The organism is Pseudomonas californiensis, assembly GCF_021147775.1.
Taxonomy (GTDB): domain Bacteria; phylum Pseudomonadota; class Gammaproteobacteria; order Pseudomonadales; family Pseudomonadaceae; genus Aquipseudomonas; species Aquipseudomonas californiensis.
In genome coordinates this window covers 1-57,671 of record NZ_JAGTPK010000031.1, presented here as the reverse complement: position 1 = coordinate 57,671, position 57,671 = coordinate 1, and the positions used below count along the sequence as shown (strand labels likewise).

The 57,671-nt window shown below is 58.1% G+C and carries 46 protein-coding genes, 1 tRNA gene and 5 pseudogenes (1 of these 52 running past the window's edge); 24 read left to right on the top strand and 28 right to left on the bottom strand.

Annotation, left to right across the window (positions count from 1 at the left end; all coding sequences use genetic code 11):
• A pseudogene (locus KDX37_RS22920) lies at positions 1-240 on the top strand (amidohydrolase); its annotated part reaches 1,329 nt to the left of the window's first position; the annotation flags it as partial.
• A 149-nt stretch (positions 241-389) separates the two neighbouring features.
• Here the strand turns inward: KDX37_RS22920 and KDX37_RS22915 are convergent.
• Positions 390-1,439, bottom strand: coding sequence for a LacI family DNA-binding transcriptional regulator (locus KDX37_RS22915; protein ID WP_231655301.1), 1,050 nt, complete (start codon positions 1,437-1,439; stop codon positions 390-392).
• Between the two features lie 137 nt (positions 1,440-1,576).
• Here KDX37_RS22915 and KDX37_RS22910 point away from each other — a divergent pair, with 137 nt between their 5' ends.
• The 3 genes from KDX37_RS22910 (at position 1,577) to KDX37_RS22900 (ending at position 4,673) form a co-directional block, all read left to right on the top strand.
• Positions 1,577-2,500: a TIM barrel protein gene (locus KDX37_RS22910; RefSeq protein WP_231655300.1), complete on the top strand. Its 924-nt coding sequence runs from the start codon at positions 1,577-1,579 to the stop codon at positions 2,498-2,500.
• Between the two features lie 19 nt (positions 2,501-2,519).
• Complete coding sequence (locus KDX37_RS22905; protein WP_231655299.1) at positions 2,520-3,689, top strand: Gfo/Idh/MocA family protein; 1,170 nt, start codon at positions 2,520-2,522, stop codon at positions 3,687-3,689.
• A gap of 81 nt (positions 3,690-3,770) precedes the next feature.
• Positions 3,771-4,673: a sugar phosphate isomerase/epimerase family protein gene (locus KDX37_RS22900; protein ID WP_231655298.1), complete on the top strand. Its 903-nt coding sequence runs from the start codon at positions 3,771-3,773 to the stop codon at positions 4,671-4,673.
• Between the two features lie 56 nt (positions 4,674-4,729).
• Here the strand turns inward: KDX37_RS22900 and KDX37_RS22895 are convergent, their stop codons facing one another.
• The 4 genes and pseudogenes from KDX37_RS22895 to KDX37_RS22880 form a co-directional block, all read right to left on the bottom strand.
• Positions 4,730-5,560, bottom strand: coding sequence for a pirin family protein (locus KDX37_RS22895; RefSeq protein WP_231655297.1), 831 nt, complete (start codon positions 5,558-5,560; stop codon positions 4,730-4,732).
• Between the two features lie 113 nt (positions 5,561-5,673).
• Entirely contained in the window at positions 5,674-6,081 is a 408-nt protein-coding gene (locus tag KDX37_RS22890) for a DoxX family protein (RefSeq protein ID WP_231655296.1), read from the bottom strand.
• Between the two features lie 114 nt (positions 6,082-6,195).
• Positions 6,196-7,066: pseudogene (locus tag KDX37_RS22885) on the bottom strand (NmrA/HSCARG family protein).
• A 52-nt stretch (positions 7,067-7,118) separates the two neighbouring features.
• Positions 7,119-8,054 (bottom strand): NADP-dependent oxidoreductase, encoded by a 936-nt coding sequence (locus KDX37_RS22880; protein ID WP_231655295.1) that lies wholly within the window; start codon positions 8,052-8,054, stop codon positions 7,119-7,121.
• A 102-nt stretch (positions 8,055-8,156) separates the two neighbouring features.
• On the opposite strand from KDX37_RS22880, the gene KDX37_RS22875 reads away from it, so the two are divergent.
• The 4 genes from KDX37_RS22875 to KDX37_RS22860 all read left to right on the top strand — a co-directional run bounded on the left by KDX37_RS22875 (position 8,157) and on the right by KDX37_RS22860 (position 12,798).
• The gene (locus KDX37_RS22875; protein WP_231655294.1) at positions 8,157-9,032 is read left to right on the top strand and encodes a LysR family transcriptional regulator; all 876 of its coding nucleotides are present in this window, start codon (positions 8,157-8,159) and stop codon (positions 9,030-9,032) included.
• A 426-nt stretch (positions 9,033-9,458) separates the two neighbouring features.
• Complete coding sequence (locus KDX37_RS22870) at positions 9,459-10,469, top strand: zinc-binding alcohol dehydrogenase family protein (protein ID WP_231655293.1); 1,011 nt, start codon at positions 9,459-9,461, stop codon at positions 10,467-10,469.
• Positions 10,470-10,479: 10 nt separating this feature from the next.
• Positions 10,480-12,006, top strand: a complete 1,527-nt coding sequence (locus tag KDX37_RS22865) for a UxaA family hydrolase (RefSeq protein WP_231655292.1) — start codon at positions 10,480-10,482, stop codon at positions 12,004-12,006.
• Positions 12,007-12,069: 63 nt separating this feature from the next.
• Complete coding sequence (locus tag KDX37_RS22860; protein ID WP_231655291.1) at positions 12,070-12,798, top strand: FadR/GntR family transcriptional regulator; 729 nt, start codon at positions 12,070-12,072, stop codon at positions 12,796-12,798.
• A gap of 40 nt (positions 12,799-12,838) precedes the next feature.
• On the opposite strand, the gene uxuA is transcribed toward KDX37_RS22860, so the two are convergent.
• The 6 genes from uxuA to KDX37_RS22830 all read right to left on the bottom strand — a co-directional run bounded on the left by uxuA (position 12,839) and on the right by KDX37_RS22830 (position 20,195).
• Positions 12,839-14,014, bottom strand: a complete 1,176-nt coding sequence (gene uxuA, locus KDX37_RS22855) for a mannonate dehydratase (protein WP_231655290.1) — start codon at positions 14,012-14,014, stop codon at positions 12,839-12,841.
• Positions 14,015-14,032: 18 nt separating this feature from the next.
• On the bottom strand, positions 14,033-15,490 hold the full coding sequence (locus KDX37_RS22850; RefSeq protein WP_231655289.1) for a mannitol dehydrogenase family protein: 1,458 nt from the start codon (positions 15,488-15,490) through the stop codon (positions 14,033-14,035).
• A 27-nt stretch (positions 15,491-15,517) separates the two neighbouring features.
• Entirely contained in the window at positions 15,518-16,810 is a 1,293-nt protein-coding gene (locus KDX37_RS22845; protein WP_231655288.1) for an MFS transporter, read from the bottom strand.
• 67 nt (positions 16,811-16,877) lie between these two features.
• Positions 16,878-17,909 (bottom strand): Zn-dependent oxidoreductase, encoded by a 1,032-nt coding sequence (locus KDX37_RS22840; RefSeq protein WP_231655287.1) that lies wholly within the window; start codon positions 17,907-17,909, stop codon positions 16,878-16,880.
• A 68-nt stretch (positions 17,910-17,977) separates the two neighbouring features.
• Complete coding sequence (manD, locus tag KDX37_RS22835; protein ID WP_231655286.1) at positions 17,978-19,189, bottom strand: D-mannonate dehydratase ManD; 1,212 nt, start codon at positions 19,187-19,189, stop codon at positions 17,978-17,980.
• Positions 19,190-19,193: 4 nt separating this feature from the next.
• On the bottom strand, positions 19,194-20,195 hold the full coding sequence (locus KDX37_RS22830; RefSeq protein ID WP_231655285.1) for a sugar kinase: 1,002 nt from the start codon (positions 20,193-20,195) through the stop codon (positions 19,194-19,196).
• A gap of 150 nt (positions 20,196-20,345) precedes the next feature.
• Between KDX37_RS22830 and kdgR the strand changes: the two genes are divergently transcribed.
• Positions 20,346-21,137, top strand: coding sequence for a DNA-binding transcriptional regulator KdgR (gene kdgR, locus KDX37_RS22825; RefSeq protein WP_231655284.1), 792 nt, complete (start codon positions 20,346-20,348; stop codon positions 21,135-21,137).
• Between the two features lie 156 nt (positions 21,138-21,293).
• Here kdgR and KDX37_RS22820 read toward each other — a convergent pair.
• The 5 genes from KDX37_RS22820 to KDX37_RS22800 all read right to left on the bottom strand — a co-directional run bounded on the left by KDX37_RS22820 (position 21,294) and on the right by KDX37_RS22800 (position 25,079).
• Positions 21,294-21,369: transfer RNA gene (locus KDX37_RS22820), tRNA-Gly, on the bottom strand.
• A gap of 66 nt (positions 21,370-21,435) precedes the next feature.
• Positions 21,436-21,996 (bottom strand): CDP-diacylglycerol--glycerol-3-phosphate 3-phosphatidyltransferase, encoded by a 561-nt coding sequence (gene pgsA, locus KDX37_RS22815; protein ID WP_231655283.1) that lies wholly within the window; start codon positions 21,994-21,996, stop codon positions 21,436-21,438.
• A 32-nt stretch (positions 21,997-22,028) separates the two neighbouring features.
• Positions 22,029-23,852 carry an excinuclease ABC subunit UvrC gene (gene uvrC / locus KDX37_RS22810; RefSeq protein WP_231655282.1) on the bottom strand — a complete coding sequence of 608 codons (1,824 nt, stop codon included), beginning with the start codon at positions 23,850-23,852 and terminating at the stop codon, positions 22,029-22,031.
• A 2-nt stretch (positions 23,853-23,854) separates the two neighbouring features.
• Entirely contained in the window at positions 23,855-24,499 is a 645-nt protein-coding gene (gene gacA / locus KDX37_RS22805) for a response regulator transcription factor GacA (RefSeq protein ID WP_231655281.1), read from the bottom strand.
• A 220-nt stretch (positions 24,500-24,719) separates the two neighbouring features.
• Complete coding sequence (locus KDX37_RS22800; protein WP_231655280.1) at positions 24,720-25,079, bottom strand: helix-turn-helix domain-containing protein; 360 nt, start codon at positions 25,077-25,079, stop codon at positions 24,720-24,722.
• Positions 25,080-25,161: 82 nt separating this feature from the next.
• Here KDX37_RS22800 and KDX37_RS22795 point away from each other — a divergent pair, with 82 nt between their 5' ends.
• The 10 genes from KDX37_RS22795 (at position 25,162) to KDX37_RS22750 (ending at position 37,128) form a co-directional block, all read left to right on the top strand.
• Positions 25,162-25,392 (top strand): DNA-binding protein, encoded by a 231-nt coding sequence (locus tag KDX37_RS22795; RefSeq protein ID WP_231655279.1) that lies wholly within the window; start codon positions 25,162-25,164, stop codon positions 25,390-25,392.
• Between the two features lie 708 nt (positions 25,393-26,100).
• Positions 26,101-27,183 carry a 3-deoxy-7-phosphoheptulonate synthase gene (locus KDX37_RS22790; RefSeq protein WP_231655278.1) on the top strand — a complete coding sequence of 361 codons (1,083 nt, stop codon included), beginning with the start codon at positions 26,101-26,103 and terminating at the stop codon, positions 27,181-27,183.
• Positions 27,184-27,267: 84 nt separating this feature from the next.
• Complete coding sequence (locus tag KDX37_RS22785) at positions 27,268-27,549, top strand: peptidylprolyl isomerase (protein WP_002553340.1); 282 nt, start codon at positions 27,268-27,270, stop codon at positions 27,547-27,549.
• Between the two features lie 144 nt (positions 27,550-27,693).
• Positions 27,694-29,562 carry an extracellular solute-binding protein gene (locus KDX37_RS22780; protein ID WP_231655277.1) on the top strand — a complete coding sequence of 623 codons (1,869 nt, stop codon included), beginning with the start codon at positions 27,694-27,696 and terminating at the stop codon, positions 29,560-29,562.
• The gene (locus KDX37_RS22775; RefSeq protein WP_231655276.1) at positions 29,563-30,627 is read left to right on the top strand and encodes a microcin C ABC transporter permease YejB; all 1,065 of its coding nucleotides are present in this window, start codon (positions 29,563-29,565) and stop codon (positions 30,625-30,627) included.
• Positions 30,627-31,649, top strand: a complete 1,023-nt coding sequence (locus tag KDX37_RS22770) for an ABC transporter permease (protein WP_231655275.1) — start codon at positions 30,627-30,629, stop codon at positions 31,647-31,649. Before KDX37_RS22775 ends, KDX37_RS22770 begins: the two co-directional genes overlap by 1 nt.
• A 1-nt stretch (position 31,650) precedes the next feature.
• Positions 31,651-33,234 carry an ABC transporter ATP-binding protein gene (locus KDX37_RS22765; RefSeq protein ID WP_231655274.1) on the top strand — a complete coding sequence of 528 codons (1,584 nt, stop codon included), beginning with the start codon at positions 31,651-31,653 and terminating at the stop codon, positions 33,232-33,234.
• Between the two features lie 55 nt (positions 33,235-33,289).
• The gene (locus KDX37_RS22760) at positions 33,290-34,711 is read left to right on the top strand and encodes a sigma-54 interaction domain-containing protein (RefSeq protein ID WP_231655273.1); all 1,422 of its coding nucleotides are present in this window, start codon (positions 33,290-33,292) and stop codon (positions 34,709-34,711) included.
• Between the two features lie 253 nt (positions 34,712-34,964).
• Positions 34,965-36,356: a GntP family permease gene (locus tag KDX37_RS22755; protein ID WP_231655272.1), complete on the top strand. Its 1,392-nt coding sequence runs from the start codon at positions 34,965-34,967 to the stop codon at positions 36,354-36,356.
• A gap of 10 nt (positions 36,357-36,366) precedes the next feature.
• Positions 36,367-37,128, top strand: coding sequence for a 3-hydroxybutyrate dehydrogenase (locus KDX37_RS22750; RefSeq protein WP_231655271.1), 762 nt, complete (start codon positions 36,367-36,369; stop codon positions 37,126-37,128).
• A gap of 8 nt (positions 37,129-37,136) precedes the next feature.
• On the opposite strand, the gene KDX37_RS22745 is transcribed toward KDX37_RS22750, so the two are convergent.
• Positions 37,137-38,303 carry a PilT/PilU family type 4a pilus ATPase gene (locus KDX37_RS22745; RefSeq protein ID WP_231655270.1) on the bottom strand — a complete coding sequence of 389 codons (1,167 nt, stop codon included), beginning with the start codon at positions 38,301-38,303 and terminating at the stop codon, positions 37,137-37,139.
• Positions 38,304-38,430: 127 nt separating this feature from the next.
• Between KDX37_RS22745 and KDX37_RS22740 the strand changes: the two genes are divergently transcribed.
• Entirely contained in the window at positions 38,431-38,706 is a 276-nt protein-coding gene (locus KDX37_RS22740; RefSeq protein ID WP_122668261.1) for a peptidylprolyl isomerase, read from the top strand.
• Positions 38,707-38,768: 62 nt separating this feature from the next.
• Here KDX37_RS22740 and pgm read toward each other — a convergent pair whose 3' ends face one another.
• From pgm to KDX37_RS22715, 5 genes are all read right to left on the bottom strand, one after another.
• Entirely contained in the window at positions 38,769-40,415 is a 1,647-nt protein-coding gene (gene pgm / locus KDX37_RS22735; protein ID WP_231655269.1) for a phosphoglucomutase (alpha-D-glucose-1,6-bisphosphate-dependent), read from the bottom strand.
• 108 nt (positions 40,416-40,523) lie between these two features.
• Positions 40,524-42,851 (bottom strand): ATP-dependent DNA helicase, encoded by a 2,328-nt coding sequence (locus tag KDX37_RS22730; RefSeq protein WP_406643136.1) that lies wholly within the window; start codon positions 42,849-42,851, stop codon positions 40,524-40,526.
• Positions 42,852-42,965: 114 nt separating this feature from the next.
• Positions 42,966-44,372, bottom strand: coding sequence for an aminotransferase-like domain-containing protein (locus KDX37_RS22725; RefSeq protein WP_231655268.1), 1,407 nt, complete (start codon positions 44,370-44,372; stop codon positions 42,966-42,968).
• A 103-nt stretch (positions 44,373-44,475) separates the two neighbouring features.
• On the bottom strand, positions 44,476-45,978 hold the full coding sequence (locus KDX37_RS22720; protein WP_231655267.1) for a hypothetical protein: 1,503 nt from the start codon (positions 45,976-45,978) through the stop codon (positions 44,476-44,478).
• A gap of 797 nt (positions 45,979-46,775) precedes the next feature.
• Positions 46,776-47,798 carry a zinc-dependent alcohol dehydrogenase family protein gene (locus KDX37_RS22715; protein WP_231655266.1) on the bottom strand — a complete coding sequence of 341 codons (1,023 nt, stop codon included), beginning with the start codon at positions 47,796-47,798 and terminating at the stop codon, positions 46,776-46,778.
• Between the two features lie 319 nt (positions 47,799-48,117).
• Between KDX37_RS22715 and KDX37_RS22710 the strand changes: the two genes are divergently transcribed.
• A complete protein-coding gene (locus tag KDX37_RS22710) occupies positions 48,118-49,032 on the top strand; it encodes a LysR substrate-binding domain-containing protein (protein ID WP_231655265.1) in 915 nt (304 codons plus the stop codon).
• A gap of 355 nt (positions 49,033-49,387) precedes the next feature.
• Here the strand turns inward: KDX37_RS22710 and KDX37_RS22705 are convergent, their stop codons facing one another.
• Both KDX37_RS22705 and KDX37_RS22700 read right to left on the bottom strand, forming a co-directional pair.
• Positions 49,388-50,674, bottom strand: coding sequence for a type II toxin-antitoxin system HipA family toxin (locus KDX37_RS22705; protein ID WP_231655264.1), 1,287 nt, complete (start codon positions 50,672-50,674; stop codon positions 49,388-49,390).
• Positions 50,667-50,984, bottom strand: coding sequence for a helix-turn-helix domain-containing protein (locus tag KDX37_RS22700; protein ID WP_231655263.1), 318 nt, complete (start codon positions 50,982-50,984; stop codon positions 50,667-50,669). The genes KDX37_RS22705 and KDX37_RS22700 overlap by 8 nt, the downstream gene beginning before the upstream one ends.
• 242 nt (positions 50,985-51,226) lie before the next feature.
• Between KDX37_RS22700 and KDX37_RS22695 the strand changes: the two are divergent.
• Both KDX37_RS22695 and KDX37_RS29865 read left to right on the top strand, forming a co-directional pair.
• Positions 51,227-51,797, top strand: a pseudogene (locus KDX37_RS22695) (IS3 family transposase); the annotation flags it as partial.
• Between the two features lie 18 nt (positions 51,798-51,815).
• A pseudogene (locus tag KDX37_RS29865) lies at positions 51,816-52,061 on the top strand (M24 family metallopeptidase); the annotation flags it as partial.
• A 383-nt stretch (positions 52,062-52,444) separates the two neighbouring features.
• Here the strand turns inward: KDX37_RS29865 and KDX37_RS22690 are convergent.
• Positions 52,445-53,558: pseudogene (locus tag KDX37_RS22690) on the bottom strand (NADH:flavin oxidoreductase).
• Between the two features lie 121 nt (positions 53,559-53,679).
• Between KDX37_RS22690 and KDX37_RS22685 the strand changes: the two are divergent.
• Positions 53,680-54,570 (top strand): LysR family transcriptional regulator, encoded by an 891-nt coding sequence (locus KDX37_RS22685; protein ID WP_231655262.1) that lies wholly within the window; start codon positions 53,680-53,682, stop codon positions 54,568-54,570.
• Positions 54,571-54,870: 300 nt separating this feature from the next.
• Here KDX37_RS22685 and KDX37_RS22680 read toward each other — a convergent pair whose 3' ends face one another.
• The 3 genes from KDX37_RS22680 to KDX37_RS22670 all read right to left on the bottom strand — a co-directional run.
• Entirely contained in the window at positions 54,871-55,854 is a 984-nt protein-coding gene (locus tag KDX37_RS22680; protein WP_231655261.1) for a 5'-nucleotidase, read from the bottom strand.
• A gap of 300 nt (positions 55,855-56,154) precedes the next feature.
• Positions 56,155-56,655, bottom strand: a complete 501-nt coding sequence (locus tag KDX37_RS22675) for an Hcp family type VI secretion system effector (RefSeq protein ID WP_231655260.1) — start codon at positions 56,653-56,655, stop codon at positions 56,155-56,157.
• Positions 56,656-57,549: 894 nt separating this feature from the next.
• The coding region (locus KDX37_RS22670; protein ID WP_231655304.1) for an integrase core domain-containing protein at positions 57,550-57,671 on the bottom strand (122 nt) is incomplete at its 5' end.

Sequence of the window (57,671 nt, the reverse complement as noted above, 5' to 3'; positions counted from 1 at the left end):
TGGGGGGTGAGCACCTATGACCCTTTCCAGATCATGCAGTGCGCCGTCACGCGCCAGAGCGAACACAGCAAAGGTGACGGGCCTGCGCATACGCCACAGCACCGGATCAGCATTGAGGACGCGGTAAAGGGTTACACCGTCAATGCCGCGCACGCTGTCTGGCGCGAGGCCTGCACCGGTAGCCTCAGTGTCGGCAAATATGCGGATTTGATCGTGCTCGACCGTGATCTGTTCAACATCCCGCCCTGTGAAATAGGGGCAAACCCAAGTGTTGCTGACCCTGCTGGCCGGCAAGGAAGTCCATCGACATCCTTCGTTCGACGCCTGAACATCCGGCCTGACACAGGTGCGCACGAACGACTCAGGCGCGCCCTGCTCACCTGTCGGTTTCAAATGCTTTCGCTGACATCGATCTGGACGGGCACGATGACCCTCGCGACCAGATCGGGCTCAGCGACCGCTGCAACCAGAGCCTTCACCGCCTCCTCCGCCACCGTGATGACGGGATGCGACAGCACCGCCTGCACCAGGTCGGTTTTCAGCGCTTCCCGGGTCAGCGGCGTCAAGTCGTGACACACCACCACCGGCAGCCTGACCTGCTGCTGTTGAAGCTCACGCAGGGCACGCAATACGCCTGCAACTCCGCCACCGGCCACATACAACGCGGACAGATCCGGTTCGCCACTCAGCAAGTCACGCGCGTTGCCGTAGGCGAAATCATCGTCTTCAAGCGTCAGGCGTGACGCCAGCAACTCCCACTCGGGGGAATGACTGGACAGGTAACTGCGAAAACTCAGCTCACACAGCTCCTGACACTGGAAACGCTGACTGCTGACCATCACGGCGGCAGAGCCGGGCTGCTTGGCCAGCCGGGTGACGAACCACCCGGCGGTACGGCCCATCAGTCGGCTGTCGACACCGACGAACGCGGTGCCAGAGGAACCGGCCAGTTCTGAAATCAGCGGGACCACAGGAACACCGGTGGCTTTCAGGCGAGCGATGGCTTCACGTACGCGCGGATGATCAACCGCCACCATCCCAATGCCATCGACCTGTTCACCCAGCACCAAAACGCGCTGAGCCACCGTTGCCGGGTCCAGATCATCCAGATAGCCGATCACCACACGGACACGCGCCTGGGTGAAGGTCGCCGCAGCGTTGGAGAGCGCCTTTGCCAGACCTTGATAGAACGCCACGCCGCTCTTCTGCAACAGAAAGCCCAGACGAACCGTGGGTTTGTCATTGAGAACGCGCTGTTCGATCACCCCTTTTGCATGAAAACCAAGGCGTGCCGCCGCCATCGCGATCCGATGCGCAGTGTCGGTGCGCACGTCGGCTCGCAGGTTCAGCACCCGGTCGACCGTAGACAGGCTGACGCCCGCTTCGCGAGCGACATCCGCCATGGTCGGGCGGAATTTTCGACGAGGCGTTTCTGACATGTTTTGACATCCCTTTTTTTGATAATGAAGGGTTTTGACAGAGTTGACCATCCCCCCGTTGCCGTGCTCCGTACGACTGAAATAGCATCGACCCTGTGCTGAACGCTCATCAATAACAAAAAAGCTGGAGTGCACCCATGACCATCCATATCTCCACAGCACCCTGCTGCTGGGGCGTTGACGATGTGAGAAACCCTTTCTTGCCGCCCTGGCGTAACGTGCTCGGCGAAGCCGCACAGGCGGGGTATCGCGGCATCGAGCTGGGCCCTTATGGCTACCTTCCGCTGGATGCCGGCGTCGTCAGCACTGCTCTCGCTGATAATCGTCTGCACGTTGTCGCAGGCACCATTTTCGACGACCTGGTAACGCCTGCAAACCTGCCGTCCCTCCTCCGTCAGGCCCACGACATCTGCGCTCTGTTGAAACAGCTGCCAGCCATCGAAAAGGAATCCGGACAGCGTTATGCAGGGCCTTATCTGGTCATCATCGATTGGGGCCACGAAGCGCGTGACTACGCAGCGGGCCACTCTGATCGGGCCCAGCGTCTTGATGACGCAACCTGGGACACGATGATGGGCCACATCCGTGCGATCAGTGACATTGCCTGGAATGAATACGGCATTCGGCCCGTGATCCACCCCCATGCGGGCGGTTACATCGAGTTTGCCGACGAACTCGCACGGTTGGTCGAAGACATCCCGGACCCGGTCGCAGGCCTGTGCCTGGACACCGGCCACCTCTATTACGCCGGCATGGACCCGGCAGCCTCGTTACGGGCTTACGCGCATCGGCTGGACTACATCCATTTCAAAGACATCGATCAACGCGTCTTTGACCGTGTGATGAACGAGCGCATCAGGTTTTTCGACGCCTGTGGCCAAGGTGTCATGTGCCCTATCGGCCGCGGCGTGATCGATTATCCGGGCTTGTATCGCCTTATTCAGAACCTCGGATATGAGGGGTACATCACCGTCGAACAGGAACGTGACCCGCGCAACGCCAACGGCAGCCTGGAAGATGTCAGGTCCAGTCGCACCTACCTTGCAGAAGTCGGATTCTGATCCGCACGAGGTAATCAACATGATCAACGGCAGCAAACGCATTGCACAACCGATTCGCTGGGCCATGGTGGGCGGCGGCAGCCAAAGCCAGATCGGCTACATCCATCGTTGCGCAGCATTGCGCGACAACACGTTCGCCCTGGTGGCAGGCGCATTCGACATCGATCCGGTGCGTGGCAGCGAATTCGGCGGGCAACTGGGGCTCGATCCTGAACGCTGTTACGCCGATTACCTGAGCCTGTTCGAGCAGGAAGCTCAGCGCCCGGACGGCATCCAGGCCGTCTCGATTGCCACTCCCAATGGCACCCATTACGCGATTACCAAAGCGGCGCTTGAAGCCGGACTGCACGTCGTCTGTGAAAAACCTTTGTGCTTCACTGTCGAGCAAGCCGAAACCCTGCGTGAGCTGGCCAGGCAAAACAACCGTGTGGTAGGCGTGACCTACGGTTATGCCGGGCATCAGTTGATTGAGCAGGCACGCGAGATGATCGCGGACGGTGCGCTGGGCGAGATCCGCATGGTGCACATGCAGTTCGCCCACGGCTTCCACAGTGCTGCGGTCGAGGCGCAAAGCCAGGCGACACAATGGCGCGTCGACCCACGGCAAGCCGGGCCCAGCTATGTGCTGGGTGATGTCGGAACGCATCCGCTGTACCTGTCAGAAGTGATGCTGCCAGACCTCAGGATCAAACGACTGATGTGCAGTCGACAAAGTTTCGTCGCCAGCCGCGCGCCACTGGAAGACAACGCTTACACCCTGATGGAATACGAAGGGGGTGCGATGGGCATGGTGTGGTCGAGCGCGGTCAACGCAGGCTCGATGCATGGCCAGAAAATCCGGGTCATCGGTTCAAAAGCGAGCCTCGAATGGTGGGATGAGCGCCCCAATCAACTGAGCGTTGAAATACAGGGGCAACCCGCGCAGATCTTCGAGCGTGGCATGGGTTACCTGCACGCGAATGCGCGGGTCGATGATCGCATCGGCGGTGGCCATCCTGAGGGGTTGTTCGAAGCCTGGGCCAATCTCTATTACCGGTTCGCCCTGGCCATGGATGCGTGCGATCGCAAGGACGATCAGGCGCTGCGCAATATCCGTTACCCCGGCATCGACGCAGGCGTCGAAGGTGTCCGTTGGGTCGAACGCTGCGTGCAGTCTGCCGACAACGATTGCGCCTGGGTGGCGTACTGAACCCCTTTCGACCGTGATCCGCATCTCCATTCCTTGGAACCCACGCCTTCACGGCAACCGTAACGTGCCAGGAGAACAACAATGAAAATAGCCCTCGACCCCTACATGCATCGCCACTTGAGCCTGCCAGAGCTGTGCCGCAAAACGGCCGAACTCGGTTACGAATACATTGAGCTGTCGCCCCGAGACGACTTCCTGCCCTGGTGGGTGCGTCCGCGCGCTCACAAGGAGCGTATCGCCGAATTCAAGAAAGCCCTGCGCGACCATCATGTGCAGCTCGCCTCATTGCTGCCGATGTACCGTTGGGCCAGCCCCCATGAGGATGAACGTCGCGCCGCCGTGAATTACTGGAAAGAAGCGATCCAGATTGCCGTGGAAATGGGCTGCACCACGATGAATTCAGAGTTCGGCCGTGGCCCGTCGCCTGATCGCGGGCACAAGGTCAGCTGCTGCGGCGGCTCTCATACCCATGAGTCCAGCGAAGCCGCGTGGTGGCGCTCCATGGAAGAACTGGTGCCTGTGCTTGAAAAAGAAGGCGTCACGCTCAATGTCGAGCCGCACCCCGAAGACTGGTGCGAGACCCTGCATCCGGCGCTGGACATGCTCAAGACCATCGGTTCGGACCATGTCAAATTCCTGTACTGCACACCGCACACCTTTTACTTCGGTGACGACATGGCACAGATGATCGCCGATGCCGGCTCGATGATTGCCCACGTCCACATCGCCGACACCTACAACCACAAGGCGTCGTCAGGCCTGCGCTATATCGTCAACCCGCCGGGCGCAAAAGTGACGGTGCATCAGCACATGGACATGCATCAGGGTGAAATCGACTGGGACCTGTTCTTCGGCTCGCTGGCCAAGACCGGCTTCGACGGCATCGTCACTGCGTGCGTGTTCGGCTGGGAAGAACGTGCCGACGACTCCGGGCGGTTCATGCGCAAGGAAATCCAGGGTTACGTGGACAAATATTTCAAATAGACGCAAGGCTGACGTTTGAGATCAAGCGGGCGGCTGAAAGGCGCCCGCTGCGCGCATCAGCGAAACACTGGAATGGTGCCGCTTGCGGTGCGGCGATCTCCGGCGGCTTTCAGCTTTTTGCCCAGTTCAGCGATGCGACGCTCACCCTGCTCCAACGCCTGCTCACTGGTATGCACCGAGTAGTACCCCATGTGCAGATCGTGTGGATGAGGCACTGCCGAACCGAGCACGAACACCGCGTCCTCCTGCCCGCAAGCCTGCAAGCCTGCAAGCCTGCAAGCCTGCAATACGATGGGGGACTCGCTTGAATCGAAACTCACCAGTTCGCCGGACTGAATAATCCCGTCGCCCTGCAGCGCCCCGTTGGCCAGCGCAAGCCATGCCACCGTATGACCGGCAGGCGGCTCATACACCCAGCGTTCTCCGGGCGTTAACGTGACCAGCAGGTAGTTGACCCCTTCAGGTGCAGGAACCGGGCTTTGTACGCCGCGATAGGTACCCAGAATGACCTGAGCGGGCTGGCCCTTCTGGGCGCCCACCGACTCGATATAGCGACTTTCAGGTTCACTGTTTTCAAGCTCGGCCGGTAACGTGATCCACAGCTGAAAGCCCTGAATACGAGGCACATCATCTGCACTCAGTTCCTTGCCGTGCCAGACGCCACCCGCTGCACGCATCCACTCGACTCCGCCGTAACCCAGCGTCCCTTGCCCATTGTCCGGATCGCTGTAGCGCACACGACCTTGGGTAAACACCGTGATGGTCGCTATCCCGGAGTGAGGATGCAGATGCATGTTTTCCATCGCACGAACAGCGTCCCCGCTGGCATCGAAGATATCCAGGAACACAAAGGGCTTGAGCAACTGCCCCAGATCAGAGGGACTCATGAGGCGGGTGATGGGGCCGTGACCCGCTGTTCCCGTGTGTGCTGCGTAATGCGACGGGGCAAATCGGTACCGAGGTGCGCTGAAGACGTCTTCATGATTTCGATTCCCTGGCGTCAGGCATGCGTTGGGCGGATGAGCGTCAAGAGACCGGCGCGATTGAGCCAGGCAATGCTTGCCGTAATCACCCCTAACAGGATTCCCGGTGCGGGACTGCCGCCAATCACGAACACGTGAGTGAAAACGGCGCATGCCATGGTGATCGCCAGCAGCAGCCCCGCCAGGCCAGCGCTGTAAGGAATCAGCAACGCAATGGCCGCGCTGACTTCGACCAGCCCGGTGAAGATGCGGAACCATTGGCCCAGACCAATGTGTTCAAAGATCTCGACCATCATCGGTATACCGGCAAGTTTGGCGCCGCCAGCGGCCAGAAAAGCCACTGCCGCCAACAGACGTAATGCCAGGGAGGTGTAGCGGATAGTCTTGCTCCGTGCGGGGTCCTGCGTGACCGTCTGACTGCTCATGACGCTGTACTCTTGAGAGGGTTGAAAGTGAGAGGGTTGAAAGCTGGACGACAAGCGGGCTTCAGGGAGCGGCGGTCACCCGCAAAACCGGAGCGCCCCCTGCCCTGCGACGGTTCAAACCGTGGCAAGCGACTCGTTCACGAACGCTTCATAGGTGCGCAGCGGGTGGCCCACGATGGCCTCAAGCCGAGCCACGGTTCCGTCAGCGGCCTGCATGCCGAACTTCTGGATACCTGCCATCATCAGGCGCATGTCATACGCCAGCCAATTGGGGCCGTAGGCAGCCAGCTGCCCTTCGAACGCCGCGATATCATCACCGCCATAGGCGATCTCGCGCCCCAAAGCCGCGCTCCAGATCCTGGCGACTGACGCACCGGTAAGCGGTTGCGGGCCCACCAGTTCCAGGGTCACACGTTCAAGCGCCGAAAGTGCCTTGTCGCGGCGCAGCAGTTCGGCCACGGCAACATCGGCAATGTCACGCGCATCGATCATCGAAACGCCCGCTGCGCCGATGGGCATCGGGTACACCGAGTAGTTCTGGATCGTCTGCAGGACCATGTGCTCGTTTTGCATGAAATACGCCGGACGCAGAACTGTCGCCGGGATATCGAGGGTTTCGATCATGCGTTCAACCGTATGCTTGCCGGTGAAGTGCGGCACATTGGTGAATTTGTCAGCATGAATCACCGACAGATAGACGATGCGTCTCGATACCGGCCTCCTGGGCGAGGTTCAGCGTGATCAGCGCCTGGGTCACTTCATCAGGGGTAACGGCATTGATCAGAAACAACGTGCGGACCGACGACAGCGCGGTACGCAGGGAAGCGACATCGGTGAGGTCTGCCACAACTTCAGTGACGCCTGCGGGGAAGTCTCGCTTGCCCGTTTGACGCACCAGGGCTTTGACCTGCGCACCGGCCTTTGAAAGGCCCTGGGTAATCAGTGAACCAATAGTGCCCGTGGCACCAATAACGAGAATGCTCATGGTGAAACTCCTGCAATGGATTTCGGATGGATGTGAGAGGGATGTGTGATGATCAGCGGGTGAAGTCCGCCACGACCTTGCCCGTGTGTGAAACGGTCCGGTTGCGTTCGATTGCCTGGGGGATATCCGCGAAATCGACCACGTTGCCGATCCTGGATGTCAGCGTGCCGCTGGCGACAGCCTTGGCCAGCCGCTCCAGGAGTTCGGGGTCAGGTTTGTTCATGAACCACAGACTGCGGCGATTCGCCGGGGTCCGGGCCAGGATGTCGGGTGATGACGTTCCGATAATGACGCCGTCTTCGGCAAGCACCTGCCAGGAGCGATCAAGCACCTCACCGCCCACGTAATCGAGAACCAGATCGATGTTCTCAAGGACGTCCTCGAAACGTTGGGTCTGATAGTCGATGACCTGGTGGGCACCCAGACTGCGTACATAGTCCAGATCGGCAGCGCTCGCAGTCGCGAATACCTCGGCGCCTGCCTGTCTGGCGTATTGCACCACATAGGCACCCAGCCCACCTGCCGCACCGTGAACCAGGATTCGCTGGCCTGGCGTGATGGGGCCTGCGTGATGAAGACTGTTCCACGCGGCGACTGCGGCTACCGGCATGGCGGCAGCTTTAACATCGCTCAAATCATCAGGCGTGGGGGCCAGGCTGGCCTCGCCGACGGTCACGAACTCAGCGTACGCGCCCAGCCCGCCCACAGCGCCCATGACGCGGTCACCCACACGGAAACGAGAGGCGCCAGGCCCGACGGCGTCCACCACCCCGGCCATTTCGGCACCCAGCACAATGGGCAGTTGAAGCGGAAAAGCATTGCGAACATGACCTTCGCGGACCTTCCAGTCGATGCCGTTCACGCCGGCTGCGCGGACCTTGACCCTGACTTGGCCTTGCCCAGGTGCTGGCGTTTCGATGCTGGCGATGTGTGCTGCGTCAGCGCCGCCATAACGGCTGATCAATACTGCGCGGTGAAGGGTGCTCATCGGAGTGCCTCGGATCAAGTGTCGATGACGAGAAAGTATTCTGTTGCAGATAAAAAACGAAGACTCCAAAATCCAGACACATCGTTTCAAAAATGGAACACCATGAACCTGAACGCGCTGATCGACTTTATCCTCGTCGCCTCCAATGAAGGCCTGGGGAAGGCAAGCCGTGCGAGCGGTGTGTCCAAGGCCACCTTGTCGCGCCGGATTGCCGACCTTGAAGAACAACTGGGCGTCCGGCTGATCGAACGCAGCGCTCGCGGTTTGAAGCTCACCGAGGCTGGCGAACTCCTGATGTCTCGAACCGAGGGCCCGCTGAGTGAGGTCGCGGAAGCGATGACAACCGCTCGCGAGGGCGTTTCGGCGCCTCGAGGACGCTTGCGCGTCGCGGCCCCGGTGTTGTTCTCCCAACTGGCGATGGGCCGAATCGGGGCTGAGTTCTGTATCGCCTACCCGGACGTTGTGATTGAAGTCGTCGCGGAAGATCGCATGGTGGATCTGGTGGAGGAAAAGTTCGACATCGCCATCCGAATGAACCCCGGCCCGGACAGCAACCTGGTCGGACGCTGTTTTGCCAAGGACCGCCTGGTCGTGGTGGCTGCGCCTGAAATACCCAGGCCCCTGCCCGGCGCGATCCGGCCCGTCCCGAGTATCGTCACGTCGACCTTTCAGCCCACCCGGTGGAATCTTGATGGGGGCAAGCTGATCGTCGAACCGATCCCGAAAATGCAGTTCTCCTCGCTGCTGATGGTCCGCGATGCCGCTATCGCAGGCGGTGGAGCGGCCCTCATTCCGCAATCCATCGCCTGGAATCAGTTGGCGCGTGGCGAACTGGTTCAGTGGGGTGCGGTGCTGGGAGCAGAGCCCGCGCTCTGGGTGCTGCACACCTCCAGGCGCCTCGCGGCGCCCAAGGTTCGTGCGTTCGTCGATTTCATCTGCGCCAGGTACCCGGACATGTCACTGGTCTTGACGGGCTAAAGCGTGTACTTCGCCGGGCTCGTGTCGCGGGCCCGGACATGGCTGAACATGTGTCAGCATTCAGGGACCCGCGCCAGGCCGTGAAACGGGCTCGAAAATCCAGCCCCCTCAGCAAGCGCAGCTGAAAAGCAGAAAACCACTCTCCCTTGCCTGCTTGCCCCCTCACCTCATGCTCGGTGGTCTGAAAGCAAAAGCGGCTTCCAGAAACTCACATTGGTCAGTCCAATCTATTTTTATATAAATTGGTCTTTCCAATATTGCGCTCGGTGCGTAGCTTTTCGGGCAACGATCAACCGAGCGGGCACCTGTCCGCCTAAAACAAAAAGAGATCATCAGAATGAGTAAATTTCCCCGCCAGCCGGGCGCTCGGTGCCCTCTTCCACTTGTCGACGTCCGTCGCCCGCGCCCCCGCCAAGGAGCCTCAACATGCTGACTGTCATCTGTGACGAACCTGGTTCTTTAACCGCCGTCGAGACTGAAAAACCTGTACGAATGGCGGGAGAAGTCCTCATCCGTATCAAGCGTGTCGGGGTTTGCGGCACCGACCTGCATATTTTCACCGGCAATCAGCCCTACCTTGAATACCCGCGCGTGATGGGCCATGAGTTCTCCGGGCTTGTAGAAGAAACCGACAGTGCCAGCGACCTGAACATTGGTGATGTCGTCTACGTGATGCCCTATCTTTCCTGTGGGACCTGCATTGCTTGCCGCCAGGGCAAGACCAACTGCTGCACCCGTATTCGCGTGTTGGGCGTTCACTGCGACGGTGCCTTTACCGAATACCTGAGCATTCCCCATGAGTTCGTGCACAAGGCAGTGGGTGTGTCCCTTGATCAGGCCGCGATGATCGAATTTCTATCAATCGGTGCTCACGCGGTGCGCCGTTCGAATATCCAGGCGAATCAACATGCGCTCGTGGTCGGCACAGGCCCGATCGGCATGGCAGCAGCGATTTTCGCCAGCCTGCGAGGAGCGAAAGTCACCGTTCTGGATACCCGTGACGATCGCCTGTCGTTCTGTAAGGAACACCTGAAGATTCATGCGGCGGTGAAAATCGGCGAAGCCGACAAGGAGAGGCTGGCGGAGCTCACGGACGGTGATTTTTTCGACGTGGTGTTTGATGCCACCGGCAATGCCCGCGCCATGGAGCGCGGGTTCGAGTTCATCGCGCATGGCGGGACCTATGTGATGATTTCGGTGGTCAGGGACTCCATCACCTTCTCCGACCCTGAGTTTCACAAGCGGGAAGCCACCTTGATGGGGAGCCGTAACGCCACAAAAGAAGACTTCCGTTTTGTCGAAGAGTGCTTGCGCAACGGATTGATTCCGGACGCTGCGCTCAATACCCACCGCCTGACGCTCAGCGATGTTGCCCGCTCGTTCACCACCTTGCTCGACCCGAAACAAGGCGTCGTCAAGGCAATCATCGAATGTTAGGAGAAGCGTCATGAGCGATGCGCAAACTTTGCTGGTCTTGACACCCGGTGACGATGTCGCCGTGGCCCGAGACGATATTGCCGCAGGACAGCGCCTCAGCGCCGACGGCATTACGCTGGTTGCCAAGCAGCAGATTCCGTCCGGGCACAAGATCGCCCTGCGCGCGGTAACGGCGGGTCAACAGGTTCTCAAGTACGGTCAGACCATAGGTGTGGCGACACAGAGCATCGAACCGGGCGATTACGTCCACGTACACAACCTGGACATGCCCCCGACCAGCTCCAAGCACACGGTTCACAACGTTTACACGCCCACTGTGCTCAGCCCGGAACCCGTAACCTTCGAAGGGTTTGTCCGCGAGGACGGACGGGGCGGAACACGCAATTACATCGGGGTCATTTCCAGCGTCAACTGCTCCGCAACCGTCTGCAAACACATCGCCAACGCCTTCTCTTCCGAGCGTCTGAGAGACTTTCCCCATGTCGACGGAGTGGTCGCCATCACCCATGGCAGCGGCTGTGGCATGGGAGCCCAGGGTGAAGGCATCGAGATCCTCAAACGGACCTTGCGCGGCTACGCGAATCACGCCAACTTCGCCGGTGTGCTGTTGATCGGCCTGGGCTGCGAGGTCAACCAACTGACGCCTCTGATGAATGAACTCGGCGACCGCCCCGCCGTGCTCAAGGCCAGCCTGGTCATTCAGGAAGCCGGCGGTACTCGCGAAGCGGTACAGCGAGGCATCGCACATATCGAAGACATGCTGCCCGTCATCAACAGTTTCCGGCGCAGAACCGTTTCAGCCAGCCATCTGAGCGTGGGGTTGCAATGCGGCGGCTCGGACGGTTACTCCGGCATCACCGCGAACCCGGCACTCGGGGCTGCGGTAGACCTGCTGGTGAAGCATGGCGGCAGCGCAATTCTTTCAGAAACGCCAGAAATCTACGGTGCTGAACACCTGTTGACGGCACGCGCCGCGTCAGCTGAAGTTTCGGCGAAGTTGATGGCGCGTATCCGCTGGTGGGAAACTTATGTGCGTCACAACGACGGAGACATGAACAACAATCCCTCGCCGGGCAACAAGGCCGGCGGCATCACCACCATTCTGGAAAAGTCCCTTGGCGCTGTCGCCAAAGCCGGGACCACCGGGCTGATGGGTGTCTATCGCTACGCTGAAACTGTCGACACCCAGGGACTGGTGTTCATGGACACGCCTGGCTACGACCCCGTGTCGGCCACGGGACAGGTTGCCGGAGGTGCAAATCTCATCTGCTTTACCACAGGTCGTGGCTCGACCTACGGGTGCAAGCCCACGCCATCCTTGAAGATCGCCACCAACACCCGTCTGTTCCAGCGCATGGAGCTGGATATGGACTTCAACGCCGGAGGTATCGTCGACGGCGTAGAGTCAGTGGCTGAATCAGGTGAACGACTGTTCCGACTGATGCTGGACGCCGCTTCCGGACGACGCACATGCAGTGAAGAAAACGGCTTGGGTGACAACGAGTTCGTGCCGTGGCAGATAGGCGCGGTGATGTGAAACGCATAGCCGCTCGATACGGCTGTGGTAGCCTTCGCGGACTATCCGATGGACCCGTTACCCATGGCCTCACCGACACACACCACCGAGCGCAAGCCGTACCAGAAAATCGCCGATCAACTTCGCGATTACATTTCGAAGGGTGACTTCAAGCCCGGCTCCAGGCTTCCCCCGGAGCGCGATTTGACGCAATTGCTCGGTGTTTCCAGGCCCTCGCTTCGCGAGGCACTTATTGCCCTGGAGATAGAAGGCGGTGTTGAAATCAGGATGGGCTCGGGCGTGTACGTGCGGGCCATGGCCAGCGACGGGAAGAACCACACGGTAACTCTGGGCGAAAGCCCCTCGGAACTGATGCAAGCCCGCGCCTTGATCGAAGGTGAGTCGGTATCCCTGGCCTGTCTGCATGGTAAAAAAAGCGACTATCGCTATCTTCAAGAGTGCATTGATGCGATGCGCGCCGCCCTCGCAAAAGGCTTGCCGCCGCTGGAGGATGACCGCAGGTTTCACCATCGCCTGGCTAAAATGAGTGGCAACTGCGCCCTGGTCCGGATCATCACCGGGCTCTTTGATGAACGACACGACCCGATTTCGGCTCACCTCAGCAAACACTCGGAGAACGCTTCGACCTGGGAGGCCGCAGTCATCGAGCATGAAGCGATACTTCACGCCGTGGCCAACAAGGACCTTATCGGCGCACAAACCGCGATGCGCCAGCATTTGAGCCGTTCGGAAAAACGTTGGCTGAAAGCGCTGGAGCCAGAAGAAATCCCGGCCCTTGGGCAGCGCAAGTAGCAAACGGGTTATCCGCCGCTACTTGCCCAGTCTTCAAACATCAGCCCAACTGTTGACGCACCGCCAATTCGACACCGCGGATTTCTGCCAGGCCCTTGAGGCGACCGAACAACGAATAGCCGGGATTGCTTTTACGGTGCTGGTCGTCAAGCAGCTGGTGCCCATGGTCCGGGCGCAGCGGCAGGCGCGGTCCCCCTTCTCGCTCACGTCTGCGCTCCTCTGCCACCAACGCCCCGATGACCCCGACCATGTCGACGTCGCCGTCCAGATGGTGGGCTTCGTGGAAGCTGCGCGGGTCGGCTTCACGCCGGGTTGAACGCAGGTGCGTGAAGTAGATGAACGGCGCAAAGTGCTTGGCCATCGCTACCAGATCGTTGTCTTCACGTACGCCGTAGGACCCGGTGCAGAACGTCAGGCCATTGGCCGGGCTTGGGGCTGCGTCCAGCAACCATTGAGCGTCTTCAGCGGTGGACAGGATACGCGGCAAACCGAGCAGCGCCCGGGGTGGATCGTCCGGGTGAATAGCCATGCGCACGCCCACTTCCTCTGCAACCGGCACCACCGCGCGCAGAAAATACCCCAAGTGTTCACGCAGCCGGGCTTCGTCGATGTCTGCGTAGGTGCGCAACAAGGCCCGGAAGTCGTCCAGGCTGTAGTGCTCCTCTGCGCCGGGTAAACCGGCAATCAAGGTATTGACCAGGGTTTCGCTCTGGGCGGGCGTGAGCTGCTCGAAGTAGGCTTTGGCGTGCTGAATGTCCTCGGCGCTGTACTCGGCCTCTGCCTGCGGGCGCTTGAGAATGAACAGGTCGAACGCGGCAAACGCGGTTTGATCAAAACGCAGCGCCCAACCGCCATCCGCCAATTCCCAGGCCAGGTCAGTGCGGGTCCAGTCCAGTACAGGCATGAAGTTGTAGCACACGATATCGATGCCGCAGCTCGCCAGATTACGCACGCTTTGCTGGTAGTTGGCAATGTACTCGTCACGCCGTCCGCAGCCGCGCTTGATGTCCTCGTGCACCGGGATGCTTTCCACCACCGACCAGCTCAAGCCCGAGGCCTCGATCAGTTGCTTGCGCGCCGCGATGGCCTCTACCGGCCAGACATCGCCATTGGGAATCTCGTGAAGCGCAGTGACGATACCGGTCGCACCGGTCTGGCGTACGTCTGCCAGGGAGATCGGGTCTTTGGGGCCAAACCAGCGCCATGTCTGTTCCATTTGTTTTCTCCTGTCGTGTCAGTGGTGTACCGCAAAAGTGCGCAAAAGACTGCCTATGCCATCGCGGACCAACGCGCCATAGGCGCCTTGCACGGCATTGCGAAAACCCGCATGACCGGACAATGCCTTCGGGAAAACCTCGTTCAGATCAAGAAAGGCATCCACCAGGGATGCACCTTCGAACCGTCCCGCGAGATCGGCGAAGGTTGCGCTCAGGGGGTCGTCAATCGAGTGCGTCGGATCGCCGGGCAACGGCTGCGTGCAATAGTGAATCCAGGCGGCAACACCCAGCGCCGTACAGGCAATGCCGCGTCCCTCGTCGAGCAACTGCTGCGCACCGAGCAACCAGCGCTGTGGCAGTTTCTGCGACCCGTCCATGGCGATCTGGCGCAAACGGTGTTGCAGGCTGTCATTGGCAAAGCGCGCCTCGAGGTCGTGGGCGTACAGCGCAAGGTCGATACCTGCCGGCATATCCAGGGTCGGCGCGGCCTCCTGGGTCATGTAGCGCTCGATGAAGTCAGCCAGACTCGTATCGTTGATGGCATCGAAAACCGAGTGGTGGCCGATCAACAGCCCCACGTAAGCCAACAACGAATGACTGCCGTTGAGCATGCGCAGCTTCATCGTTTCGAACGGACGCACGTCCGCCACCATCTGCACGCCCTCCGCCTCCCAGTCCGGGCGTCCGAGCGGAAAGTGATCTTCGATCACCCACTGGCTGAAACTTTCACAGACCACAGCCGCAGGGTCGCGGCAGTCCAGTTGCTGCTCCAGCCGATTGAACGACTCGTCAGTCATGGCGGGCACGATCCGATCCACCATGCAGCCCGGAAACGCCACTCGCTCGTTGACCCACTGCGTCAACCCTTCGTCCTGCAGTGTCGCCAGTGCGCTCACGGCCTGGCAAGTGCGCTGGCCGTTGTCCGGCATGTTGTCGCAGCACAGCACCGTGAAGGGCGCAATGCCTGCGGCATGGCGACGGCGCAAGGCTTCGAGGACGATCCCGGGTGCCGTGCGAGGCGTTTGCGGATGAGCAATATCATGGGCAATCGCCGGGTCCTCCCTGCGCAGCTGTCCGGTGGCCGGGCTCAGGCAGTAACCTTTTTCGGTGACGGTCAGGGTGACAATGCGCGTCTGCGGCGCGGCCATGCGCTGCAACAGCAATTCGAGCTCATGGCCGCCGTCGCCGACGAACAAGACCTGTCGCACTACAGTGATCTCGCGCAGCGTTACCTGCTCGCTGTCGCGATACTCGGCCACATGGTAGTGGCCATCCTGCGCGCGCAACTGATCCACCAATGTGCGATTCGAGCGCAGGTTGGCACTGCACAACCCCCAGTCACTCTGCCCATGGCGGTTGAGGTGGCGTTGCAGGTAAACCGCCTGGTGGGCACGATGAAATGCTCCCAGACCCAGATGCACGATACCGACTTCAGGGGCAGGACCGGTGGAAGGCTCACGTTTCAAAACAGGCATCGATACGCTCCTTGTGTTAATGGCGGGTCAGCGCTGGTTCAAGGCTGAACCGGGCTGCGGGCTTGATTCGCGCAGGTTACCGGTGTCTGCCGCCGACAGAGGTTTGACATAGCGTGCAACGCACACGGCGCCGATTACAGTCAGCAACCCTGCCAGCAGAAACGCGCTGGTGAACGAACCGCTGAATTGCACCAGGAAACCGGTCAGGGTCGGACCGATGATCCCCGAAGTGTTAGCCAGAAAATGCATGAAACCACTGACACCCCCCACCCGTGCAGCCGGTACGGTGTCCTGGATAATCGCCCAGTAGATGGCACCGGTGAGGTACAGGAAGAACACGGCAAAGGCGACGAGGATGACCGCCGGATACAGCGTCTTGACCACCCCGGCGAAGGCGATACACGCGGCGCAGAGCAACAGGCACGTCACCAGCACCACCTTGCGAGAAAACATCATCCGCCCGGTTTTCTTGAACACGAAGTCGGAAATGAAGCCGCCCAGGGCCAGCCCGAGGAAACCCAGAAGCCAGGGAATAACCGTGGCGATGCTCATGTCTTTGACATTCAGGCCATGGGCCATCGTCAGGTAGCTGGGAAACCAGGTCAGAAAGAAAAACAGTGTGTAGTTGTAGGAGAAGAACGCCAGGGCGGTAAACAACACCGTCGGTTGCTTGAGGTAGTAACGCAACGGGTGAACGGGCAGCGCCGCCATTTCACTCTTGCCTTCGGCCCGCTGAATGTCCTGGGCAACCTTGCCTTCAGGTTTGTCCTTGACGAACTTGAACCACACCAATGCCCAGACCAGGCCCATCACCATGATGATGATGAATGAAATCTTCCAGCCGTAACTGATTGCGATAAAGCCCACCACCGGCCCGGAAATCGCGCCGCCCAATGGTGTACCGGACATCGATGTACCCAGCGCTCGCGCGCGTTGCTTGGGGGTGTACCAGTTGTTGACCATTTTGCTGGTGGTGACGCTCAACGGCCCTTCACCCATGCCAAACAGAATGCGGATGAACACCAGTGAGGCGAAACCTACTGTCAGCACCGTAAGGCCGCTGAACAACGACCACAGCACCATCGCCAGCAGCAAGGTGGTTTTCGCACCGTAACGGTCCGCAGCCCAGCCGCCGACAAAGTTGAACACTGCATAGCCGACAAAAAAACTACTGAAGATCATGCCCATCTCACCCGTCGTCAGACCGAAGTCTTTCTGGATGAATGGAGCCGCAACGGACAATGCCGAGCGATCCAGGTAGTTGATCACGCCTGCCAGGAACAGCATGATGATGATTAGCGTACGACCTTGACCAAACATTGGAACCTCCCGCTTCTTGTGTTTATTCGGTGAGGGTGCCCGCAGGGGCACGAGTATCTACAGACGGCTATTGATGGGCGCTGCTCAGCTCCACCAGAACCTTGCGTGTCTGCTCGGGGTGGTTTTCGATCAGATCGATTGCCCCCGGCATTTCGTCGAAGCTGACGCGGTGACTGATCAGGTCCCGCACGTGCAATTTGCCGCTGGCGATCAGTTCGATCACCCGTGGAAACTTGCGATTGTTCAGGCGTGATCCCACCAGCGTCAGTTCTTTCTTGATCATCTCCAGCTGCACCAGGTCACTCGGCACTGTGTTGAAACCCAGCAGACCGATACGCCCCGCGGGCGAGGCCAGGCGCACCATTTGTGGCATCAGCGCTGGAATGCAGGCCGCATCGACGATCAACGGCACGCCTTCGCCGTGGGTCAATTCGCGCATCGTTGCCTCGACATCGACATCCTTGCCGTTTAGCGTACGGCTGGCGCCCAGCGCCTTGGCAGTCTCCAGGCGCGTATCGATGACATCGGTCACGGTGATATCGGTCATCCCCAGTGCCTTGGCCATTTGCACCAGCGTCAGGCCAATTACGCCTGCGCCGTAGATCAAAAGACTGTCGCCCGGCTCGGGCTGCATGCGATCAAGCACGTTGAGGGCGATGGTGTAAGGTTCTACCAACGCCGCATGGCTCAGGGACATCGAGTCCGGCAGGCGGTGGGCGTTGCCGGCGGGCACACACACGTGCTCGCTGAAACCGCCATCGCGGTGCACGCCAATCACCTGCAACTGCGTGCAGACATTCGGCCGGTTGATCCTGCAGGGGTAACAGGTGCCGCAGCTGATGACCGGATCAATACACACGCGGTCGCCGGTCTTTAGGTGTGTGACGCCCTCGCCCACTTCCCGGACCACGCCAGAAAACTCATGGCCGGTTACCCGCGGAAACTGCACAAACGCGTTTTGGCCGTGGATGATGTGCATGTCCGAGCCACAAATACCGGCGTAGGCGACGTCAACCTTGACTTCACCGGGCGCCACTTGTGGCATATCGACCTGCGCCAGGCCGTATTCAAAGGGTGCTCTTACTTGAAAAGCTTTCATCGGATAGCTCCTGACAGGGCAAGCGGGCACCCTGTGTTCTTAGCGTTGTTGACCAGTCGATGCAGCGCTTACCAATGCCAAAGCGTGCCGTCTTCCAAGCGGTTGACCGGCAGGCTGGCGCGTTTGTAGGGGTACTTCGCAGCGAGGTTTTCGTCGATATCGACGCCATGCCCTGGTGTCTCGCCGGGCGTGAAGTGGCCATCTTCAAAGCGATAGGCGTGAGGGAAGACTTCGTCGATACATTCGTTGTGGGGCATGTGTTCCTGAATGCCGAAGTTGGGCACCCAGGTATCGAAATGCAGCGCCGCACCCATGCAGACAGGTGACAGGTCGGTGGCACCATGAAAGCCGGTGCGCACCTGATACAGCGCTGCAAAGTCGGCAATGCGTCGCACATGAGTGATGCCACCCGCGTGCACCAGGGTGGCGCGAATGTAATCGATCAACTGTTCCTGGATCAGCTCGCGGCAATCATGAATGGAGTTGAAGACCTCACCCACCGCCAGTGGCGTCGTGGTGTGTTGGCGAATCAGGCGGAACGCTTCCTGATTTTCCGCAGGGGTGCAGTCTTCGAGCCAGAACAGATTGAACGGCTCGACAGCCTTGCCAAGGCGCCCTGCTTCTATGGGCGTAAGGCGATGATGCACGTCGTGAAGGATGTGCAAGTCATCACCGAAACGCTCGCGAACGGCGGCAAACAGCTTGGGCACGTGGTTCAGATATTTGGCGGTGTCCCACACATGTTCAGCCGGCAGGTCGCTGTCGGCCGGCTCATAGCGCTCACCGATGCGCTTGGCCACGCCATAGGTGGTCGCGATACCGGGAATCCCGCATTGCACGCGCACCGCCTTGTAACCCAGTTCGACATGACGGGCGACTTCATCCAGGCATCCTTCAATGTCCTTGCCTGTGGCATGCCCATAGACCATGACGCGCTCGCGGCTTTTGCCACCGAGCAACTGGTACAACGGCATGTTTGCGGCCTTGGCCTTGATGTCCCACAGGGCGATGTCCACGGCTGCAATCGCAGTCATGGTCACCGGGCCACGGCGCCAGTAAGCCCCGCGATACAGGTACTGCCAGATGTCTTCGATGCGCTGGGCATCGCGGCCGATCAGCGCGGGCAGCACGTGTTCTTCAAGGTAGGCGACCACCGCCATTTCCCGACCGTTCAAGGTCGCATCGCCGATGCCGTAGACGCCGGAATCAGTGACGATTTTCAACGTGATCAGGTTGCGACCCGGGCAGGTAACAATCACGCGGGCTTCAATGATTTTCATAAGGTCAGGCCTCTGCTGCAGAAGAGAGTGAAGACATGTTCAGGCTGGGCATGGCACTGCCAGGGATCAGCGCCCCGCGATGCTGGACCACCTGGGCCGCCAGTCGATGACCCCAGCGCGCCGCCAGTTGCGGGTCACCGCCTTGCAGGCGGCACGAAAGGTAGGCCGCACTGAAGGAGTCGCCCGCAGCGGTGGTGTCGACGACGTGCGACACTTGCTCGGCGGGCACTTCGAAACGGCCTGAGGGGCACTGAATCAAGCACGAGGTCACGCCACGTTTAACGGCGACTTCACTCACGCCAAAATCTGCGTAGGCGCGCAACAGCACTTCGACATTGGCATAACCGAACAAGGCAGCGTCATCCTCCCAGGTAATCAGCGCCAGGTCTGTCAGACGCAACATGACTCCGTAAGCCTGGCGCGCTGCCCGGGCGTCAGGCCACAGATGAGGACGGTAGTTGTTGTCGAAGACGATGCGCGTTCCGGACTCACGGGCTGCACGCAAGGCGTGCATCAGGCGTTCACGACCAGTGGCCGTGAGAATCGCCAGGCTGATGCCACTCAGATAGATGTAGTCGTACTCTGCAAGAGTCTGCAGAACGGTATCTGCTTCAGAGCCATCAAACATGCGTCGAGCAGCCGCTTCGCCACGCCAGTACAGAAAACGTCGTTCGCCCTGGGTATCGGTCTGGATGACGTACAAGCCCGGCAGCGCATCCTCGATCACACGCACATGTTGGTCGCCAACACCTTCATCCCGCCACAACTGACGCATGGCGTCACTGAAGCTGTCGGCACCGATGGCGGTGACGTAGTCCGCGAAGACCTGCTCGTGGGAGGTCAATCGGGAAAGATACACCGCGGCGTTGAGGGTGTCGCCGCCGAAGGTCTGGGTGATGCCTGACACAGGATCACCACGCATCTCGATCATGCACTCGCCCAAAAGCGCCACTTTGAGTGGGCGGGATGGGGCGGTCTGCTTGCACTGTTCTGGAATTGCGTTCATCTCTGGCGCCTTTATTATTTTAAAACGGCGTTTCATTTCCAAGGAATGAGGTCGAGTTTAATCAGATTTTCTGCATCGTCAAGAAAAATGAAACAGCGTTTTGATTCGCCAGCGTATATCCTTGAGTTTTACGTTACCGTTGGAGCCTTCATGGACAGCAGCACCCTTCAGAACAATGAGCTGGTCTCTGCCGTAGGCCGGACCATGGCCGTCCTCGAAGCCTTGGCCGAACATCCTGAGGAAAGTGGCGTGTCAGAAATCGCGCAAAAACTGGACATGTCAAAAAGCACGGTTTACCGGTTTTTACAGTCGCTAAAAGCTCGCGGTTATGTGGTGCAGGATGCCGAGGACCGCTATCGGCTAAGCGTCCGGCTGTTTGAACTAGGCGCACAGGCCCTGCCCCACCTGGACATCGTCCGCGAGGCGGAACCGGGGATGCGACGCATCAACGAGCTCACCGCCGAAACTGTGCACCTGGGCATTCTCGACGAAGGCAGCATCGTCTATGTCCACAAGATCGACTCCAAGTACAACTTGCGCATGTACTCGCGCATCGGTAGACGTGCACCGCTGTATTGCACCGGTATCGGCAAAGTACTGATGGCATGGCTGGAGCAGCCAGAACTGATTGCCCACTTGCAGGAAGAAAGTTTCGAACGGCGCACTGCCAACACCTTGACGAGCATCGAAGCGTATCTGCAAGAACTGGAAGTGGTTCGCGCCCAAGGCTATGCCGAAGACCACGAAGAGTTTGAAGACAACATGCGCTGCCTGGCCGCACCGATTCGCGACCGTTTTGGCCATGTGATCGGCGGCTTGAGCGTGTCATTTCCGTGCTTTCGCTTCCGCGAAGAATTGAAGCTGGACTACGTCAGACGCCTGATGGAGGCCACTCAGCAAATTTCCAGGCAATTGGGCTGGCACGGGCAGGAAGCAACGTGACATTCGCCGATGGGCGCACTTCGCTTGCGGTGCACCCATCGTGCGTTCTGGAAGCACCGTCAAATGCGCTTTGCTGGAGGGAGAAACGAAAAAAGGACCCGAAGGTCCTTTTTTCCATCGTCTCAGAACCCCTTATGGGTCCTGAAACGCTATGTTTGGAGCGGGAAACGAGACTCGAACTCGCGACCCCGACCTTGGCAAGGTCGTGCTCTACCAACTGAGCTATTCCCGCATCGTCTTGGTGACGGGCGCTATTCTAGCGTTTGAAACTGCGCCGTCAACCCCTTGATTCAAAAACTTATTTTTTTTCTGCAGTGGTTTTCAGATGAGGCCATGCGGCCCTCAGATATTGGACCATCGACCACAAGGTAAGCCCTGCTGCAACCAGCAGCAATGCATAACCCAGAATTACCCAGATCGTGATGGCGGGCGGATTGCCCAGCAGGATGACCAGCGCAAGCATCTGAGCAGCCGTTTTCCACTTGCCCATGCTCGAAACCGCGACCTGAGCACGCGCACCGATTTCAGCCATCCACTCACGCAGTGCCGAAATAACGATCTCGCGCCCGATGATCACAGCGGCAGGCAACGTCAGCCACAGGTTGGCATGCGCCTGTACCAGCAGCACCAGCGCCACGGCGACCATGAGCTTGTCGGCCACAGGGTCGAGAAACGCACCGAATGGCGTGCTTTGTTCAAGGCGACGCGCCAGATAACCATCCAGCCAGTCCGTCGCAGCGGCGAATGCGAAGACGACACTGGCTGCCATATAGCTCCAGTGGTAAGGCATGTAAAACAGCAATATGAAGATCGGAATCAGTAAAACGCGAAGTACGGTAATCAGATTAGGGATATTCATCGGCACAACTGGCTACGAGGTGAGCGAGCATTCTACTCGCTGTGCAGGTTTGCATAAATCGACTCTGCGAGCTTTTTACTGATTCCCGGCGCTTTTGCGATTTCATCCACGCTGGCACGGGACAGTTCCTGCAATCCACCGAAGTGTTTCAGCAGGTCACGGCGGCGGGTTGGCCCGACACCGGCGACGCCTTCGAGCGTAGAGGTGCGGCGTGTCTTGCCACGTCGCGCACGGTGGCCGGTGATTGCGAAGCGGTGAGCCTCGTCGCGAATCTGCTGGATAAGGTGCAGCGCAGGCGAATCGCCTGGCAATGTGAACTCATGAGCTGCGTCATTCAGATACAGGGTTTCGAAACCGGCCTTGCGGGTTGTACCTTTGGCCACGCCCAGCAGGATAAGGTCCGGCACCGCCAGCTCGTTGAGCACGTCACGCGCCATGGACATCTGGCCTTTGCCGCCGTCAACCAGCAGAACGTCAGGCAGTTTGCCCTCCCCGTCCTTTATACGGCTGTAGCGTCGGGTCAGTGCCTGGTGCATGGCCGCGTAGTCATCGCCGGCCGTCACGCCCTCGATATTGAACCGCCTGTAGTCGGACTTGATTGGTCCTTCAGGGCCGAACACTACACAGGAGGCAACGGTCGCTTCGCCGCTGGAATGGCTGATGTCGTAACACTCAAGACGCATCGGTGGCTCGTCGAGATTCAACACCTTGGCCAGCGCTTCAAAGCGCGATGCGACGTGCTGGCGGTTGGCAAGACGTGCCGCCAGCGCCTGCTCGGCGTTGGTGACGGCCAGTTGCTGCCAGCGTGCCCGCGTGCCACGCACCCGGTGGCTGATGGTCATTTCACGTCCGCGAGATTCCTCGATGGCCTCGATCAGCGCAGGAAAGTCTTCGTTGACGACGTTGACGATGACTTCGCTGGGCAATTCGCGATCCACGCCGCCGAGGAAATATTGCGCCAGGAACGCCGACATGACCTCACCGACCTCCTCTTCGATCCCCACCTGCGGGAAGAAATTCTTGCTGCCGAGTACGCGCCCACCACGAACCGAGATCAAGTGCACACATGCACCGCCCGGGTTGACGAACGCAGCGACTACATCGACATCCCCCGTACCGCCTTCCATGCTCTGCTGATCCTGGACACGACGCAGCAGCGCGACCTGGTCACGCAGTTCAGCCGCACGTTCAAAATCCAGCGCCATCGCGGCCTTTTCCATGGCCGCGTTCAGCTCGTCACTCAGGGCATTGCTGCGACCTTCCAGAAACATCACCGAGTGGCGAACGTCTTCTGCGTAGACCTCGGGCGCTACAAGGTCCACACACGGCCCCTTGCAACGCTTGATCTGATACTGCAGACAAGGCCGGTTGCGATTCTTGAAATAGCTGTCTTCGCACTGGCGAACCTGGAAGGTCTTCTGCAGCAGGCTCAGGCTCTCACGAATGGCGCCAGCACTTGGGTAAGGTCCGAAATACCGACCTTTGCCCTTCTTCGATCCGCGATGGATGCTCAGGCGCGGAAACGGCCCGTCCGACAGGTAGACATACGGATAAGACTTATCGTCGCGCAGCAGAATGTTGTAAGGCGGCCGCCACTCTTTGATGAGTGTCTGCTCCAGCAACAGCGCTTCGGTTTCATTGGCAGTGATGGTGGTTTCGATCTGCGCGATACGCGCAACCAGCGCGCCAGTCTTGGGCGCGTGACCGGTCTTGCGAAAATAGCTGGCAAGGCGCTTTTTGAGGTTTTTGGCTTTGCCGACGTACAGGAGTTTCGCTTCGGCGTCGAACATCCGATAGACGCCGGGACGACCGCTGCAGGTCGAAAGAAATGCACTTGGATCAAATATCTGGGTCATGTTCAGGCGCTGGCATCCACCATGCCGTGACGAACAGCCAGTAAAGCCAACTCGACATCACTGCTGATAGAGAGCTTTTCAAAGATTCGATAACGGTAGGTATTCACGGTTTTGGGCGACAGGCATAGCTTGTCGGAAATGGTCTGGACCTTCTGGCAACCGACAATCATCAACGCAATCTGTATCTCACGCTCGGAGAGCAGGTCGAAAGGCGAGTTGTTGACCTGTGGCTGAAACGATTTCAATGCCAACTGCTGGGCGATCTGCGGGCTGATATAACGCTGGCCGGCAAACACCAGGCGAATGGCCTGAACCATTTCACCAAGCCCGGCGCCTTTGGTCATGTACCCGGCAGCGCCAGCTTGCAGAAGACGAGTCGGAAAAGGGTCTTCTTCGCAGACAGTGACGGCCACAACCTTGATATCCGGATGGCTGCGCAGCATCTTGCGAGTGGCCTCAAGCCCACCAATACCTGGCATTTTGACATCCATCAATACCACGTCGGGCTTCAGTTCCCGGGCCTTTTTCAGGGCTTCTTCGCCCGAATCAGCCTGACCTACAACCTGCAGGCCATCTATGTCGGCCAGCATGCGAGTGATGCCTGTCCGAACTAGATCATGGTCATCGACAACTAGCACCCTAATCAAGCAGACACCTCGCGCAACGGACATAACGAATGACAATCACCATAACAAAAACAGCGACACAGACCTAGGGTCTGTTTCGGTTTAAGCAGGCACAGGTTAAAACTACCCAGCTTAAGCTCTGGCAAGCCCTGCTCCGGGTGAACGACCGGGTACAGTATGCAAATAGCTGTCACCCGTTATTGAATGTAAAAGCGGCATCGCTTCCAGACCAACGGCCTGATCAGCTTTCAGAGGATTTGTCGGTCGTCGAATAGGAAGCGGACAACTCGGCCATAGTAGTCGTTAATCGCCTGATAGCATCCTGATCTTCCTTGTCCAGCACTCGGTAGCTGCCCAGGACCTTTTCTTCGGCAACACTGAGGTTATCGACCGGCACCGGAGTAGCCTTTCCGGTCAGCACATAGAGCACATCCACGCCCTTGGCTGCGACAGCGGCGAGATAATCAGCCTTGGGCGCGCGATCACCGCTTTCATACTTGCCTTGCGCGTTCGCTTCCACACCACCGATTTCACCGAAGGCACGCTGAGACAGCCCCAGACGTTCTCTTTCTTTTCTTAGTCGGTACCCAATTCCACTCATTTGAATGTATAACCCTGTTGACCCCATCCTTACGAATGGTAGAATCTGGATAAAATTTTACTTATTTGAACGGATTTGAACTATGCCCGGAATACGTACTGCTGCACAAGCCAAGGCCTGGCTCGAACAACAGGGCAAATCTGTTCAACAATTCGCTCGAGAGAACAATGTAGATCCGGCAACGACCTATCAGGTTCTGTCGGGACGCAAGAAAGGACGACGTGGCGAAGCGCACAAAGTGGCGGTTTTATTGGGGATGAAGATCGGCAGCATTCCCTCTGATCCTGTACAGACTCATCTGGAAGACAAATGACTGCGATCTCGGCAAGTAGTCTTCCCTCTTGCTCGCGAGTAAAGACGGACTAAAATCGCGGATTTTTCCGACAATATCAGTCTGCCGCTTTGAAGGACCTAGGGTTGATATCGCTCTGACTAAAGACCAGAACCGAGGCTTTGTTGGCTCGTTATTCAATCTGGCTGATTGAATTTTCCAATTGAACAACTGCTCTCGCCTGAAGTAAGCTCCTGTCCATTCCACGGAGATTCATCATGCTGCCATCTGCCTCCTCACCGTCTACTGTTTGCGCTGGCGTCGCTCGCCTGGCGTGCAGTGCGGCTGCGCGAGTTGCACCAGCGGCTGACAACTCTGTTACTTCTTATTATGGGTATTGGTTTAGCCACTGGCGCGCCTGATACCCATCTGGCGCCCACTTCAAGGGGACGCCAACCAGAGAATTCTCTACCCCCGGTCGGCTCCCCGACCGGGGGTTTTGTTTTTTTGGCCCCCGACAAAAAACGACATTGAATCCACTTGAGGAAACCGACATGAACACCATCACTTATTACCGCAACGACATCGGTTCGGCCTGGCGATTTAGCACGCTCCGTTCGGGACAGTCTGTCACCTCCGATCGGTCGCTATCAGGTGGCAATCTCAAACGTTTGGCCCAAACGGCCCTTTGTCGAACACCCCAGTAGGGCTCTGAGCGGGAAATAACCCGCCAGCCCAGGAAGCCAGCACATGAACTCGTCCGTTGCGGTAAAACCATCCGATCTGTCCAGTCACAACGTCACCGTGCTGGACAGCACACCGACCTCAAAGCGCCTGCCCAACCCGCTTGAGCTGAAACTCCAGTTGCCACTCAGCGTCGCACTGGCAGAACAGGTCAGCGCCCATCGCCGGGCAATCAAGGCCATTCTTGACGGCCAGGACTCTCGCCTTTTGGTGGTGGTCGGTCCCTGCTCTCTGCATGATCCCCGCTCAGCCCTCGAATATGCCGAACGCCTGGCTGCCCTTGCGGCAGAGGTCAGCGATCAAATGCTGTTGGTGATGCGCGCCTACGTTGAAAAGCCCCGGACCACCGTTGGCTGGAAAGGCCTCGCCTATGATCCGCACCTTGATGGCAGCGATGACATGACGGCAGGCCTGGCACTGTCGAGGCAGTTGATGCGTGACATGCTGACCCTGGGTCTCCCTGTCGCCACCGAGTTGTTGCAACCGATGGCGGCGGGATATTTCGATGATGTACTGAGCTGGGTGGCGATCGGTGCCCGCACCACCGAATCGCAGATTCATCGGGAAATGGCCAGCGGCCTGCCGATACCGGTCGGGTTCAAGAACGGTACCGACGGCGGTATTGCGGTGGCCAGCGACGCCATGCGATCTGCGGCGCACCCGCATCGGCATTTCGGAATGGATCGCAACGGGCATCCGGCGATTATCGAAAGCCGGGGCAACCCGGACACTCACATTGTGCTGCGTGGCGGCCATCACGGTCCCAATTATGACGCTCAGAGTGTCGCGCGCGTGCAAGCCAGCCTCGACAAGCATGCTATCGCGTCGCGCATCATGGTCGACTGCAGCCATGCCAACAGCGGCAAAGACCCATTGCGTCAGCCCGCCGTCTTCAACGATGTGCTGGAGCAACGACTGCAAGGCAATACTTCATTGATTGGCATGATGCTGGAGAGCCATCTTTTCGAGGGCTGCCAGCCGTTGACCTCTAAGCTGCAATACGGCGTGTCGGTGACAGACGGCTGTCTTGGCTGGTCCTCCACTGAACAGTTGTTGCGCCGTGCAGTTGATCGGCTGCGGTACAGGTAGACGTGAAGCAAAAGGAACTTTGTCAGGAAATACGGCACTGATTCCGGTACGCTGTTTCTTTTTTTTCACAGGAGATTGTTTCCCATGGCTAAAGCCACTGCCCGCCACATCCTTGTTTCGAGCGAAGAAAAGTGCAACGAACTCAAGGCACAGATCGAAGGCGGCGCCGATTTCGCTGAAATCGCCAAGGCCAATTCCAGCTGCCCGTCCAGCCGTCAAGGCGGTGATCTGGGTTCGTTCGGTCCTGGTCAGATGGTCAAGGAATTCGATACCGTCGTGTTCAGCGCGCCAGTGAACACTGTTCAGGGTCCGGTCAAGACTCAGTTCGGTTACCACCTGCTGGAAGTGACCAGCCGTCAGGACTGATCCCGACGCGTGGTACAGCAAAACGGCTCATCTTCGGATGGGCCGTTTTCGTTTGTGCCTCTATCTTGACGCCGATACGTTCAGTTGCTTGGCGAAACGGATATTTGCCTGTAGAAGAAGCAGATGTCAGTCAGGATTCGAGTCATGCGTTTTGTCCTTTCATCGCTGGTCGCTATTACCTTGGCCGTTGCCTGCGCCCTGTCTTCAGTCTCTGCCGCCCCCCAGCATGCCCTGACCGTCTACGGCGAAGCGCCACGCTATCCCGCAGACTTCAAACACTTCGATTACGTGAACCCCGATGCCCCCAAAGGCGGCAGCATGCGCCGGTCTGCGATTGAAATCGGACAGTTCGATCATTTGATGCCGTTTACCGACAAAGGCATGGGTGTGTCGCAGATCAACGGGATGCTGTATTCGCCGCTGGCGGTGCGCTCAATGGACGAGCCCTACACCGTGTACGGGCTGGTTGCAGAAAAAATGGAACGCGGCGCGGATGGCCTGTCGCTGCGCTTCTACCTGAACCCGAAAGCGCGCTTCGCTGACGGCACACCCATTACTGCCGAAGATGTGAAGTACACCTACGAGCTGTTGATGACCCAGGGCAGCATGCAATATCGGACTCAATTCGAAGCGGTCAGAGGCCTGGAAGTCGAATCCCCCACTCAAATCCGTTTCGATTTCAAAAACACCGACAGCCGCACGCTGCCTCTGGACCTGGCCTCATTGCCGGTCTTCCCGGAGCACTGGTGGAAAACCCGCGATTTCGCCAGCGGCGCCGGCTTTGAGGTACCGCCGGGCAGCGGTCCTTATCGGATCAGCCATGTCGACCCAGGCCGTACCATCACGTTCACACGCGATCCCGACTGGTGGGGCAAGAACCTCGCCGTCAACCGCGGCCTGTACAACTTCGACACCTTCAGCATCGAGTACTTCGGGGACATAGATGTTGCCCGTCAGGTACTCAAGGGCGGGGCCTACGATTACAACCGCGAGTTCTCGGCAACCGGTTATTCAATCCGCTACGACAGCCCTGCCCTCAACGAAGGCCTTTTGCAAAAGGCCCATCTGGCCAAAGGTGCCGTGCAGAGTTCGCAGGGTTTCGTGTTCAATCTGAGCAAGCCGATGTTTCAGGATCGCCGAGTGCGTCAGGCCCTGTCACTGCTATGGGACTTCGAGTGGACCAACCGGCAGATGATGCGCAACATGTATATCCGCCAGGAAAGCTACTTTTCCAACTCCGAACTGGCGGCCAGTCAGTTGCCCACGCCCGCCGAACTGGAAATCCTCGAACCCTTGCGTGGCAGCGTTCCCGATCAGGTATTTGACACCGTGTTCAAGGTGCCAAAAACCGACGGCACAGGTTTCATACGTGATAAACAGCTGCAAGCGCTGGCGTTGATGCAGCAGGCTGGCTGGACGCCAAAAGGCGATCAACTGGTGAACGCGCAGGGCGAGCCTTTCAGCTTTACCTTTCTGAACGGCCAGTCCGGCTTCGAGCGCATGCTGCTGCCCTACAAGCGCACGCTGGCGCAGATCGGTATTCATTTTGATATTCGTCGGATCGACGCCGCGCAGTACCTCAACCGCGTCATGGCGCGCGATTACGACATGATTGTCACCGGTTATCCGGTTTCAACATCGCCCGGTGCCGAGTTGTACAACAGCTTCGGCTCCAAAGTGGCGATGGATCCCGGCTCCAGCAATTATATGGCGCTCCAGGATCCGGCCGTGGACACCCTGATTGCAGGCGTACTCAAAGCCGACAATAAACAGACGATGACCGACTACGCCCGTTGTCTCGACAGGGTGCTGCAATGGAACCACTACTGGATCCCCAACTATTACCCTCCGGGCTCTTCTACCGTGTGGTGGAATCGGTTCGGCATTCCGAAGATTCAGGCCAGCAACAACGAGGCCATCGAGACCTGGTGGGAAATCAGCCCTGTGCCGTTGACCAACGAGCAGTTCGCGGCAAAGCGTGGCGCATCCGCCCTTGTTTCGGAGATGAAGTGAATGCTCGGCTATATCCTGCGGCGTCTGCTGCTGATCATCCCGACTCTGCTGTGCATTTTGCTGGTCAATTTTTTTATCGTTCAGGCCGCACCCGGCGGACCGGTCGAACAGGCGATAGCCCGCCTGCAAGGCGTCGGTGGCACGACGGTGGGCGCTGGTGCAACAGAGTCGTCAAGCGCTGGGCACTCACGGGCATCAAGGGGGCTCGATCCCAAGCTGATCAAGGACATCGAGCGCCAATACGGTTTCGACAAGCCGCTGCATGAACGGCTCTGGCTGATGCTCAAGAACTATGCCCGGCTGGATTTCGGCAACAGCTTCTTTCGCGGCGCATCAGTCACCGACCTGATACTGCAAAAGATGCCGGTCTCGATATCACTGGGGCTCTGGGCAACCCTGCTGACTTACCTGGTATCGATCCCGCTCGGGATCCGCAAGGCGGTCAAGCATGGCAGCCAGTTTGATATCTGGAGCAGCACCGCAATCATCATTGGCTACGCCACGCCTGCGTTTCTGTTCGCGATGCTGCTGGTGGTGGTGTTTTGTGGCGGCACTTCGCTGAACTGGTTTCCCGTGCGGGGACTGGTTTCAGACAACTTCGGGCAACTGTCGACCATTGGCAAGATCGCCGATTACTTCTGGCACCTGGTGCTACCCGTATCGGCGCTGGTCATCGGCGGCTTCGCCACCCTCACCTTGCTGACCAAGCATTCGTTCCTCAATGAAATCACCCGCCAGTACGTGACGACGGCCCGCGCCAAGGGCATGAGCGAACGACGCGTGCTTTACGGGCATGTGTTTCGCAACGCCATGCTACTGGTGGTGTCGGGCATTCCACAGGCGTTTATCAGCGTGTTCTTTGCAGGATCGCTACTGATTGAAGTGATTTTCTCCCTCGATGGGCTGGGCCGCATGAGCTACGAAGCTGCGGTGTCGCGCGATTACCCGGTGGTGTTCGGCTCGCTGTTCATCTTCACCCTCTTCGGCTTGCTGATAAAACTCATAGGCGACGTCTGCTACACCCTGGTCGACCCTCGAATCGACTTCAGCGCGAGGAATGCCTGATGCGCAGCCTTTCTCCTCTCGCCCTTCGCCGCCTGGAACGGTTTCGCAGCAATCGCCGAGGCTGGTGGTCACTTTGGCTGTTCTGCGCATTATTCGCCCTGACGCTGGGCGGCGAGCTGATTGCCAACGACAAACCGCTGGTGGTCAGTTACCAGCACTCGCTGTACTTCCCGGTCTTCAAGCGCTACACCGAGAAGCAGTTTGGCGGCGAGCTACCCTTTCAGCCCGACTACCGCAGTGACTACGTGCATAAACTGATCGACAAGGGTGACGGCTGGATGCTGTTCCCGCCGATTGCCTTCAGTGACGACACCCCCAACTACGAGCTGACGATTCCCGCGCCAAGTCCGCCCTCCGCCACCAATTGGCTGGGCACTGATGACCAGGCCCGTGATGTCCTGGCACGGGTGATTTTCGGCGCGCGGGTGTCGATCCTGTTTGCGCTGGTTCTGACCGTGATCAGTGCTCTGATCGGCGTCACTGCCGGTGCATTGCAGGGTTATTACGGCGGCTGGGTAGACCTGCTCGGTCAGCGCCTGCTGGAGGTCTGGTCGGGCCTGCCAGTGCTGTACCTGCTGATCATCCTCTCCGGTTTCGTCGAGCCTGATTTCTGGTGGCTGCTGGGTATCATGGCGCTGTTTTCGTGGCTGGCACTGGTGGACGTAGTGCGCGCCGAGTTTCTGCGCGGCCGCAACCTGGAATATGTGAAAGCAGCACGCGCGCTGGGGCTTGGGGACCGCAAGATCATCGTGCGGCACATCCTGCCCAATGCCATGAACGCCACCCTGAGCTACCTGCCGTTCATTCTGACGGGCGCTATCTCGACCCTGACCGCGCTGGATTTCCTGGGCTTCGGCATGCCTGCAGGCAGCGCCTCGCTGGGTGAACTGATCGCTCAGGGCAAGCAGAACCTGCAAGCCCCCTGGCTGGGCCTGACCGCGTTTTTCGCCCTGGCCCTGATTCTTACCCTGCTGGTGTTCATAGGCGAGGCGTTGCGCGACGCTTTCGACCCGAGGTCCTGACATGTCTGAAAACCTGATCGAAATCCGCGACCTGAGCGTTGCATTCAGCGGACAGACCGTTGTCAGCAACCTGAGTCTGGATGTACGGCCGGGTGAGTGCCTGGCACTGGTCGGTGAGTCCGGGTCCGGCAAATCCGTCACTGCGCATTCGATCTTGCAACTGCTGCCCAAAAGCGGCACGCAGACCACCGGCAGCATCACCTACCGTGGGCAACAGCTGGTCGGGGCGGACGAGCGCACGTTGCGAGAGTTGCGCGGCAATCGCATCGCGATGATCTTTCAAGAGCCGATGACCTCGCTCAACCCGTTGCACACGGTCTCCCGCCAAATCGGCGAAACGCTCCTGCTGCACCGAGGCATCACCGGGCGGGAGGCCCAGAAACGTATTCTGGAGCTGTTGGAGCTGGTAGGTATTCACCAGCCTCAAAAGCGCTTGAAAGCGTACCCTCATGAACTGTCAGGTGGTCAAAGACAGCGAGTCATGATCGCCATGGCACTGGCCTGTGAGCCGGAACTGTTGATTGCCGATGAGCCCACCACGGCGCTGGACGTGACCGTGCAGCGCAAGATTCTGCTGTTGCTCAAGGAGTTGCAGCAACGCTTGAACATGTCGTTGTTGCTGATCAGCCATGACCTGAATCTGGTGCACAGCGTCGCCCAGCGTGTCTGTGTCATGCGTGCCGGGGAAATCGTCGAGCAGTCCGATTGCCAGACCCTGTTCAAAGCCCCTCAGCATCCCTACAGCCGTCTGCTGCTGGACGCCGAGCCAGCCGGTGAGCCGTTGGCGCGCGATACCCGTGAAAAGGTGCTGGAGGTCGAGAACCTGAGGGTCTGGTTCTCGCTGACCGGCGGCATCCTGCGCAGGCACCAGGAGTACTTGAAGGCGGTAGACGATATCAGCCTGAGTATCGAGCGCGGCAAAACGCTAGGAATTGTTGGCGAATCGGGGTCGGGCAAGTCGACACTGGGCCAGGCAATCCTGCGTCTTGTGGAATCACGCGGTGCGATCCGGTTTCGCGGGACGCCGCTGGACGGTTTGAGCCAGAAGCAGATGCGGCCCTGGCGCAAAGAAATGCAAGTGGTCTTTCAGGACCCTTACGGCAGCCTCAGCCCGCGCATGTCAGTGGCGCAGATCATCGGCGAGGGCCTGGAAGTGCACGCGCAGCTTTCTCCGGCACAATGCGATGTCGAGGTGATCAGAGCCCTCGAAGAAGTCGGTATCGACCCACAAGGCCGACATCGATACCCGCACGAGTTTTCCGGGGGTCAACGCCAACGCATCGCCATCGCCCGCGCCCTGGTGCTCAAGCCAGCGCTTATATTGCTCGACGAGCCTACTTCGGCACTGGACCGTACCGTGCAAAAACAGGTCGTTGCATTACTGCGCGAGCTTCAGGAGAAGCACGGCCTGACCTACCTGTTCATCAGTCATGACCTGGCAGTGGTGAAGGCCCTGGCCCATGATGTGATCGTGGTCAAGGATGGCAAGGTGATCGAGCGAGGCGCCAGTCACGACGTATTTGACGCACCGCAACATCCTTATACTCAGGAATTGCTGGCAGCAGCACATCCAGGCTTCGCTTGACCGAACCAAACGGGCTTTCTGCGCGGCCAGACGCCGACTCCTGACGGAACATCCCATGAAAGACAACAGCCTCAAAGACCATCAGAGCATTCAGCGTCTGGCCATTCGCTCGCTGTTCGAGATCATCGAACAGTCCAGCGAAGGCACCGTCATCGTTGACCGGGACGCGCGAATCGTCTGGATCAATGAGCGTTATGCGAGGCGCTTCGGACTACAAAACCCGGCATTTGCCATTGGCCAGCCCTGCGAAAACGTCATACCAGGCAGCCTGCTGCGTCAGGTTGCCAACAATGGACAGCCGATCCTGCTGGACATGATGGAAACCGCCAAAGACCCGCTGGTGGTAATGCGCCTGCCTATCCATGACGACACCGGTACATTGATCGGTGCCATTGGCTTTGCTTTGTTCGACGAGCTGCAGACGTTGTCACCACTGCTCACCCGCTACCTGAGCATGCAGCAGGAACTGGCCAAGACTCGATCATTGCTCAAGGCCCGGCAGGCCAAATACAGCTTTGCGAACTTCATCGGCACCAGCGAGGCCGCGCTGGAGGTGAAACGTCGCGCGAGACGCAGTGCCAGCGCGCACTCGCCAGTCCTTTTGCTGGGAGAAACCGGTACTGGCAAAGAGCTGCTCGCACATGCCATTCATAATGCGTCGCCACGGGCTGGCAAGCCCTTCGTGAGCATCAACAGTGCGGCGATCCCGGAAGCCCTGTTGGAGGCCGAGTTCTTTGGCACGGCTCCCGGCGCGTTCACCGGTGCGGTCAGCAAAGGTCGGTCCGGAAAGCTGAAAATAGCTCAAGGCGGCACTCTGTTTCTGGACGAGATTGGCGATATGCCGCTGGCGCTGCAGAGCAAACTGCTGCGCGTCCTGCAGGAAAAAGAATACGAGCCGGTGGGCTCCAATGAAGTGTTTCAGAGTGACATACGCCTGATTGCCGCCACTTCCACCGACCTCGAGGCGGCAATCAAGCGTGGCGAGTTCCGTGCTGATCTCTACTACCGGCTGAACGTGCTGCCTATCAGCGTGCCGCCCCTGCGCGACCGGCTGCAGGACTTGCCCGCGCTCAGCGAAGCGATCCTCGAGGAATTGCACAGCAACCACGAGCTTGAAAGCAATGCCTTGGGCCTGCTGGGCCAGCATGCCTGGCCTGGCAATATTCGTGAATTGCGCAACGTGCTGGAACGCGCTGCGCTGCTTGGCGATGAACAGGTGCTGAGCCTGAAGGACATTCACGCCGCCATCGGCACACTGATGCCGATCGGCGTGCAGGGTGACAGTCTGCCTGATGACAGAGCGTCAACGGTCCCGGAAACTTTCAGCCAGGCGCGGGAGCGATTCGATCGACAACTGATCGAAGCCACATTGCAGCAGTGCGCGGGCAATGTGGTGCATGCCGCCCGCCAACTCGGCCTGGGGCGCTCGACGCTCTACAAGAAAATGGCACTACTGGGCATCGCAGAGTCCCGGTAACGAGACGGCCGTCTCCATATAGAGACAACGTTGTTACCGCCTTGCTTGAGCCTTCAAGACGTCGCGTGCCCTGCAGAAACGTCTCCCAAGCAAGTCAAACGTCCACGCCTTGAGACAACCGACCGCTCAACTAATCGCCTCCTCGATAAATTTCGATAAATTTCAACAGGTTGGCGACATGGCACGAAATCAGCTATAGCCATTGAGCGGTACCTCTGCGCTTCACTAAAAAAATAACAACAGGAGACACCTGATGAGCGTTCTCATCGCACTGGCAGCGCTTGCGCTGTTGATGCTGGCTGCCTATCGCGGCTACAGCGTCATTCTTTTCGCCCCCATCGCCGCCCTCGGTGCCGTACTGCTCACCGACCCTTCGGCTGTAGCGCCCGCCTTTACCGGGGTGTTCATGGACAAGATGGTCGGCTTCATCAAACTCTATTTCCCGGTATTTCTGCTCGGCGCGGTGTTCGGCAAGCTGATCGAGCTCTCCGGCTTTTCGCGCTCCATCGTCGCAGCCGCTATTGGTGTGCTTGGGACGCGTCAGGCCATGCTGGTAATCGTACTGGTCTGCGCCCTGCTCACTTACGGCGGCGTATCGCTGTTTGTGGTGGTATTTGCGGTGTACCCATTTGCCGCCGAGATGTTCCGGCAAAGCGACATACCCAAAAGACTGATTCCGGCCACCATCGCCCTGGGGGCCTTTTCGTTCACCATGGACGCGCTGCCCGGAACGCCACAAATCCAGAACATTATCCCGACTACCTTTTTCAACACCACCGCCTGGGCTGCGCCGTGGCTGGGCCTGATCGGATCGGTGTTCGTGTTTTGCGCGGGCATGCTGTACCTGCAACGCCAGCGCAACAAGGCTCAGCGCGCCGGTGAAGGTTACGGCACCGAGCTGCGCAATGAGCCAGAAACGGCGGCTGATCTCAAATTACCCAACCCTTGGCTGGCCGTGTCTCCGCTGATCGCGGTAGGCGTCATGAACCTGTTGTTCACGGGCTGGATTCCACAGTGGTATGGCAAGACCCACACACTGGCCTTGCCGGGCATGGCGACGCCGGTGCAGACCGAGATCGCTAAACTCACAGCTATCTGGGCCGTGGAAGCCGCCCTGTTGATCGGCATTCTGATGGTGTTGATCTTCGGCTTCAGAGCCATCAAGAGTCGGCTGGCCGAAGGCACCAAGAGTGCAGTCAGTGGTGCGCTGCTGGCGGCCATGAACACCGCCTCGGAATATGGCTTTGGAGCGGTGATCGCCTCGCTGCCGGGTTTTCTGGTGCTGGCCAACGGCTTGAAAAGTATTCCCGATCCACTGGTCAATGAAGCCGTCACCGTAACGCTTCTGGCTGGCATCACCGGCTCAGCCTCTGGAGGCATGAGCATCGCACTGGCAGCCATGTCGCAACAGTTCATCGCCGCAGCCAATGCCGCGAACATTCCGCTCGAAGTGCTGCACCGCGTAGCGGCCATGGCCAGCGGCGGCATGGACACCCTGCCGCACAACGGCGCGGTCATTACCCTGCTGGCAGTCACCGGGCTGACTCATCGTGAAGCCTACAAGGATATTTTCGGGATCACGCTGATCAAGACCCTCGCGGTTTTCGTCGTGATCGCAACGTTCTATGCCACTGGCATCGTATGAGGAAGCGTTTATGAGTCTGCATGGTAAAACCGCCCTGGTAACAGGTTCGACCAGCGGCATCGGGCTGGGTATCGCGCTGGAGCTTGCCAAAGCAGGTGCCAATCTGGTGTTGAACGGGTTTGGCGACGCCTCGGCAGTGGTCAGGAATGTCGAGCAATTGGGCGTCAGGGTTGGCCATCATGCCGCGGATGTCAGCGATCCGGCGCAGATCGCCGATATGATTGCCTACGCCGACCAGGAGTTTGGCGGTGTCGACATCCTGGTCAACAACGCTGGCATTCAGCATGTGAGCAATATCGAGGACTTCCCGGTCGAGCAGTGGGACTCGATCATGGCCATCAACCTGTCCTCTGTGTTCCATACCACCCGCTTGTGCATGCCAGGCATGCGCAGTAAAGACTGGGGCAGAATCATCAATGTCGCTTCAGTGCACGGCCTCGTGGGTTCGACTGGCAAGGCCGCCTATGTAGCAGCCAAGCATGGCGTTATCGGACTGACCAAAGTAGTGGCGCTGGAAACCGCGCGCAGCAACGTCACCTGCAACGCGATCTGTCCGGGATGGGTGCTGACGCCCCTGGTGCAGCAACAGATCGACAAACGCGGAGGCGATACAGATCAGGCACGCCAGGACTTGTTGGCCGAGAAACAGCCGTCGCTGGATTTTGTAACGCCGCAGCAACTGGGTGAACTGGTGCTGTTCCTGTGCAGCGACGCGGCGGTTCAGGTTCGCGGCGCTGCCTGGAACGTCGATGGCGGCTGGCTTGCCCAGTAAAAAACGATTCAGCTGTTGGACGGGGGTTCGTCGCCGACCAGCCCCCATTCAGACATGTTTGGTTTACTGGAACCCTGAGGCGCCGCAGGTGCTGTGGTAATGGTGTTCACCGCACCTTCACCGTGAAGTTTGAGACGCAGGCGCACGTTGTTCTGTGAGTCGGCGTGCTTGAGTGCCTCCTCTTCGCTGATCGCCCCTTCGACCGCCAGATTGAACAGTGCAGTGTCAAAGGTCTGCATGCCCAGACTGCCGGACTTCTCCATGATGCCCTTGAGCTCTTTCAGTTCGTTGCGCTGGATGAGGTCACGAATGGTCGGCGTGCCCATCATCACTTCCACCGCAGCACGCCGCTTGCCGTCGGGGGTTCTGACCAGACGCTGAGACACGAACGCCTTGAGGTTGTTGCCCAGATCATGCAGCAGTTGTGCATGACGCTCTTCGGGGAAAAAGTTGATGATCCGGTCCAGCGCCTGGTTGGCATTGTTGGCGTGCAACGTGGAGATCGCGAGATGCCCGGTGTCAGCGAACGCCAATGCGTGCTCCATGGTTTCGCGGTCGCGGATTTCGCCGATCAGGATTACGTCCGGCGCCTGACGCAGGGTGTTTTTCAGTGCTGCACGGAAACTGCGCGTATCCACGCCGACTTCGCGCTGGTTGACGATGGATTTCTTGTGTCGGTGGATGAATTCGACCGGGTCTTCAATGGTGATGATGTGACCGCTGGCGTTGCGGTTGCGGTAGTCAATGAGCGCAGCAAGCGACGTTGATTTGCCCGAACCGGTAGCCCCGACAAACAGCACCAGACCGTGTTTTTCCATGATCACATCAAGCAGCACCGGTGGCAGATGAAGGTCCTCGAACTTTGGAATGTCCAGCTTGATGTTACGCGCCACGATAGACACTTCGTTGCGCTGCATGAACACGTTGATGCGGAATCGCCCGATGCCGGGCAGCGACACCGCGAGGTTCATCTCGAGCTCGCGCTGGAACTCGAGTTTCTGTTCCTCATCCATCAGCCCCTGGGCCACCAGCGCCACGTCGCCGGGCTTGAGGGTTTCAGTACCCAGCGGCTTGAGCACGCCATTGAACTTGGCGCATGGCGGCGCTCCGGTAGAAAGATAAAGGTCCGATCCATCCTGGCTGGCCAGAATCTTCAACAACGCCGGGAAATCCATAATCAATTCCGTACGAAATAAATGAAATACGACAGGCCGTCAGCTTGAAGGCAACCGACGTCAGGGCAGGCACCCGATACCAGAGACAGGCATAATGGCAGCCTTTTTCAACAGGTGATATTGCGACATGAAAGCCCAGGCCCGACACATTCTGGTGAAAACCGCCGAAGAAGCCGAGCAGCTCAAGCAGCGCATCGCCAAGGGCGAGGCTTTTGATGTACTGGCCAGGAAGCATTCTAGCTGCCCGTCGGGCAAACGTGGCGGCGATCTGGGCGAGGTGCGGCCCGGGCAGATGGTGGGCGCGATTGATCAGGTGATCTTCAAAAAACCGCTGCGCACTGTGCATGGACCGATCAAGAGCAAGTTCGGCTACCACCTGGTGCAAGTCTTCTATCGCGATTGATCGACACAGCCGGATATAAAAAACCTCGAACCGGTAAGGTTCGAGGTTTCAGGCAGAGCGCTTTATTTGGCTGAAATGGCCCCGTCAACCAACACCTGAGCTTCTGCTACCAGACGCTGGAGATGATCCTCGCTGATAAAGCTTTCGGCGTAGATCTTGTAGATGTCCTCGGTGCCCGAGGGCCGCGCTGCGAACCAGCCGTTTTCGGTCATGACTTTCAAGCCGCCAAATGCCTGATCGTTGCCCGGTGCCTTGCTGAGAATATTCTGGATGGATTCCCCCGCCAGCTCAGTGGATGTCACCCGATCCGGTGACAACTTGCTAAGCAACGCTTTCTGCTGCGGATTGGCCTTGGCATCGACCCGCGTCGAGAAAGGCTGGCCCAGCTCGTCGGTCATTGTCTTGTACAGCTCGCTCGGGTCACGGCCGATACGCGCGGTCATTTCGGCCGCCAGCAATGCCGGGATCAAGCCATCCTTGTCGGTCGTCCAGACAGAACCGTCGCGACGCAGGAACGAAGCGCCAGCGCTCTCCTCGCCACCAAAACCCAGCGAACCGTCAAACAGTCCATCAGCAAAATATTTGAAGCCCACCGGCACTTCATACAAGCGACGGCCGAGACGCTTGGCAACCCGGTCAATCATGCCGCTGCTGACCACGGTCTTGCCCACGGCAGCATCGGTGCGCCATTCAGGACGATTCTGGAACAGGTAGTCGATAGACACCGCCAGATAGCTGTTGGGCGTCATCAGGCCACCGGTAGGCGTCACGATGCCGTGGCGGTCATGGTCCGGGTCGCAGGCGAAAGCGACCTGATAGCGGTCTTTAAGGCCGATCAGGCTTTGCATGGCATGGCTGGAAGACGGGTCCATACGAATCTGGCCGTCCCAGTCCACGCTCATGAAGCGGAACGTGGCGTCGACGAATTTGTTCACCACGTCCAGGTTCAGGCCGTAGTGTTCGCCAATCGCCGACCAGTAGTTGACGCCAGCACCGCCCAGGGGATCGACGCCCAGACGCAGGCCCGCATCGCGGATGGCGTCCATGTCGATCACGCTTTTGAGATCGGCCACATAGGTGTTCACGTAGTCATGGCGGTGGGTAGTGTCAGCGCGCAGTGCCTTTTCGTGGCTCATGCGCGAGACGCCCAGCACCTTCTCGGCCAGCAATTCGTTGGCCTTGTTCTCAATCCATTTGGTGACGTCACTGTCGGCCGGGCCGCCATTGGGCGGGTTGTATTTGAAGCCACCGCTTTGTGGCGGGTTATGCGACGGGGTAATGACAATACCGTCCGCAAAGCCCGAGGTACGGCCACGGTTGTAGCAGATGATCGCGTGAGAAACCGCCGGTGTCGGCGTGTATTCATCGCCTTGGGAAATCATCACGGTGACGCCGTTGGCGGCCAGGACTTCAAGTGCTGTAGCAGCGGCTGGGGTCGACAGCGCGTGGGTATCTGCACCCAGAAACAGCGGACCATCGATACCTTTTGTCTGGCGATAAAGGCAGATCGCCTGGCTGATGGCCAGAACGTGCCACTCATTGAAGCTCAGCTCAAACGAAGTACCACGATGCCCGGAGGTCCCGAACGAAACGCGCTGGGTCGCAACCGAGGCATCCGGCTGACCGGTGTAGTACGCCGTCACCAGTCGGGGAATATCGACCAACAACTGAGCAGGTGCCAGCTTGCCGGCGAAAGGGCTGAGACTCATACAACCTCCATGGCTAAAAATTGGAATACGAAAACAACGCCGTTGGCGAACACGCCAGTGATGCGGCAGTTTACTGGCAGTTCGACCACGCCGCTCAGTTATCGATCCCTAAGTATCTGAGGGGCCAAGCCGCCACCAGGCGGGAAACAGCTGCGTGACCTTGCGCTCGGCAAAGCGGTCATCGATCAGGGTGACGACCCCGCGATCACTCTGACTTCTGATCACCCGCCCGGCCGCCTGCACGACTTTCTGCAGCCCGGGATAAAGATAGGTGTAATCGTAGCCTGCACCAAACAATGCAGCCATTCGCTGCTTGAACTGCTCATTGACCGGGTTCAATTGCGGCAACCCCAGCGTGGCGATGAACGCGCCTATCAAGCGCGCGCCCGGCAAATCGATACCCTCGCCAAACGCACCGCCCAACACCGCAAAACCGATACCCTGACTGTTGAGCGTAAAGCGGTCGAGAAACGCCTGTCGCTCACTCTCGCCCATCCCCCTGGCCTGCTGCCACAGTGGGACATTCGGGTGGGTCCGCGCCATCAGGTCTGCCACCTGCTGCAGGTAATCGAAGCTGCTGAAGAACGCCAGGTAATTGCCCGGCCGAGCTTCAAACTGCTCAGCCATCAGCTCGACGATAGGTGCCAGTGAAGCCTGACGATGGGCGTAGCGGGTGGAGATCCGGCTGACAATGCGCACCTCCAACTGCTCATGGTGGAATGGCGACTCGACATCGATCCAGGCGGTGTTGCTCGGCAAGCCGAGCAGGTCGGCGTAATAGTGCCGAGGGCTGAGGGTGGCGGAAAACAACACAGTGCTGCGCGCCGCTGTCAGGCGCGGACGAATGAAGCGCGCAGGCACCACATTGCGCAGACTCAGCCGCGACAGGCTGCCCTTGCTGCCAACGTCGCGCTTGGCAATATCGAAAATGAAGTGCTCATCGAACAGTTCGGCGATACGCGAAAAACCGATCGCTTCCAGGTAGAAGCCCTGCAAGGCGCCTTCGACGTTTTGCGGGTGCTCGTTGAAGAAGTCGCCAAGAGCCGTAATACACAGGTTCAAGCTGTTGACGAACTTGTCCGGCGTTTTTGCATAGGCCTGATAGACGCCCGACTGTTCCTTGTGCAATGCACTCCACTGCCGGTTCAGGCGTTGCAGTGCTTTTTTGACGGGCTCGGGTGCGGTCGGGATCAGGGCCTTTACCTGATTTTGATCCAGACTTGCGCTGTACATCTGCCGCGCTCGTTCGACCATGTTATGCGCTTCGTCGACCAGCACAGCCACACGCCACTGGTTGAGCTGGCTCAGACCAAAGAGCAGCGCGCTCAGGTCGAAGTAATAGTTGTAATCGGCAACCACCACGTCGGACCAGCGCGCCAGTTCCTGGCTCAGGTAATACGGGCAGACCTGATGCTGCAACGCGACCTCGCGCACACCAGCCTGATCCAGCCAGGGTGATTGCAGCGCGGCCGAGCGTGCGGCAGGCAAGCGATCATAGAAACCGCGCGCCAAGGGGCAGGAATCTCCGTTGCAGGCTTTGTCCAGATGCTCGCAAGCCTTGTCCCGTGCCACCAGTTCCAATACACGGAGCTTCAGGGTGGGCGCGTTGCGTCCAATGATGTGCAAGGCGTCCAGCGCCAACCGCCGACCGGGCGTCTTGGCGGTGAGAAAAACCACCTTGTCGAGTTTCTGTCCGGGCACGGCCTTGAGCAGCGGAAACAGCGTGCCTACTGTCTTGCCAATACCGGTTGGTGCCTGCGCCATCAGGCAACAGCCGGTGCTTACCGCCTTGTACACAGACTCGGCCAAGGCACGCTGGCCAGTTCGAAATGTTGTGTGTGGAAATGTCAACGCGGTCAGTTCACTGTGCAGCGACTGGGTGTGAGTCAGCTCCTGCTGCGCCCAGCCGAGGAATATCGCGCACTGCTGCTCGAAGAACTGCTGCAGCGCATCGACGCTGAAGTGTTCCCGAATCAGCGTTTCATTCTCACTGACGATGTTGAAGTACACCAGCGCCAGCGTGACCTCCTTGAGGCCCAACTGCTGGCACAGCAGCCAACCATAGACTTTCACCTGCGCCCAGTGCAGTTGCCGGTGGTTGGCTGGCATGGCATCCAGATCGCCACGGTAAGTCTTGACCTCTTCAAGCTGATTACTGACAGGATCGTAGCCGTCTGCCCTGCCCCGCACGGTCAGTTCACGATAATCGCCAGTCAGTGACAGCTCAGCCTGATAGCCCGCACCGCGCCTTGAGGCGACGGTGCGATGCCCGGCAATCCCCTCCTGGGCGGTTGGCGATGGGGTGAAGCGCAGATCAAGATCACCGACCTTGGCAGTGAATTCGCACAAGGCTCGCACTGCCACCACATAGCGTGGCGGCGCAGCGAGGCCGGCAGAGGCTTGGGCAAGGGGGTTTTCAGGAAGGGTCAGGGTCACTGCGCAAACGAGCCGTCATGTTCAGATACTGGATGGGCGTACAGATAACAGTCCCGACCCGGTCTGGCAAATACAAATGGATCGACGGCCCGTAGTGCAGCCAAGACTGACCGTCTAGTGAAGTCTTGCCTGCCGGCACGCGCCATCCAGCGCGACCAGCATGGGCTCCGGGTTCTGGGCCCAGTCGATGGCGTAGCTGATTCGCAATGAATGCCGGTGCCAGCCCTGCAGACTGAACAACTCACCAGGGGCAATGACGATACGTTGCGCCAGCAACGATTCGAACACCTGACGCATGTCCATGGGATGCAGACTGTGCGCCCAGATACCGCAACCTCCTGCTGGCACCTCATAGCGCAATGTCCGGCTCAGATGCTGATCAAGTTGCTGTGTCATCGTGTGCATCCGCGATGCGAGAGAGTGGCGCAGATCACTCAACAGCGCATCCAGGCGCCCGCTGTTGCACAACCTGGCAATCGCCCGCTGACGGATCGGCGGCAACTCAAAAGCCCGCAACAGGAAGTAGTGCTGACATTGAGGCTGAAAAGCCTTGCACAGCAGATAGCCATAAGGCGTTTCAGGGCCCAGCGATTTGTCGAAGGTGCCGAGAATCAAAAGGCGTTGCGGATCAATCATATCGCGCAGGCAGCTCTGCCCTTGAGTAAAAAGCAACTCGCCATGGCTGTCATTCTCCAGCACCCAGACGCCGTAATGGTTAAGCAGATCGGCAATGGCGTGCGTATTGTGCAGCGGCCGCAGACTGCCTCGCACCGGATTGAGCGCGGAGGACATGAAAGCCATGCTCACAGACTTCTCTTTCAGCATCTGATCAAGCAGGACCAGATCAACGCTGCCCTCCTCATCTGCCGATAGCTCAATGACCTTGATATCAAACGACTGCAAAAGGCGCAGCAGGGTCCATGCGCAGGGCGATTCAACCAGCACGCAGGTGCCACGCAATTGCAGTATCTCGATTACCGCCTTGAGCATTCCGGGCAGGTCCGGACCTATGTAAACGTTATCTGCGTACCAGCCTTCCTTTGCGTTGCATGTGTAGCGAGCCGCCAGCGCAGTGCGTAGTTCAAGGTCTCCGAATGGCTGAAACCCTGAGTCGCGCGGAGCGGGATATTGCCGTGTCAGTTCACGCTCCATCGCCAGCAACGGGTTGTCCTGTACCTGCAACACCGTGGGCTCGTCACTGCCCATCAACGACATGCCCGGTCGACGGGCACCTCGGTGAAGCGCATCCAGCAGAGGATCGACGTTACTGCTCAGCATCTGTTCCAGATCAAGGCCGTCAGCCGGCACGGAGTAGTAACCCGATTTGGGAACGGCACGCACCCGCCCTTCTTTCTCAAGTAAAGAATAGGCGTTTTGCACCGTTGATATGGACACCCGAAGACGACGTGCCAACTGGCGCAGCGACGGCATCCTTCGAGCCGACGTGTCGTGCGCCTCGTTGACCAGACGAACAAGATAGCGATACACCGCCTGATAGGCGAAATCCGTGGTTTTTTTCATGAAAGGCAACCTGGCACTCAGCCAAAAAGAGGTTCCAGGTAACCGATACCCGGCTGAGGCCGGGCACCGGTGATATCGCTTACAGCCCAGACGCAAAGCGTCATCAGCGTCCGGAGAGCATCAGTTTCACAGGCTCGCCCGTGCTGATATCGACGGTTTCGATCCGGCGTTTGTCTGGGTCTGCGGCACGAATTCTCGCAATGATCGACTGATCATCGTCGAAGTCCACTCGATGCTTGTTGTAGAGCCCGCGCAACCCGTCAATGGTCAACCCACTGATCTCCACCAGCCACTGCAGGACCTGATCAGGGGCGCTCTGACCGGCCAGCGCTCGGTGCAGATCAGGCAGTGCGACCAGCATGCCCGCATGACAACGACGCAGAAACGGTTCCAACCCCTGCCCCTCGTCGACAAAGGGTGAAAACAGCAGACATACCAATTGGGTTTCATTCAGGCCGAATCCATCCTGCGCGAACCCCGTTGCCAACTCACGACGGGCTTCGATCCGTTCCTCGCCCGCATAGGCGCTCAAGGCCTGATCAATCAAGCGGGACGGCATCTGCCTGGCGCGCATGAGTGATGTCGCCAGCGTCAGATATTCGGCTATCCCGTCGGCGTAATTGCGATCCTGAAGATACTGCGCATTGAGGCCTCGCATATGCGCCATGAGTAGCGGATTGGCGCAGTCCGACTCGCTGAAGCTGAACGCCAGATCATCAAAGCGGAAATCGAGAAACTCGGTCAGCAGCGCCCAATGCTCGTCAGTTTTGCAACTCACCAGGTCGGCAATGCCTATAAAGGCTGGCGTGCTGGACTTGGTGGGGTAACTGATCGCTCTCACAGCTTTTTCGGGCCGCTCTTCAGAACCGTAGAGTTCGTGATAAAACGCCTGCCCAACCACATCGAGAGCCCTGATTGCACTGTTTGCGGTCTGGCCGCGCCAATGAGCGGTACTCTGCCCTGCTTGTCGGGCAAGCCGCATCAACCAAGTCATGTACTGCTTTTGTTCCTTGCGCGAGTCGCCGCTGACCAGCGCATCTACCCCTTTGCCCCATGACGATGCGCGACCCAGAAACTCGACCAGGCCCAGATAGCAACTGTTGCAGAACGTTGTACGCGCATCGCCTGCTGACAAATGCCCGGCGAGCAGCATGTCCGAACGATTCTGCTCCCGGCCTGCGCTGGAAAACGGCAGGTCCGGCTCAAAAGCCTGCGTGTACTGGTTATCGAACACCAGCATTTCAACGCGAGGGTCGTCATACAGAAAGAGCGCTGAATAGGTGCGATGAATGTTGTCCATCACCACCGACGTCATCCCTGCATGTCGGCGGTTTGCAACTCGAAGGTTGAACGTGCCGGGAGCCCTACAGGCAATACTCAGTTGAGCGGCTCTTAAAAACGCCAGCGTGTAAGCACTGTCCTTGCCACCGCCGAATGCAACCAACACCTTGAATGAGGTAATCCGTTCAATGCCACCTGCCGCCACAATCAATCGCTGAATCAATAATTGAAGCGCAGTGCGTTCTGCGCGACTGAAATACCCCAACAACCGTTGCAACACCTGTTGGTAGACGTAATTCATTGCCTGTTCGTGGATCGAGCTCATTGTCGTCCACCTGTCTGTTTATCACAGCATGCGCCCACGCCAACACCCTGTTGAACATGAGGACGACCCTCGAGTTTATAATTAACCATGACTCACTCCCTGAGTAATAACTGGCAACTATTATCAGCATCCCGAAAACAAATACAAGGCACAGAATTCAAACTTAAAGCCGCACAGTCACTGAGCCTCGCTGCAACTACTTGAACATGGCGTTTATTAAAAAACGACTTTAGCTCGCCTGCATATCTGGGCTTTTTATATAAAAAAACGTTACAACTCATTGTAAATAAAGGATAAATATCCACACCCAATCACTGTCAACCTGACACACAGGCGTTCGAGACGTAGGAAAGCATTGCGCTCACCACTGATTATCCGACAGTCGCGCTAAACACTAACAAACGCCACATTAAACAATTCAGGATTGATATTCCAAAGCTTTCATTCAGCTTTCAATCAGATGTTTGGTACTGGGAGCACGTTACGCTCCGCCGTAACGACAGCTTCTGACGTCAACTGATCTTTCCAGATAGAACGGGATGGCGGACGACGCCGTTTCGGACGTCGTTTGTCATCCGTAGATACTGCCGGTGAGTCATGCACGTCTCCGCTCGCTTGATGTTGCTGAATAGCACGCTGCCGTTAAATTGATGTGTCGCTACAGCCAGTGAAATCTGCCACACAGGCACGAGTCGGACTGTATTTTACTGCAGCACCCGGCAAACTGCGCCCACAAAAAAGCCCTGCATCATGCAAGGCTTCAAGGCTCTCAATCAGCTCTCTGGACGATGACCCCGTCAGACGGGCTCGACCTCCAGCACTGCACGACCACCAATCGGGCATCCGTCCATGTAACGGTGCGCCTGCACCACGTTCTCGAAGGCGAATGTGCGAGTCTGCAGTGGCGTCAGCACACGATCAGCCGTCATCTGGTTGATGTCGCGCAATGCCCGTTGCAGCGCTTCCTGGTCCTGAGTGATGCCCAGTTCAGGCTTGCCGGTGAAGTTGCCCAGACAATGCACGTAGAACTGGATGTTCTTCTGAAACGCTGCGCACGCCGGGAATGGCGTCTGGTTGCCGCCCTGCAGGCCGTAAAGAACCAGGCTGCCACGCGGCGCAAGCACATCGCCCATGATCGACATCTGCGGTCCGCCCAAGCCATCGAACACCGCGTCCACGCCACGGTTGTCGGTGTACTTGTTGATGGCCATCAGCAGATCCTGCTCTTCGGTCACCACCACCTTGTCGGCGCCCAGCGCTAAAAGGTACTCGCGCGCATCGTCGGTCTTGGTCGCCGCAATCACCCGAACACCCAGCGCCTTACCGAGCTGGACGAAAGCAGGCCCCGAACAATGGCTGGCGTCGGTCACCAGCACGGTTTGCCCGGCCTTGATGCGGGCCAGATCGACGTAGGCAAAGTAGGCGACCAGATACGGCGTGTAATGCACGCTGGCTTCGACTGCCGTGAGTACATCCGGGTATCGCGCCAGCGCGGTGCGCGGCACGACGACGGACTCGCCGTAAACCGGATGCTGGTTGGCGTCCGCTGCAGGAAAACTCGCTACCTTGTCGCCAACCGCCAGATCAGTGACGGCTTCGCCGACTGCAGTGACCACGCCCGCCATCTCGTAGCCAAGCCCAGCTGGTAACCGAGCCTGGGTTGAAGCAAGATTTTGTCGCCAGAGAACGTCATACCAGCTGACACCAATCGCCTGGACACGCACCTGCACCTCGTCCGGTGCTGGCAACGCGACAGGGTGCTCTTCGACCTTGAGCACCTCGGCCGGGCCAAACTGATGAAAACGGATCGTGCGGGACATTTAGAACCTCGCCTTGTAAACCTTGATGCCACAAACTTTATCCGGGTACTGCCGGCGATGCTATGGGTGGCTATTGATAGTCGACATGCCTGCAATCGATTGTGCCCTGAAACCGGGGCTTGACAGTCAGACAGCTTCTGAGCGCAAGGCGCAGACCGGCGGCCATTGTTCGCATGTCGACCAAACAATGCAACCCGTGTGGGCATTTAAGCCAGCTTGTCGAGCGTTCAATGAATTTTCGATTCGCTGAACGGGCTTTTGCTCGTACTATCGCAACCTGCTCCCGCTTCCAACAGACAAACGGCCCGAGACCTTCTGTATGAACCGCAACGACCTGCGTCGCGTCGACCTCAATCTGCTCATCGTCTTTGAAACCCTGATGCATGAAAGAAGCGTCACCCGTGCTGCAGAGAAGCTGTTCCTCGGGCAACCGGCAATCAGTGCAGCCTTGTCACGCTTGCGTGGTCTGTTCGACGATCCGCTGTTCGTGCGTACCGGGCGCAGCATGGAGCCCACCGCGCGCGCCACAGAAATTTTTGGCCTGCTGTCCCCTGCCCTGGACTCCATCTCGACAGCCGTCAGCCGTGCTTCGGAGTTCGACCCGGCGACCAGCACCTCGGTGTTCCGCATCGGTCTGTCGGATGATGTCGAGTTCGCGCTGCTGCCCACCCTGCTCAAGCGCCTGCGCTCCGAAGCGCCGGGCATCGTGCTGGTGATTCGGCGCGTCAATTACATTCTGATGCCGCCGCTGCTGGCGTCCGGCGAAATCTCGGTCGGCGTCAGCTACACCCAGGACTTGCCCGCCAACGCAAAACGCAAGGTCCTGCGCAGAAGCAAACCTCAGTTATTGCGTGCGGATTCAATCCCAGGCTCGTTGAGCCTCGACGATTTCTGCTCGCGTCCCCATGCACTGGTGTCATTCGCAGGTGACCTGAGTGGGTTCATCGACGAACATCTGGAGCAAATTGACCGCAAGCGTCATGTGGTACTGGCCGTGCCGCAATTCAATGGGCTGGCAACGCTGTTGACCGGTACCGACATCATCGCCACCGTGCCGGACTACGCTGCACAAGTGCTGGCTGCGGCAGGCGGCGTACGCGCCGAAGAATTGCCTATCGAAACCCGCACCTTTGAACTGCATATGGCCTGGCGCGGCGCCCAGGACAACGACCCCGGCGAACGCTGGTTGCGCTCGCGGATTCAGATGTTTTTTGGCGACCCTGATAGTCTTTAGGTTTCGTCGGGCAGGCTGTTTAGCTGATCATTTCTGCCTTTTCATAGACCATGGAGATCCATCCACTGCCAGTGGATCGCTACGTTGGGGGTACATCTGAGGGCATGCTTTGGATGGTTAAAAAAGGATGCCCCCAGCCTAATGCCCAACAGTCTGACCCTTCAGGCCTCGGGTAAACGGATTGGTGAAGTAGCCTAGCGGTAACGGCACAGATTGCATGTCAGCAGCTGCGCTTATTGAGCCTCGCATCTGCCGACACCTTCACGATTCGCCGTTACCCCACCGTCAATGTGCGCAGTACTCGCTACCAGGCGATCGACTGGAGGACTACTGAACGGCGCACTCTCCTCCAGATTCAACGGCGACCGCTGCCCGCGTGACCGTGGTGTAGCCGAGCTACGCTCTCATCGATGCGGCCCTGGATCGTGCGCAAGGTGTCTCGAGTAATAACCTGTGGATATAGGTTCTCGGCGATGGTTGCAAACCGGCTCGCTACATCACAAATGCCGTCAATCACTCTGCCTGCAGTGTCCAGGGGCACCTCGGCTTCCTCGGCAAGCCGAAGCATTTGCGTGCGGGAAATCGACAGGGCTTCCCCCATCACATCCATCTGGTGGTATCCACCCGGCCCCTCGCAGAAGGTCACGTCGTAAGCAGGCGACAGTCTCCACTGACCGTCTTGCGACATGATGTAGGCAAAGTTTTTGGGATGATCGTCTCTGTTGTTGAACGCAACATTGAAGACGGCACGTTCGAAGGCCACCGCCATCCCTCGCACGTCGTTGGTACACATCTGCGTTGCCCGCAAGAAGTTGACGTAGTCCAACACCCCCGGTGACCGGTAATTGGCCCCCGTAAAGGCCGCGAGGCTTTGCATGGGTACGCGCAGACCATCCCGGCGGTCAAATCGCTTACTCGCGAACGCCGCTAACCCATTTGGCAGACTGAAGTACTGCGTGTCAGGGGTCTCGATACCGCACATGCGCAGGCATTCGGCGTAGACCATTTCGATAGCACACACCTCGGCATGTTCTTCTTTGGCCGGGAACTTAACCATCCATGCTTCAAAGCCCGGCGTGACGGCAGTGGTAAACCCGCCAGTTTCGGGATCGCGATAGACGAGGGCCTTAGGCCTTGCACCTTGAGGCGAACCACCCACCAGCAGCAACGTCTGCAGGAACTCGCCACCGTCTCCATGGAGCACTTCCTGCACTTCGGCGGCAAGCTGTTCCAGCGGGATATGGACTTCTGATTCCTGCCCTTCGGGTGCCACGGGCTCAAACGTCAGGGCACCCATAGCATTGCTACCGATGTAGGCCAGCCGTTCCAGTGAGCCAATGCGCGCCGTGGTGAGCCCGCGGCGCCTGAACATACGGTCCATCAGCAACATGCCCCACCCGTCCGGCAACGAGTCGTAAACAGGCCCTGGCAAGTACAGTTGGTGGTCTGGAAAATCTCGACGCAGCTGAGTCCCCTCCAACGGCAGCGTGTAGGAGGACAGTTCCAAGCCCCTTTGCCTGGCGTCATTGCTGTACTCGAATACGATCAGCGGGCGACCGGTCAGGGCTGTCGTGGAGACCAGCGTACCCCACTGCCATCGCTCACCCCAGCCCTCGTAGAAGACGTTCACCTGCTCAAGCATTGCCGGACTTCCTCTTTGAACGGAGACGATTGGCGCTGTTTTCATAGCGACGAATGTCCTCGATGCTTTCCAGCTTTGGCAGGAACAGGCCTTCGAGCTCCTTGGTTCGGCCCAGGGCAATCGCCACCCTGACCACGTTCTCGAACCCGACATTGCGCCCGGCTTCAAGGTTGGACACGGTGTTGGTGGCGATGCCGGCACGCCCGGCCAACTCGGCCTGTGTCATGTCCAGCGCCAAGCGCTCTATGCGCAAGCGATCGCAGAGGCGCTTGACGACCTCACTCGGCTTGCTGAAGCTTAAATCCAACATGGTGTGTACCAAGCCCATTTTTTGCCAGTTAGTTCCCAAAATTATAGAATTAACGTCCAGCCCTATCAAGCGACGTAATTCCCTAATTCTGCGCCTTATCGCTTTATTACTGACTTTAGCCACAATTTTCTGGATTTATCTGACATCAGACCAAAAGGCAGGGACAACCATTGTGGTCCGTTTAGAAACATATTATGGGTGAAGGCGTGCCTTCCGCCCGAGCCCGGTAAGCGTTGGTGGCAGTGCGCAGCCTGATGCGCGATCAGGAATTGGTCAGCAAACGACCGGGATCGCATACTTACAAAAAGGCGACGGTCGAGCGGCCCGACATCCCTGATATTTTGAACCGGGAGTTTGATGTGCCCGCTCATGACCACGTCTGGTGTGGCGATATCACTTACATAGATATTTTTGCCCGCCGTGTTGTGGACTGGGCGTTGTCGGAAAAGCCGGATGCCGACTTGGTCATCAAGGCCTTGGATATGGCTTACGAGCAGCGAGGGAAGCCTCAGGGTTTGCTGTTCCACTCCGACAGTAAGAATGTGATCGCCAGCGCCTTTGGCGATATCGCATGCGTCAGACATGAGCAGGCGAGGAAACTGTTGGGATAATGCGCCGATGGAGCAGGTGTTCAGGAGCCTGAAAACCGAGTGGATACCGACCATGGGCTACACGACGGTCCAACAAGCTCAGCGGGATATCAGGCATTTTTTGATACACCGGTACAACTGGATTCGACCGCACCCATTTAATGGTGGGCTGCCACCGGCTCAGGCCGAGAAAAACCTTAACGTCGTGTCCGGGATTAGTTGACCACTACATTGGGACTTCTCACGATCCGTCGTCGCAGGTGGTAAATGGACAGCTGAACAGAACGAGGTTTATGACGGCGCGATTGCGGCCATTGAGGCAGGCGTTGACGCGTGTAAGCCAGGGGTGTCGGCACAACCGCTGTATGAGGTCGTTCTGCAGGTACTCCAGAGCAAAGAGATCTATTGTGGGTACCCGCTGCACGGGCACTCATACGGCATTGGCTGGGAAGCGCCTTGGTTGTTGCCGGTACGAGACGAAGATTGAGGCAGGTATGGCAATCGCCATTGAGTGCATGGCAGGACGCGAAGCCGTTGGGTTCGTAAAGTATGAGCAAAACGTGCTAGGTTCTGTACGAAAAGTCGGCGAGCGAAGGTCAGGCAAGGCAAAAACAGGCGAGGAAGCGGAGTCTACTGGCTGTAAATGAGCATTCTGAGCCTGTTTCTAACGCAGCATCACCGAGCGCAGCCACTTTTCGTACAGAGCCTAATGCACGCTGATCGCGTAGAACTATTTCAACTTGCCCAGCACGCTTGTAACGCTAGATCCCTCACGCGGTTTGAATAGGCGCTGAATAGTTGATGCAATGCCCGCCCTGATGAGGGGCAGGCATGTTTACGATTATTCGTAAACCTGCGAGCTCGTCGCGGTTACTCGTACAATTCTGTGTCCAATTCACGTGCCTTGATGTTGGCAATGGGCTGAAGGATAGAGCCGTCGAATTCACGAAACTTAGCGCCTGCCTCGATTAGCGAAGGATAATCCGGGTTGCCCAGCGCGCCGCGACCCAGCGCCACAAGATCGGCGCGCCCCCCACGTATTACCTCGGCTGCACGATCCGGATCATGCAAGCTGCCGTTCGCAATGATCGTAACGCCCGGGGCATATTTCCTGGCCAGAGCGATGAGACTGTCTTGAGAACCCTCGAATGCAGGCTGCCATGCCTCATATTCAGTGACATGAATAAAGTCGACCTCAGCATCAGCGAGGGCGCTAAAGATTATTTGAGCGTCGCCTTCACCACCAGGCCATTTGTTCTTGAAATCGTTGACCTTGCCTTGAGAAATACGAATACCCACCGGCACTTTCGCTCCAACGCGCTCTTTCACCGCTGCGACCACCTCGACGAGAAGACTCATGCGCTGACGGATATCTCCGCCCCAACGGTCGCTCCGCAGATTGGTGTGGGCCGTTAGAAACTGGTCAAGTAAATACCCGTTTGCCCCATGGATTTCGATGCCATCAAATCCTGCCTCAACAGCACGTACTGCTGTGCCCGCAAAGCCTTCAATGGCTTCTGCGATGTTGGTATCCGTCATTTCTACAGGCATTCGGTAGGAGCCTTCGCCATGGTAAACGGTCATCTGTTGTCCAGCGGGCTGGACTGCAGAGGGTGCAACGCTGTGGTGGCGATAGATATTGCCCTGACTGAGAGCGCCGGCGTGCATGATCTGCGCAAACACTTGAGCGCCGTGCGCATGCAGATCTTGATTGATCTTCGACCACTCTACTGCCTGCTCTTCATCTGCCAAGCCAGGTTGGTTGGGGTAGCCCTGCGAAAATGCTTTATCGGTATAAAGTCCTTCGGTGATGATCAAGCCGAACCCGCCTTTGGCGAACCTCAGGTAGTAGTCACGCATGGTTTGCGTGGCCAGGCCGTCCTCTGTCGCGGTTACCCGCGTCATTGGCTACTGCCAAGCGGTTCCGGAAGTGCACGCCTTTGATATCGTGCGGAGATAAGATGATGTGCCTTGTCTCGCTCATGATTGCCCCTTGAATTCGTGTAAAACACTATGAAAATAACTATTTCAAGCATGCTAACGAGCGAAGGCGTGAAGACAAAGATTCTTTCCAGTGAAGCGGGCTTAACAGAAATGGATATAAAATGCTGACGTCCGATCTTCGGGTATTTCAGGCAGTCGCGTCTGCTGGCAGTCTTTCTGCCGCTGCGCGTCAACTGGATGTGCAGCCGATGCAGGTGTCACGGCGAGTGGCCGCGCTGGAAGAAGAACTGGGCACGCGCTTGTTCCATCGCACCACCCGATCAGTTTCGCTGACCTCTGAAGGTCAGCTCTTGCTGCCATATGCAACAACGATAATTGACGCGGAAGACATTGCGAAAAGCGAACTGGGCCCAGCGTCTGCCAAAGCGACAGGGGTACTGCGGATGACCGCGCCGAGCGTATTTGGCCAATCAATAGTGGTGCCTATGCTCTCTCGCTTACTGGAAGCTCATCCTGATCTGAGCGTTGACCTGGATCTCTCGGACAAAATGGTCGACATCGTCGGACAAGGGCTGGACTTAGCGCTCCGCCTCGCGCCATTAGGGGATTCCGAGCTGATCGCGAAGCGTATCATTTCAAATCCACGAGTGATTTGTGCATCGCCGGATTACCTGCGTCGCATGGGCCGACCTACGAAGCTGGCTGACCTAGACTCTCACTACTGCATCCAGCTGCAAGCCATTCCCCGCTGGCCTTTCATTATTGATGGAGAGCTCACCCGCAAGCGAGTAGATGGCCGGGTTAACACCAGCAGCGTAGACGCGGTGAGAACCGCGGCGATCCAAGGCCTTGGCCTGGCGATGCTCACCTCGTGGGATATCATCCGACAGGTGCGCGACGGTAGGCTTGAAGTTGTTGAGTTACAGGATGCCGAAATGGAGGAACTCTCGGTCTGGGCCGTGACGCCCAGCCGACGTTTTACGCCTATGCGGGTCAAAGTATTCTTAGGCGCGCTGGAGGACGAGCTAGATATGATCAGCAAATCAGGCTGAGGCGAATCCACCTGCAACCGACGCCTTCGCGGTGCCCGAATCCGGTGGCTCCATTCAAGCAATGATGGATGGACGCGCACTGAAAGCCACCCAACTGCACCTTGGTTCTCTGTCAGAAATTGCCATTCGCAATCGCTCGCATATTGGCTGCGATTGGGGGCAAATTTGATATTTTTCTGCCTGAAAATATCGCTCTAGAGCCAAGTCATAATGTTTTTCGGCGACCCCGATAGCATTCAGGTCTCGTCGGGCAGGCGGCTTATCTGATCAGTTCCTTTGGAACCACGCCCGGCCCCCGTGTTACACCACCTGCTGGACCTGATCCGCATCAGACTCCAGCACAACCGCTGTCGCGATCTGATTGGTGATGCCGAAAGGGATGTGCACGGATGGAGCAACCGCGCTGGTTGATTTAAGGTGCCCTGATTGGTCATCGAAGAAAATGTGAGGTTTCAATACAGCTAAAATTTTGCCTTTCTCGATGCCACCTAGGAAGAATGCGTCATTGGCCATGACACCCCAACTCTTCAGCGTATTCATCGCACGCTCATGAGACGGCGCATTGCGGGCTGTGACGATCGAGACGCGTATGCGGTTTTCGTATCCAGGATTGAGCTTTTTGTGCTTCTCCTCGACCGACTGGATTTTGGAGATCCGCACCATGAACTCCTTCAGCGGCCCGGGGTTATGGGGCTGCATGACGTTCGTCACTTCGTGTGCATGGAACTCAGACAATCCAGAAGCCTGCATGATTGTTTCGGACTCATCGCCAGCGAGTACGCCGTCAAAGTCGAATGCGATGCGTAGGGTTTTATCAGTTTCGTCGTCTTCGAATTTTGAATCGAGCACCTGGCCAGCCGGGTATCCGGCCTTGATGGCCGCTTCCACATCTTTTTTGTCCCCCGACAAAAATAAAGCGATGTTCAATGCTGGTATGTATTCATAAGGAGACTTTCCCTGCATGAAAATCGCTCTTGTCATCCCAAGTCCGTAGTGCTCGATAGTCTTCAGTACGCGCAGCCCAGTGTCGGGATCATTGCGCGAAAGAAGTATCACCTCGACGAGTGGGTCCGCAGGATCGACGCTCAGGTCATTCACTGACAGCAAGCGCTTGATGAAGGGGAACGCGATTCCCTTGGGAAGCGGGACGTGAAGATTTTTTTGCTGGAACTTGCGGTATTCCTCCTCCCCCTGACTTTGAAACACTGCGTCCGATCCCGCCAAATCAAACACAGCGCTGGAAGCGACGCCGATCACCAGGCGATTCTCTAACTCGTAGGGCATTGGAACCTCCAAAAATACGTGCCTACATAGAACTGAAGCCAGTTACGGCAACGCCAAACGTTGCCCTCCCCCTCGACGTCGACTGCTCCTGAATCGCACCAGACAGTTGCTCCGACGCGCCGGAAATCTGCTGCCGTTCGGTGTCCCGGGTATTGAGCAGGCGCTCCAGTTCAAGGCGAATGGCCAACGATCCATAGCTAGCGGATCACGGGCATCGAAGTTATTCGATGTGCACCCAGCCAAAAGATCGAACAGCGCAACACGAATGGGCGTCTCCTCCAACGGGGCGAAAACGCGCGATCAACCCTTAATGAGTTTGTTTGCCGCCAGATCCCAGGTGGAGGCTGCGGTGACTTCCATGGTGCCGTTGTCTTTCTGGGCGGTCAGCTCCCATTTGATCTTGGTGAAGTTCAGCGACAGGGTCTCCACCGGCTTGCCACTGCCGCCGCCACTGACACTGACGTTGGAGACCACCACGTTGCTCAGGGTGTAGATGATGAACGGCATCAACTGGCCGTTGCTCTCGGCGGCGTTGCTGCCGACGGTCACCTTGACCTCGGCAATTGGTTTGCCGCCGCAGCAGTACTCATTGATGCTCGGAGTGGCGGAGTCGACGAACTTGGTCAGGGTGAACTCGCCGATGTGTGGCTTGCCGGACGTACGCTCCGAGTTACTCACGTCATTGGTGACTTGCATGGCCACGTTGTGGCTGTAGGACATGACTTCGATCTTGTTGGCGTAGCCTTCCAGCATGGAGTCGCCTTTGATCGTAGTGCCTAGATCGAGAATGATCGCATCCATGAAAGATGTTTCCTTGTACAACCAGCGGAAATAGAGGACCCGCCGCATGACGGCGGGCTATATTACAGCGATCAGCCTGCGACGGGCGCCGGCAACACGGCCACCAGTCGGGACCAATCATTACATCGCCAAGAAACCGAATCAGGATCATTCAGCAGGGAGTAATACGATGAAGGCTCGCTGCCCCTGCTGTGGCCATACTCGCATCAGTCTACCGCCTACTCATAAGTGCCCAGAATGCGGACGTTTTTCTCCTGAGTGGCTGATTTATGATTGGGAAGCCTTTGCGGCCCTCAGGCGTCAGCACCTCAAGTACAACATACTGATAATCAGTATGGTGGTCGCTAACATCTTCGCGCTAATAGCGTTTGATTCCGGGAATGTTTTTTTGTGGATGCTGAACGCTTTGTCTATCCCAGCAACAATCAGTCTAGTTCTATGCCTGCGTGATCTTCGAGGGCAAGCAGGGTACGAAGGGCATGACGGTCATGCTGTTTTACCTTGGTTCGTGTGGTTCTGATCAAAATGACTAGCGTTGGCCGATAGCTGCCTTCCGCGATTGCCGCAGTCGACTGTCTGCTGACTGTCACCACGCCAGCTTTTGGCGAATGCTGACACTCACTCTAAACCGCTTCATGCCGTTAACTCACGGGGGGCTGAGGACATCCCTGGGACGGCCTTCCTCTAGACTTTAAGTGCGTGCCGTCGGGGCATCACGCGGTTAGACGCAAAAATGCCCCGTATCACACAGGTCCGTCAGCTTGAAATCCCGAACAATGTATTCGCAAGCAAGAGGACATAGTATGCCGATGACCAGAAGAAACCGAAGCTGGAGTTCAATATCACAACGAGAAACGTGGACTTGCCCCTACAAAACCGGACACCAACTCCCCGTTAAATTGATGCTGCTGCCAAGAGCCTAAATTCTCTTGGCGACCGGTATTTCAAAGCGCTGTGCGGATGCTGCTCGTTGTAATGCTCGAAGGCAATCGTCAGATTGCGCAATGCTGTTTCTC

What these genes read in the sequence shown, in the direction of transcription:
- KDX37_RS22915 (WP_231655301.1), bottom strand. Translation starts at nt 1,439, where the DNA reads ATGTCAGAAACGCCTCGTCGAAAATTCCGCCCGACCATGGCGGATGTC.
- KDX37_RS22910 (WP_231655300.1), top strand. Translation starts at nt 1,577, where the DNA reads ATGACCATCCATATCTCCACAGCACCCTGCTGCTGGGGCGTTGACGAT.
- KDX37_RS22905 (WP_231655299.1), top strand. Translation starts at nt 2,520, where the DNA reads ATGATCAACGGCAGCAAACGCATTGCACAACCGATTCGCTGGGCCATG.
- KDX37_RS22900 (WP_231655298.1), top strand. Translation starts at nt 3,771, where the DNA reads ATGAAAATAGCCCTCGACCCCTACATGCATCGCCACTTGAGCCTGCCA.
- KDX37_RS22895 (WP_231655297.1), bottom strand. Translation starts at nt 5,560, where the DNA reads ATGAGTCCCTCTGATCTGGGGCAGTTGCTCAAGCCCTTTGTGTTCCTG.
- KDX37_RS22890 (WP_231655296.1), bottom strand. Translation starts at nt 6,081, where the DNA reads ATGAGCAGTCAGACGGTCACGCAGGACCCCGCACGGAGCAAGACTATC.
- KDX37_RS22880 (WP_231655295.1), bottom strand. Translation starts at nt 8,054, where the DNA reads ATGAGCACCCTTCACCGCGCAGTATTGATCAGCCGTTATGGCGGCGCT.
- KDX37_RS22875 (WP_231655294.1), top strand. Translation starts at nt 8,157, where the DNA reads ATGAACCTGAACGCGCTGATCGACTTTATCCTCGTCGCCTCCAATGAA.
- KDX37_RS22870 (WP_231655293.1), top strand. Translation starts at nt 9,459, where the DNA reads ATGCTGACTGTCATCTGTGACGAACCTGGTTCTTTAACCGCCGTCGAG.
- KDX37_RS22865 (WP_231655292.1), top strand. Translation starts at nt 10,480, where the DNA reads ATGAGCGATGCGCAAACTTTGCTGGTCTTGACACCCGGTGACGATGTC.
- KDX37_RS22860 (WP_231655291.1), top strand. Translation starts at nt 12,070, where the DNA reads ATGGCCTCACCGACACACACCACCGAGCGCAAGCCGTACCAGAAAATC.
- uxuA (WP_231655290.1), bottom strand. Translation starts at nt 14,014, where the DNA reads ATGGAACAGACATGGCGCTGGTTTGGCCCCAAAGACCCGATCTCCCTG.
- KDX37_RS22850 (WP_231655289.1), bottom strand. Translation starts at nt 15,490, where the DNA reads ATGCCTGTTTTGAAACGTGAGCCTTCCACCGGTCCTGCCCCTGAAGTC.
- KDX37_RS22845 (WP_231655288.1), bottom strand. Translation starts at nt 16,810, where the DNA reads ATGTTTGGTCAAGGTCGTACGCTAATCATCATCATGCTGTTCCTGGCA.
- KDX37_RS22840 (WP_231655287.1), bottom strand. Translation starts at nt 17,909, where the DNA reads ATGAAAGCTTTTCAAGTAAGAGCACCCTTTGAATACGGCCTGGCGCAG.
- manD (WP_231655286.1), bottom strand. Translation starts at nt 19,189, where the DNA reads ATGAAAATCATTGAAGCCCGCGTGATTGTTACCTGCCCGGGTCGCAAC.
- KDX37_RS22830 (WP_231655285.1), bottom strand. Translation starts at nt 20,195, where the DNA reads ATGAACGCAATTCCAGAACAGTGCAAGCAGACCGCCCCATCCCGCCCA.
- kdgR (WP_231655284.1), top strand. Translation starts at nt 20,346, where the DNA reads ATGGACAGCAGCACCCTTCAGAACAATGAGCTGGTCTCTGCCGTAGGC.
- pgsA (WP_231655283.1), bottom strand. Translation starts at nt 21,996, where the DNA reads ATGAATATCCCTAATCTGATTACCGTACTTCGCGTTTTACTGATTCCG.
- uvrC (WP_231655282.1), bottom strand. Translation starts at nt 23,852, where the DNA reads ATGACCCAGATATTTGATCCAAGTGCATTTCTTTCGACCTGCAGCGGT.
- KDX37_RS22800 (WP_231655280.1), bottom strand. Translation starts at nt 25,079, where the DNA reads ATGAGTGGAATTGGGTACCGACTAAGAAAAGAAAGAGAACGTCTGGGG.
- KDX37_RS22795 (WP_231655279.1), top strand. Translation starts at nt 25,162, where the DNA reads ATGCCCGGAATACGTACTGCTGCACAAGCCAAGGCCTGGCTCGAACAA.
- KDX37_RS22790 (WP_231655278.1), top strand. Translation starts at nt 26,101, where the DNA reads ATGAACTCGTCCGTTGCGGTAAAACCATCCGATCTGTCCAGTCACAAC.
- KDX37_RS22785 (WP_002553340.1), top strand. Translation starts at nt 27,268, where the DNA reads ATGGCTAAAGCCACTGCCCGCCACATCCTTGTTTCGAGCGAAGAAAAG.
- KDX37_RS22780 (WP_231655277.1), top strand. Translation starts at nt 27,694, where the DNA reads ATGCGTTTTGTCCTTTCATCGCTGGTCGCTATTACCTTGGCCGTTGCC.
- KDX37_RS22775 (WP_231655276.1), top strand. Translation starts at nt 29,563, where the DNA reads ATGCTCGGCTATATCCTGCGGCGTCTGCTGCTGATCATCCCGACTCTG.
- KDX37_RS22770 (WP_231655275.1), top strand. Translation starts at nt 30,627, where the DNA reads ATGCGCAGCCTTTCTCCTCTCGCCCTTCGCCGCCTGGAACGGTTTCGC.
- KDX37_RS22765 (WP_231655274.1), top strand. Translation starts at nt 31,651, where the DNA reads ATGTCTGAAAACCTGATCGAAATCCGCGACCTGAGCGTTGCATTCAGC.
- KDX37_RS22760 (WP_231655273.1), top strand. Translation starts at nt 33,290, where the DNA reads ATGAAAGACAACAGCCTCAAAGACCATCAGAGCATTCAGCGTCTGGCC.
- KDX37_RS22755 (WP_231655272.1), top strand. Translation starts at nt 34,965, where the DNA reads ATGAGCGTTCTCATCGCACTGGCAGCGCTTGCGCTGTTGATGCTGGCT.
- KDX37_RS22750 (WP_231655271.1), top strand. Translation starts at nt 36,367, where the DNA reads ATGAGTCTGCATGGTAAAACCGCCCTGGTAACAGGTTCGACCAGCGGC.
- KDX37_RS22745 (WP_231655270.1), bottom strand. Translation starts at nt 38,303, where the DNA reads ATGGATTTCCCGGCGTTGTTGAAGATTCTGGCCAGCCAGGATGGATCG.
- KDX37_RS22740 (WP_122668261.1), top strand. Translation starts at nt 38,431, where the DNA reads ATGAAAGCCCAGGCCCGACACATTCTGGTGAAAACCGCCGAAGAAGCC.
- pgm (WP_231655269.1), bottom strand. Translation starts at nt 40,415, where the DNA reads ATGAGTCTCAGCCCTTTCGCCGGCAAGCTGGCACCTGCTCAGTTGTTG.
- KDX37_RS22725 (WP_231655268.1), bottom strand. Translation starts at nt 44,372, where the DNA reads ATGAAAAAAACCACGGATTTCGCCTATCAGGCGGTGTATCGCTATCTT.
- KDX37_RS22720 (WP_231655267.1), bottom strand. Translation starts at nt 45,978, where the DNA reads ATGAGCTCGATCCACGAACAGGCAATGAATTACGTCTACCAACAGGTG.
- KDX37_RS22715 (WP_231655266.1), bottom strand. Translation starts at nt 47,798, where the DNA reads ATGTCCCGCACGATCCGTTTTCATCAGTTTGGCCCGGCCGAGGTGCTC.
- KDX37_RS22710 (WP_231655265.1), top strand. Translation starts at nt 48,118, where the DNA reads ATGAACCGCAACGACCTGCGTCGCGTCGACCTCAATCTGCTCATCGTC.
- KDX37_RS22705 (WP_231655264.1), bottom strand. Translation starts at nt 50,674, where the DNA reads ATGCTTGAGCAGGTGAACGTCTTCTACGAGGGCTGGGGTGAGCGATGG.
- KDX37_RS22700 (WP_231655263.1), bottom strand. Translation starts at nt 50,984, where the DNA reads ATGTTGGATTTAAGCTTCAGCAAGCCGAGTGAGGTCGTCAAGCGCCTC.
- KDX37_RS22685 (WP_231655262.1), top strand. Translation starts at nt 53,680, where the DNA reads ATGCTGACGTCCGATCTTCGGGTATTTCAGGCAGTCGCGTCTGCTGGC.
- KDX37_RS22680 (WP_231655261.1), bottom strand. Translation starts at nt 55,854, where the DNA reads ATGCCCTACGAGTTAGAGAATCGCCTGGTGATCGGCGTCGCTTCCAGC.
- KDX37_RS22675 (WP_231655260.1), bottom strand. Translation starts at nt 56,655, where the DNA reads ATGGATGCGATCATTCTCGATCTAGGCACTACGATCAAAGGCGACTCC.